This is a genomic window from Sphingomonas sp. So64.6b, from assembly GCF_014171475.1.
Classification (GTDB): Bacteria; Pseudomonadota; Alphaproteobacteria; order Sphingomonadales; family Sphingomonadaceae; genus Sphingomonas; species Sphingomonas alpina_A.
Map to the genome: position 1 here is coordinate 401384 of NZ_CP048817.1, position 57671 is coordinate 459054.

51 protein-coding genes, 2 tRNA genes and 2 pseudogenes (2 of these 55 running past the window's edge) are annotated in these 57671 nt (G+C 61.2%); 29 read left to right on the top strand and 26 right to left on the bottom strand.

Annotated features, from left to right (window positions below):
- The 9 genes from G4G27_RS01870 to aroA all read right to left on the bottom strand — a co-directional run.
- A protein-coding gene (locus G4G27_RS01870; RefSeq protein WP_183111610.1) for a toxic anion resistance protein crosses the window boundary here: on the bottom strand, window positions 1–630 show its 5' portion. Its footprint begins 597 nt before the window's first position; the window shows 630 of its 1227 coding nt (coding positions 1–630); the start codon lies at window positions 628–630; the stop codon falls past the left edge of the window.
- Window positions 631–811: 181 nt separating this feature from the next.
- Window positions 812–997, bottom strand: coding sequence for a hypothetical protein (locus G4G27_RS01875; RefSeq protein WP_183111611.1), 186 nt, complete (start codon window positions 995–997; stop codon window positions 812–814).
- 138 nt (window positions 998–1135) lie between these two features.
- Window positions 1136–1549 (bottom strand): DUF4112 domain-containing protein, encoded by a 414-nt coding sequence (locus tag G4G27_RS01880; RefSeq protein WP_183113558.1) that lies wholly within the window; start codon window positions 1547–1549, stop codon window positions 1136–1138.
- Window positions 1550–1573: 24 nt separating this feature from the next.
- A complete protein-coding gene (locus G4G27_RS01885; RefSeq protein WP_183111612.1) occupies window positions 1574–3055 on the bottom strand; it encodes an ABC transporter substrate-binding protein in 1482 nt (493 codons plus the stop codon).
- Between the two features lie 60 nt (window positions 3056–3115).
- Window positions 3116–3198 (bottom strand) — tRNA-Leu (locus tag G4G27_RS01890).
- A 98-nt stretch (window positions 3199–3296) separates the two neighbouring features.
- Window positions 3297–3575 (bottom strand): integration host factor subunit beta, encoded by a 279-nt coding sequence (locus G4G27_RS01895; RefSeq protein WP_183111613.1) that lies wholly within the window; start codon window positions 3573–3575, stop codon window positions 3297–3299.
- Between the two features lie 188 nt (window positions 3576–3763).
- Entirely contained in the window at window positions 3764–5503 is a 1740-nt protein-coding gene (gene rpsA, locus G4G27_RS01900; protein ID WP_183111614.1) for a 30S ribosomal protein S1, read from the bottom strand.
- A gap of 266 nt (window positions 5504–5769) precedes the next feature.
- Window positions 5770–6414 (bottom strand): (d)CMP kinase, encoded by a 645-nt coding sequence (gene cmk / locus G4G27_RS01905; protein ID WP_183113559.1) that lies wholly within the window; start codon window positions 6412–6414, stop codon window positions 5770–5772.
- An 8-nt stretch (window positions 6415–6422) separates the two neighbouring features.
- Window positions 6423–7772, bottom strand: a complete 1350-nt coding sequence (gene aroA, locus G4G27_RS01910; RefSeq protein ID WP_183111615.1) for a 3-phosphoshikimate 1-carboxyvinyltransferase — start codon at window positions 7770–7772, stop codon at window positions 6423–6425.
- Between the two features lie 115 nt (window positions 7773–7887).
- Here aroA and G4G27_RS01915 point away from each other — a divergent pair, with 115 nt between their 5' ends.
- The 3 genes from G4G27_RS01915 (at window position 7888) to G4G27_RS01925 (ending at window position 9979) form a co-directional block, all read left to right on the top strand.
- Window positions 7888–8205, top strand: coding sequence for a TIGR02300 family protein (locus G4G27_RS01915; protein ID WP_183111616.1), 318 nt, complete (start codon window positions 7888–7890; stop codon window positions 8203–8205).
- Between the two features lie 129 nt (window positions 8206–8334).
- Window positions 8335–8410: transfer RNA gene (locus G4G27_RS01920), tRNA-Ala, on the top strand.
- 675 nt (window positions 8411–9085) lie between these two features.
- Window positions 9086–9979, top strand: a complete 894-nt coding sequence (locus tag G4G27_RS01925; RefSeq protein WP_183111617.1) for a hypothetical protein — start codon at window positions 9086–9088, stop codon at window positions 9977–9979.
- Window positions 9980–10262: 283 nt separating this feature from the next.
- Here G4G27_RS01925 and G4G27_RS01930 read toward each other — a convergent pair whose 3' ends face one another.
- The 13 genes from G4G27_RS01930 to G4G27_RS01990 form a co-directional block, all read right to left on the bottom strand.
- A complete protein-coding gene (locus G4G27_RS01930; protein ID WP_183111618.1) occupies window positions 10263–11024 on the bottom strand; it encodes a methyltransferase domain-containing protein in 762 nt (253 codons plus the stop codon).
- Between the two features lie 138 nt (window positions 11025–11162).
- The gene (locus tag G4G27_RS01935) at window positions 11163–12173 is read right to left on the bottom strand and encodes a polysaccharide biosynthesis/export family protein (RefSeq protein WP_183111619.1); all 1011 of its coding nucleotides are present in this window, start codon (window positions 12171–12173) and stop codon (window positions 11163–11165) included.
- 187 nt (window positions 12174–12360) lie between these two features.
- Window positions 12361–13077, bottom strand: a complete 717-nt coding sequence (locus G4G27_RS01940) for an ABC transporter ATP-binding protein (protein ID WP_183111621.1) — start codon at window positions 13075–13077, stop codon at window positions 12361–12363.
- On the bottom strand, window positions 13074–14243 hold the full coding sequence (locus G4G27_RS01945) for a hypothetical protein (RefSeq protein WP_183111623.1): 1170 nt from the start codon (window positions 14241–14243) through the stop codon (window positions 13074–13076). The genes G4G27_RS01940 and G4G27_RS01945 overlap by 4 nt, the downstream gene beginning before the upstream one ends.
- A 28-nt stretch (window positions 14244–14271) precedes the next feature.
- On the bottom strand, window positions 14272–15054 hold the full coding sequence (locus G4G27_RS01950) for an ABC transporter permease (protein ID WP_183111625.1): 783 nt from the start codon (window positions 15052–15054) through the stop codon (window positions 14272–14274).
- Between the two features lie 10 nt (window positions 15055–15064).
- On the bottom strand, window positions 15065–16249 hold the full coding sequence (locus G4G27_RS01955; RefSeq protein WP_183111627.1) for a hypothetical protein: 1185 nt from the start codon (window positions 16247–16249) through the stop codon (window positions 15065–15067).
- Window positions 16246–17217 (bottom strand): ADP-glyceromanno-heptose 6-epimerase, encoded by a 972-nt coding sequence (gene rfaD / locus G4G27_RS01960; protein WP_183111629.1) that lies wholly within the window; start codon window positions 17215–17217, stop codon window positions 16246–16248. The genes G4G27_RS01955 and rfaD overlap by 4 nt, the downstream gene beginning before the upstream one ends.
- A gap of 60 nt (window positions 17218–17277) precedes the next feature.
- A complete protein-coding gene (gene rfaE2 / locus G4G27_RS01965) occupies window positions 17278–18744 on the bottom strand; it encodes a D-glycero-beta-D-manno-heptose 1-phosphate adenylyltransferase (protein WP_202049653.1) in 1467 nt (488 codons plus the stop codon).
- Window positions 18745–18813: 69 nt separating this feature from the next.
- A complete protein-coding gene (locus G4G27_RS01970; protein ID WP_183111631.1) occupies window positions 18814–20031 on the bottom strand; it encodes an AGE family epimerase/isomerase in 1218 nt (405 codons plus the stop codon).
- Window positions 20032–20151: 120 nt separating this feature from the next.
- The gene (locus G4G27_RS01975; protein ID WP_183111633.1) at window positions 20152–20697 is read right to left on the bottom strand and encodes an HAD-IIIA family hydrolase; all 546 of its coding nucleotides are present in this window, start codon (window positions 20695–20697) and stop codon (window positions 20152–20154) included.
- A gap of 92 nt (window positions 20698–20789) precedes the next feature.
- Window positions 20790–22511, bottom strand: coding sequence for a glycosyltransferase family 9 protein (locus tag G4G27_RS01980; RefSeq protein WP_183111635.1), 1722 nt, complete (start codon window positions 22509–22511; stop codon window positions 20790–20792).
- A gap of 103 nt (window positions 22512–22614) precedes the next feature.
- Window positions 22615–23886, bottom strand: coding sequence for a glycosyltransferase family 1 protein (locus G4G27_RS01985; protein ID WP_183111636.1), 1272 nt, complete (start codon window positions 23884–23886; stop codon window positions 22615–22617).
- A gap of 624 nt (window positions 23887–24510) precedes the next feature.
- Window positions 24511–24783: a hypothetical protein gene (locus G4G27_RS01990; protein ID WP_183111638.1), complete on the bottom strand. Its 273-nt coding sequence runs from the start codon at window positions 24781–24783 to the stop codon at window positions 24511–24513.
- Window positions 24784–24910: 127 nt separating this feature from the next.
- Here G4G27_RS01990 and G4G27_RS01995 point away from each other — a divergent pair, with 127 nt between their 5' ends.
- Entirely contained in the window at window positions 24911–26446 is a 1536-nt protein-coding gene (locus G4G27_RS01995) for a NosD domain-containing protein (RefSeq protein ID WP_183111640.1), read from the top strand.
- Between the two features lie 115 nt (window positions 26447–26561).
- Window positions 26562–26755: pseudogene (locus G4G27_RS24085) on the top strand (IS630 family transposase); the annotation flags it as partial.
- A 63-nt stretch (window positions 26756–26818) separates the two neighbouring features.
- Here G4G27_RS24085 and G4G27_RS02000 read toward each other — a convergent pair.
- Entirely contained in the window at window positions 26819–27484 is a 666-nt protein-coding gene (locus G4G27_RS02000) for a transposase (RefSeq protein ID WP_183111642.1), read from the bottom strand.
- 70 nt (window positions 27485–27554) lie between these two features.
- On the opposite strand from G4G27_RS02000, the pseudogene G4G27_RS24090 reads away from it, so the two are divergent.
- Window positions 27555–27809, top strand: a pseudogene (locus tag G4G27_RS24090) (IS110 family transposase); the annotation flags it as partial.
- 295 nt (window positions 27810–28104) lie between these two features.
- Here G4G27_RS24090 and G4G27_RS02005 read toward each other — a convergent pair.
- Together G4G27_RS02005 and G4G27_RS02010 are read right to left on the bottom strand one after the other, a co-directional pair.
- On the bottom strand, window positions 28105–28509 hold the full coding sequence (locus tag G4G27_RS02005; RefSeq protein ID WP_183111644.1) for an SMI1/KNR4 family protein: 405 nt from the start codon (window positions 28507–28509) through the stop codon (window positions 28105–28107).
- Window position 28510: 1 nt separating this feature from the next.
- Complete coding sequence (locus G4G27_RS02010; protein WP_183111646.1) at window positions 28511–40867, bottom strand: LysM peptidoglycan-binding domain-containing protein; 12357 nt, start codon at window positions 40865–40867, stop codon at window positions 28511–28513.
- 446 nt (window positions 40868–41313) lie between these two features.
- Between G4G27_RS02010 and G4G27_RS02015 the strand changes: the two genes are divergently transcribed.
- The 23 genes from G4G27_RS02015 to G4G27_RS02125 all read left to right on the top strand — a co-directional run bounded on the left by G4G27_RS02015 (window position 41314) and on the right by G4G27_RS02125 (window position 56689).
- Complete coding sequence (locus G4G27_RS02015; protein ID WP_210275213.1) at window positions 41314–41964, top strand: flagellar hook basal-body protein; 651 nt, start codon at window positions 41314–41316, stop codon at window positions 41962–41964.
- Complete coding sequence (locus G4G27_RS02020) at window positions 41964–42734, top strand: flagellar hook-basal body protein (protein WP_183111649.1); 771 nt, start codon at window positions 41964–41966, stop codon at window positions 42732–42734. Before G4G27_RS02015 ends, G4G27_RS02020 begins: the two co-directional genes overlap by 1 nt.
- A 4-nt stretch (window positions 42735–42738) precedes the next feature.
- Window positions 42739–43422 (top strand): hypothetical protein, encoded by a 684-nt coding sequence (locus tag G4G27_RS02025; RefSeq protein ID WP_183111651.1) that lies wholly within the window; start codon window positions 42739–42741, stop codon window positions 43420–43422.
- Window positions 43419–43994: a flagellar basal body L-ring protein FlgH gene (locus G4G27_RS02030; protein WP_183111653.1), complete on the top strand. Its 576-nt coding sequence runs from the start codon at window positions 43419–43421 to the stop codon at window positions 43992–43994. The genes G4G27_RS02025 and G4G27_RS02030 overlap by 4 nt, the downstream gene beginning before the upstream one ends.
- On the top strand, window positions 43994–45121 hold the full coding sequence (locus tag G4G27_RS02035; RefSeq protein WP_244624514.1) for a flagellar basal body P-ring protein FlgI: 1128 nt from the start codon (window positions 43994–43996) through the stop codon (window positions 45119–45121). Before G4G27_RS02030 ends, G4G27_RS02035 begins: the two co-directional genes overlap by 1 nt.
- Window positions 45122–45130: 9 nt before the next feature.
- Window positions 45131–45475 carry a hypothetical protein gene (locus G4G27_RS02040; RefSeq protein ID WP_183111655.1) on the top strand — a complete coding sequence of 115 codons (345 nt, stop codon included), beginning with the start codon at window positions 45131–45133 and terminating at the stop codon, window positions 45473–45475.
- Between the two features lies 1 nt (window position 45476).
- Window positions 45477–45905 carry a flagellar basal body rod protein FlgC gene (flgC, locus tag G4G27_RS02045; RefSeq protein WP_183111657.1) on the top strand — a complete coding sequence of 143 codons (429 nt, stop codon included), beginning with the start codon at window positions 45477–45479 and terminating at the stop codon, window positions 45903–45905.
- Complete coding sequence (fliE, locus tag G4G27_RS02050; RefSeq protein WP_183111659.1) at window positions 45902–46222, top strand: flagellar hook-basal body complex protein FliE; 321 nt, start codon at window positions 45902–45904, stop codon at window positions 46220–46222. Before flgC ends, fliE begins: the two co-directional genes overlap by 4 nt.
- Window positions 46223–46226: 4 nt before the next feature.
- Window positions 46227–47489 (top strand): flagellar basal-body MS-ring/collar protein FliF, encoded by a 1263-nt coding sequence (fliF, locus tag G4G27_RS02055; RefSeq protein WP_183111661.1) that lies wholly within the window; start codon window positions 46227–46229, stop codon window positions 47487–47489.
- Window positions 47482–47862, top strand: coding sequence for a hypothetical protein (locus G4G27_RS02060; RefSeq protein WP_183111663.1), 381 nt, complete (start codon window positions 47482–47484; stop codon window positions 47860–47862). The genes fliF and G4G27_RS02060 overlap by 8 nt, the downstream gene beginning before the upstream one ends.
- Window positions 47859–48545, top strand: coding sequence for a hypothetical protein (locus G4G27_RS02065; RefSeq protein ID WP_183111664.1), 687 nt, complete (start codon window positions 47859–47861; stop codon window positions 48543–48545). Before G4G27_RS02060 ends, G4G27_RS02065 begins: the two co-directional genes overlap by 4 nt.
- Window positions 48542–49879 (top strand): FliI/YscN family ATPase, encoded by a 1338-nt coding sequence (locus G4G27_RS02070; protein ID WP_183111665.1) that lies wholly within the window; start codon window positions 48542–48544, stop codon window positions 49877–49879. The genes G4G27_RS02065 and G4G27_RS02070 overlap by 4 nt, the downstream gene beginning before the upstream one ends.
- Window positions 49872–50321 carry a hypothetical protein gene (locus G4G27_RS02075; protein ID WP_183111666.1) on the top strand — a complete coding sequence of 150 codons (450 nt, stop codon included), beginning with the start codon at window positions 49872–49874 and terminating at the stop codon, window positions 50319–50321. The genes G4G27_RS02070 and G4G27_RS02075 overlap by 8 nt, the downstream gene beginning before the upstream one ends.
- 74 nt (window positions 50322–50395) lie before the next feature.
- Window positions 50396–51163, top strand: a complete 768-nt coding sequence (locus tag G4G27_RS02080) for a hypothetical protein (protein WP_183111667.1) — start codon at window positions 50396–50398, stop codon at window positions 51161–51163.
- 1 nt (window position 51164) lies between these two features.
- Window positions 51165–51605, top strand: coding sequence for a flagellar hook capping FlgD N-terminal domain-containing protein (locus tag G4G27_RS02085; RefSeq protein WP_244624515.1), 441 nt, complete (start codon window positions 51165–51167; stop codon window positions 51603–51605).
- A complete protein-coding gene (locus G4G27_RS02090; protein ID WP_183111669.1) occupies window positions 51605–52777 on the top strand; it encodes a flagellar hook-basal body complex protein in 1173 nt (390 codons plus the stop codon). The genes G4G27_RS02085 and G4G27_RS02090 overlap by 1 nt, the downstream gene beginning before the upstream one ends.
- Window positions 52778–52802: 25 nt before the next feature.
- A complete protein-coding gene (locus G4G27_RS02095) occupies window positions 52803–53594 on the top strand; it encodes a FliM/FliN family flagellar motor C-terminal domain-containing protein (RefSeq protein WP_183111670.1) in 792 nt (263 codons plus the stop codon).
- Between the two features lie 6 nt (window positions 53595–53600).
- On the top strand, window positions 53601–53897 hold the full coding sequence (locus G4G27_RS02100; RefSeq protein ID WP_183111671.1) for a FliM/FliN family flagellar motor switch protein: 297 nt from the start codon (window positions 53601–53603) through the stop codon (window positions 53895–53897).
- Complete coding sequence (locus G4G27_RS02105) at window positions 53894–54316, top strand: hypothetical protein (RefSeq protein ID WP_183111672.1); 423 nt, start codon at window positions 53894–53896, stop codon at window positions 54314–54316. Before G4G27_RS02100 ends, G4G27_RS02105 begins: the two co-directional genes overlap by 4 nt.
- Window positions 54307–55023, top strand: a complete 717-nt coding sequence (gene fliP, locus G4G27_RS02110; RefSeq protein ID WP_183111673.1) for a flagellar type III secretion system pore protein FliP — start codon at window positions 54307–54309, stop codon at window positions 55021–55023. Before G4G27_RS02105 ends, fliP begins: the two co-directional genes overlap by 10 nt.
- Window positions 55023–55751, top strand: coding sequence for a sigma-70 family RNA polymerase sigma factor (locus G4G27_RS02115; protein WP_183111674.1), 729 nt, complete (start codon window positions 55023–55025; stop codon window positions 55749–55751). Before fliP ends, G4G27_RS02115 begins: the two co-directional genes overlap by 1 nt.
- A 6-nt stretch (window positions 55752–55757) precedes the next feature.
- Window positions 55758–56339 (top strand): hypothetical protein, encoded by a 582-nt coding sequence (locus G4G27_RS02120; RefSeq protein ID WP_183111675.1) that lies wholly within the window; start codon window positions 55758–55760, stop codon window positions 56337–56339.
- Between the two features lie 5 nt (window positions 56340–56344).
- The gene (locus tag G4G27_RS02125; protein WP_183111676.1) at window positions 56345–56689 is read left to right on the top strand and encodes a hypothetical protein; all 345 of its coding nucleotides are present in this window, start codon (window positions 56345–56347) and stop codon (window positions 56687–56689) included.
- A gap of 15 nt (window positions 56690–56704) precedes the next feature.
- Here the strand turns inward: G4G27_RS02125 and G4G27_RS02130 are convergent, their stop codons facing one another.
- Window positions 56705–57671: the 3' portion of a tetratricopeptide repeat protein gene (locus G4G27_RS02130; RefSeq protein WP_183111677.1), read on the bottom strand. 179 nt of this gene lie beyond the right edge of the window; 967 of the gene's 1146 nt are visible here — the last part of the coding sequence; the start codon falls outside the window, past its right edge; it ends in the stop codon at window positions 56705–56707.

Genomic DNA, 57671 nt, shown 5'->3' on the forward strand with positions numbered 1-57671 from the left:
CTTCTCGTCCATCGTCTTGGACAGCATGATCATCTGTTCGAGCCGGCCCATCGCGGTCCACAGATTGGCGCGTTCGACATCGATCGCCGCATTGTCCATCAACAGCTCATCCTTGCCGCCGGTCAGCGACTTGAGGATCGAGGCGATGTGCGTCTGCGACGATTTATAACCGTCGAAATAATTGCGCATCTTGTTGCCGAACGGGATAATCCCGAAAATCTTGCGTGGCGCGGTGAGGTTACCGCGCCGGCCCGGATCGAGATCCTCGACCGTGCGGCGCAGTTCGGCCAGGTCTTTGCCGACGCCGGTTTCCTGATCCATCGCGCGGGTCGGGCGGTCGAGGAAGCGGTTCGACTGCCCGGCCGCGTCGCGGATTTCCTTCTGGCCCATCGCGCTGATCGCATCGACGCGCTTGCCGAACTCGGGCGAATTGACGTCCTGCGCGATCAGATCGTCGATGAAGGTCTCCACCCGGGTCTGCAATTGCGTTCGCGTGGAATCGTCGACCGGCACCAGTCCGACCGCCTTTTCCGGCGCGACGACGGGCACGGGATCGGGCGGGGTCAGCACCAGATCGGGCGTCTTGGTATCGGTCGCTGTCTCGATTGCGCCATCAGTGGGGGGGGCCATGCTCTTCTCCAGCGTCACGTGTAGTGCCTTAGATGCCGCCGAACGCGTTTACGTTCAACTGTATTAATGATGTAATACGCTCGTCTCTTTTGGCAAGCCGGGCCGAAATCGGGGCGGACAGCATCAATTGCATGTGATGACGGAGTATCCGTGGCGGGTGACCGCACCCGTCGTATCCGCCTTATCGCGTCTTTGATTTGTCGGCGATCAGGTCGCGTTGCCACACGGTGAAGCGTTCGTTGCGGGTCGATTTCATCGCCCGGCGCAGCGCGGTCTTGTCGAAGCCCGGTCGCTTGCCGATGCGCGCGAGCAGCGCCTTGCCGTCGGGCGGCTGGTCGAGCACGCACCAAGCGAATGCCGCCGTCACAACACGCTCGCGCAAATCCATCGAACAGGCTTTGCCGTGCTCGTTGGCCTCCAATCCATGCCGGCATCTTGAATCAGATCGAATCAGAAAAGCAGCCTAGAGGGAACCGCGCTGGAATCAGGTAGACGTCATCCCACTCTAATTGTTGATCACTGCGGTCGATGGGTGATGCCGGTCGAGATGGCGCTTGATGATCTTCAGGTTGCGCGTGTTGGAGCGAAAGAAGAAGTCGGGAATGATGCCCACCACTGGGATCAGGCCGAGCAGGAAATCCACGCCGACATTGCCGAACATGCGCGCCATCTGAGTCTTGGACATGCCCAGATTGCGGGCTTCCCACACCATCCATGCGCCCATTGCCGACCCGATCAGGTCGCCGCCGACCGGGATCACGTCAAGGATCACGTCGAGCCCGATCTTGCGGTTGGTGCCGGGAATGGTGAACAGCCCCTCGAGCAAATGCTCCATCGCTTCGATGCGCTGGCGCACCGCGGCGGCGTCGCGGCCGATCGGAATCATGCCGGCGATCTTGGCGGCGGCATCGGACTGCATTCTGGTTGTGTTGGCCATGTCACCTCAATTGGTGTCGTTACGCAGATGATTCAACGGGTGCCACGCGCGGGAGTTCCCCTGCCATTGCCTGAGCCTGAGCGCGACCAGCGACCAGCGCAAGGGACGAGCGATCGGAATAAACGCGCCATCGGCCGCCAGCGCGGCGTCTGCCTCGGCCAGATGGCGCGCCCGCAAGGCGGTGCTGGGTGCATCGCGCGCCGCTTCGATTGCCGCCAGCGTCGCCTCGCCGCAGGGTGAACAGGCCGTGCCCAGGTACCAGCGCGCACTATCATAGGGCGCCACCGCGTCGATCAACCGCAGGTCGGTGTCGGCATCGAGTGCGACGCGCACCGTGTCGATCCCGACACGGTGCAGGCTCGCGCCGATCATGCCGTAAAGGATCGTTGCGCCAGGGCCGGTCGGCATGGCGATACGTAAACGGGGTGGGTCGGTCTTGTCCGCCCGCCACTCATCTACGCGCGCCCGCGCCAGGGCATAGCGATCGGCGATCGACAGCGCGGCCCAGTCGGGCGCCATCGCCGGGCGTGCGGAATCGAGTTGTTCGGGCAACAACTGCGTCGCGCTAGTCCAGTCCGACGAAAAAGCGGCAACGATCGCGTCGCGGTCGATCGCCGCCGCGACCGCCAGCCGGTTGCGTGTATCGCCGAGAAATCCCTCGCGATTGGCGACGACCAGCCCGAACAGCCCCGCCGCGGGATCGAGCCGGCGATTCACTGGAGCGATATCGGCATGGGCGAGCAGCGGCCAGTCGACGAACGTGCCGCCGCTGACCAGGTCGGAATCACGCGCCGCGAAGCGCAGGATTGCACGCGCCGCCCGCTCGCCGATCAGCTGGACATTCGCGGCGGGGCCAGGCTCGGCGACGACCTCGTCGGGCGATCGTGCGGGGTCGAACGCGGGGTGTAGCGTCACATCGCGCTTGCCCGCATTGGTGATGCGGAACGGGCCGCTGCCGCCGGGCGGACGGGTGCGGAAGACGGCGAGTTCGGGCTGAGCGAAGAGCTTGAGCAGGTCGGGGCGGGGTCGTTTCAGCCGAACCTCGATCACTTCCGGGGTCATCTCGACGATCTCGTCGATCGCGGTCAGGAACGGCAGCAACGGATTGCGCGATCCGCGCTGTATCTGGCGGCGCAATACGGTCACGACATCCTCGGCGGTGACCGGACGGCCATCGCTCCATTCCGCGTCGCGCAGGCGAAAAATGTAACTCATCCCGTCGTCGATGACGATCCAGCGTTCGGCGATTCCGGGTTCGATCTGACCCGAGGCGTCGAAACGGACCAGCCCCTGTGCAGTCGAATCGAGCAGCAGCCGGCCCGGCAGGTCGCGCGCGCCGCGCGACGGGTCGGCGAGCTGCGGTTTGCCGCCGATTGCGCTGACGATCACCGGACCGGCATCGCTGCGCCGATCGCAGCCGGCGAGCAGCAGCGCGGCGGTGATCAGAGCGGGAAGGGCGCCGATCGATCGGCGGAGGAGGATCGTCATCGCATCATCCTGCCATCCGCGAGGAGCGGGGAGAAGGGGCGATCGACATGGTTTTGATGATGGTGCGGACGGCGGGACTCGAACCCGCACTCCGAAGAGGGAGATTTTAAGTCTCCTGCGTCTACCGATTTCGCCACGTCCGCAACGGATGACTAGGTGACGCGTCAACCGGCGATGGTCAACGCCCCACAGTCTGTTTGATAACTCGCGAAAGAGCCCGATTCAGCCTTCAGGCAAATGCTCACACGTTGAGACGTGCGCGCATTTCCTTGCCCGGTTTGAAATAGGGCACGCGCTTGGCGACCACGTCGACGGTTTCGCCGGTGCGTGGGTTCCGGCCGGTGCGGGCGTCGCGCGCTCGGGTCGAAAAGGCACCGAAGCCGCGCAACTCAACCCGGCCATCGGCGGCCAAGCGGCGGGAAATCTCGTCGAAAAAGGTGCTGACGATCGCCTCGACGTCGCGCAGCGCGAGGTCGGGATTGTCCTGGGCCAGCATGTCGACAAGCTCGGATCGGATCATGGCGTCTTCATTCCCTCTCGATCAAGGACCACACCATAAGGGCAGGTGCGCGAGGCCCGGACCGGCGTCCTGACACGAACGCCTGCGAAACGATATACTGATCTGCGTCGAACCGATAGGTCCGATTCGACACTAAAACGCCCAAATCGGGCTGGCGGGAGAGAAAAATTCCCTCCCGCCGCCGATTCTTACTTCTTGTTCTCGCCGCTCTGCGCCTTGAGCGCCGCGCCGAGGATGTCGCCGAGCGATGCACCCGAATCGGATGAACCATATTGGGCCACGGCCTGCTTCTCTTCGGAGATCTGCATCGCCTTAATCGAGAAGGTCGGCTTCTTCGAACGATCGAAGCCAGTGACCATCGCGTCGAACTTCTGCGCGACCTGGAACCGCTCCGGACGCTGCTCGTCGCGATCGCGGCCGAGATCGGTGCGCTTGATGAAGCCGGTCGCGCCATCGTCGCCGACCTGAACCTCGAGGCCCGCATCGCGGACTTCGAGCACGGTGACCGTGACGATCGCGTTCTTGTTGAGGCCGCCCGAACCGCCGCCGCTTGCAGCGGCAGCACCGCCGGTCGCGCCGACCGCGGGTGCGCCGCGCTCGAGCTGCTTCATGCCGAGCGAGATGCGCTCCTTCTCGGCGTCGATGTCGAGCACGACGGCCTGAACCGTCTCGCCCTTGCGGTGCAGGTTGAGGGCGTCCTCACCCGACACGCCCCAGGCGATGTCCGACATGTGGACCATGCCGTCGACATCGTTGTCGAGGCCAATGAACAGGCCGAATTCGGTCGCGTTCTTGACTTCGCCTTCGACGGTCGAACCGATCGGGTGTGCTTCGGCAAAGGCTTCCCACGGATTGGCCTGGGCCTGCTTGAGACCGAGCGAGATGCGGCGCTTCTCGGGATCGACCTCGAGCACGATGACGTCGACTTCCTGGCTCGTCGAGACGATCTTGCCCGGATGGACGTTCTTCTTGGTCCAGCTCATTTCCGACACGTGAACCAGGCCTTCGATGCCCGCTTCCAGTTCGACAAATGCGCCATATTCGGTGATGTTGGTCACGCGGCCCGACAGCTTGGCGCCGACCGGATACTTGACCATCGCGCCTTCCCACGGATCGCTCTCGAGCTGCTTCATGCCGAGGCTAATGCGCTGCGTGTCCTTGTTGATGCGGATGATCTGCACCTTCACGGTGTCGCCGATGTTCAGCACTTCGCTCGGGTGACCGACGCGCTTGTAGCTGAGATCGGTGACGTGCAGCAGGCCGTCGATGCCGCCGAGATCAACGAACGCACCATAATCGGTGATGTTCTTGACCACGCCGTCGATGATCTGGCCTTCCGCGAGCGAAAGGATCAGGCCCGAACGCTGTTCTGCGCGAGTCTCTTCGAGGATCGCGCGGCGCGACACGACGATGTTGCCGCGCTTGCGGTCCATTTTCAGGATCTGGAACGGCTGCGGGATGTCCATCAGCGGGGTCACGTCGCGGACCGGGCGGATATCGACCTGCGAACCGGGCAGGAACGCCACGGCGCCGTTCAGGTCGACGGTGAAGCCACCCTTGACGCGGCCGAAGATCGTGCCCTCGACGCGGGCGGTCTTGGCGAATTCGGTTTCCAGCTTGTCCCATGCGGCTTCGCGGCGTGCGCGGTCGCGCGACAGCATCGCTTCGCCATGGACGTTCTCGACGCGGTCGACATAGACTTCGACTTCGTCACCGACCTTCAGGTCGGCCTTCTGGCCCGGCGCTGCGAATTCGCGCAGCGGCACGCGGCCTTCCGACTTCAGGCCAACGTCGATGACGGCCAGGTCGTTTTCAATTCCGGTAACGGTGCCCTTGACGACGCGGCCTTCGAAGCTGTCGGCGGCGCCGAGCGTCTCTTCGAGCATGGCGGCGAAATCGTCGCGGGTTGGATGTGCCTGAGTGGCCATAAAATATGTACGTCCTAAGTTCAGTTTCCGGCCAGCCGGTTGTCTCCGGCGGTCTTGGCCAAAACGCCGCGACAGCCGAATACCGGCACGGCATCCGTCCGAACGGATACGGGAGGATCTCGACGCGTTTTGAATGCGAAAAGGGCGCGAGAGTATGACTCCGCGCCTTCCTCCACGAGCACCGCTCGCCGGACGGAGGCGCAGATAGCGGTAAGGAGGGGAAAAGGCAAGGTTCACGAGGCGCGCCGCGCCAAGGCGACCCCGGATCAGGACGGGCCGCTATTGGCCTTGATCCGCCGCCGGTCTTCGACCAGCGCGATCGCACGCTGCACCGATGCCTCGATCGACAGGAAGCTTGTGTCGAGCAGCGCCGCATCGTTGGCCGGCACCAGTGGCGCTGCACTGCGCGTCGAATCGCGAAAGTCGCGAGCGCGGATGTCGGTCAGCACCTTGTCCATGCTGACCGTCGACCCACGGTCGCGCAATTCGGCATGACGGCGCTTGGCGCGGATCGTCGGCGTCGCGCGGATGAACAGCTTGGCGGTCGCGTCGGGGGCGATCACCGTGCCGATATCGCGTCCGTCGAGCACTGCGCCACCCGGCTGTTGTGCGAAGCGACGCTGGCGGTGGAACAGTGACGCGCGCACCAGTGGATGTGCCGAAACCACCGAGGCGAGCTTGCCGACCTCGTCGCTGCGCAAGGCATCGTCATCGAGCAGCGAATCGTCGAAATCGCACGCCGCGACCGCATCGGCTTCGATGCTGTGATCGAGTTCGAGCCGGCTGACATTGGCGGCGACCGCGCGATAGAGCAGACCGGTGTCGAGATGCGGCAGGCCGTAATGCTTCGCCAGCGCGCGCGCGATCGTGCCCTTGCCCGATGCGGCGGGGCCGTCGACGGCGATCACCAATGGCTCGCTCATGGCGTCTGTTCCGGCAAATTCCGTCCCCGCAATTCGTCGAGCGTCTGGAAGAACATAGGATAGCTTGTTGCGACTGGCGAGACATCATCGATCGTCACGCCGTCGCGCGTGACCAGCCCGGCGATCGTCATGCTCATCGCGATGCGGTGGTCGAGCAGCGAAGCGATCGTGCCGCCGCCTTGCAATGGTGCACCGCCGCTGCCCCGAATGGCGAGTCCGTCGTCGAATTCCTCGGTCTCCACCCCGATCGCGCCCAGCGCCGCAGCCATCGCCGCGATGCGATCCGATTCCTTGACGCGCAACTCATGCGCGCCACGCGCAACTGTGCGGCCCGTGGCGCAGGCGGCGGCGACGAACAGCACCGGATATTCATCGATCATGCTCGGCGCGAGATCGGCCGGCACGTCGATCGCGTGGAGCGGCGCATGGCGCACACGCAGATCGGCGACCGGTTCGCCACCGACTATGCGCCCGTTCTCCTCGACGATATTCGCGCCCATCAACCGCAGCGCGGCGAACAGGCCGGTGCGCGTCGGGTTCATGCCGACATTGGCGACCAGCACGTCCGATCCCGGCACGATGCTCGCCGCGACCACCCAGAATCCCGCGGACGACGGATCGCCCGGCACGACGATATGCTGCGGCTTGAGTTCGGCCTCGCCGACCAGCGAGATGACCCGTCCCTCGGGCGATTCCTCGACTGTCAGGTCCGCGCCGAATCCGGCGAGCATCCGTTCGCTATGGTCGCGGGTCGCGACCGGCTCGATCACGCACGTAATGCCGGGCGTGTTGAGCCCCGCGAGCAGGATGGCCGATTTCACCTGCGCCGAAGCGACCGGTAATGTGTAGCCGATCGGCACTGCCGGGTTCATGCCGCGCACCATCAGCGGCAAGCGCCCGCCGGGACTCGCGGTGATGTCGGCGCCCATCATCGACAGCGGATCGATCACCCGCGCCATCGGGCGGGCGGAAAGGGACGCGTCGCCGGTGAAGGTCACGGTGATGCCATGGCTCGCCACCAGGCCCATCAGCAGCCGTGTCGAGGTACCCGAATTGCCCATGTCGAGCGCCTGTTCGGGTTGCAGCAACCCGCCGACGCCGACGCCGTGCACGGTCCAGATGCCGTCATCGCCGCGCACGATATCGGCACCCATCGCCCTCATCGCGGCCGCGGTCGCGAGCACGTCTTCGCCCTCAAGCAATCCCTCGATCCGGCTTTCGCCGACCGCCAGCGCGGACAGCATCAAGGCGCGGTGACTGATCGATTTGTCGCCCGGCACGATGACGCGGCCGACCAGCGGCCCGGAGTTGGAGATTTCGAGCGGGCGGGGGGCGGGGTGCGACATTGGGCTCGCGCTTTGACAGTGCGCTTGCGCTATGGCAAGGCGCGCCCCACTTTGCAGGCTACCCTCGCAAGAGGGGCCTCAAATCCCAGATAGTCTTGAAAGGTCTAGTCGGCACATGATCAAGCCGGAATGGGGCACGAAGCGATCGTGTCCGAAATGCGCCACCCGTTTCTACGATCTCGGCAAGGATGACCCGGTCACCTGCCTTGAATGCGGATCGACCTGGAATCCCGAGCCGATTCTCAAGTCGAAACAGCCTCTGCCGTTCGACGCGCCCAAGCCTGAACTCATCAAGAAGGACGACGATCTCGCCGGTGACGACGAGGATCTGGACACCGGTGAAGACGAAGAGCCCTCGCCCGATGACGAGGTCGATCTCGGCGGCGACGACGATCTCGGCGTCGATGCGCCGATCGCCGAAGACGAGCATTGATATGACCTGCCGGCCCGGTAATGTCCGGGCCGGCAGGAAATTGATGCGCTGGCGGTGATTCAGCCGCTTGCCAACAAAGCGTCGCCCGTTTAGGGGCGACGTTCCCAGGGCCCAAGGGCCTGAACGGATGGGGCCGTAGCTCAGCTGGGAGAGCGCTGCGATGGCATTGCAGAGGTCTGGGGTTCGATCCCCCACGGCTCCACCAGTTTTTTGGGTAAGGCATTGATTTTACTGATAAATATTTCTGCTGGCTAAGTCGTCCCAACATTCGTCCCAACATTCTGGCGCGGCTCTTGGTGGGCGCGGGCGGATTAATGCGGACGAATCCGCGAGTCGGGTTGCCGTCACGAGCATAGGAGTCGAGCTCGTGCAACTTGAGCCCTTAGACGGCTTGGGCCAGTAGGACACAGTGATGGGTGCTGGTTCAGCATCAAGGGCGCGTTACGCGGCATACGATCCTTGATTCTCGCGTCAGTTTCAACGCCCGTATAATCCGCCTTGCACTACTCCTAGCAAATACCTTGTCAGGCTGACGGGGGCGCCCGCTGGAATCAGCATTGCTTCCCGTTTATGAGTGTGGGTTGATGGGCTCACGGCGATGGCGAGAGCCGGCGGACCGGTTTGGAGCGATGCTGGCGCCGTTTTTGGCAGGCGCGTCCCATCCGTGTGTCTTAGAATGGACATCGCAAGCAGAAGTCGGCGTCTTGACGGATAGGGCCATTCCACTATCTCGCCCCTGATGGAAACGGTCACAGCTATCTCGCCGATTCCGCCGAGAAATAATCACTTCGCATTGGTGGGCGGCTTGCCGTGCTCCGGGACATATTTCGCAGCCGAGTTGTGTCGCGACCTGCTGTCTCGGAAGCATGGAAGCTGCGAAGTGCTCGTTCTCAATGATCTCGGAGATGCGACGCTCAAGAAAATCGCCGAGGTCGAACACCCTGTTGTCTTTCTCGCCGAAATTCCGGACGCCGCCGTCGTGGATGCGGTTCGGCAATCAGAGTTTCCGCTGCTGCTGATTGATCAGGCATTTTCCGAAGCGACCCGAGATTTCGTGTCGGCGCGCAACACGAAGATGCTTGATACGGTTCGAACAATGGCGCGCGCGCAGATCGGCTTGAACGCGCTCCTTGAGGTCCCACGCAGCTTGCTCCTGACCATTGGGGCGAAGGAACCTGCTGCCGCTCTCGCGCACCGCATAGCGGCCGAATGTGGCGTCGATTCAGCGCTTTGTCGGTCGATGGTAGAGGAGCGTCATTTCGAGCGGCCACTGCGCGAGGCCTTGGACGCGCATTTCGATCATGATCGAGATGTCAGATACGAAGATGCGGCTGACCTCCTGAGCAGGCTTGATCAATTCTACGGCTTCCATCCAGAACGGCGCGTTCCGATATGGAGTGTGCCCATGGGTTTGATGCTCGAAGCAGTGCCACCATATTTGTCCGCAACCGATCCGATCAGCCTTCTCGGTCCGGCACGATGCTTGAGCTTCGGGCCCTACCTCCATCTCCCTAGCGGTCGCTGGAGAGCAAAGTTCACCTTTGCCGCGTCCGACAATAAGTCGACCAATTCGATCGGCTTCGATATCACTGCCGACGAAGAGATAAAACTTGAGGAGACTTTCGATATTAAGAAATCTGGCAAATTTGCAGCGTCATGTGAATTTGCAATAGAAGATTCTTTCTATCCATTCGAATTTCGCACTCATCTGCGTCGAGGCGCGATCGCAGGAGAATTTTCGCTGCTTTCCCTTGCCTTAGAGAAATGCGCCTGATTGAAAGTTGGTCTGTCGCCAACTGCCCGCTTGCAAGCGAGATGGTGCGAGGATGCTTAGCTACCTTTATTCGGGTCAAGAGCGGCAGCCAGCGATTTCGCGGTACTGGTCAGATCATCTCACCTATCCTAATACAAAACTGAATCGCGCATTGAACACAGGTCCCTTTTCGGCTCGATAATTCCGATGGCCGGAATAGATGGCCGTAGATGCGTGGTGTTCCACGCATCTACGGAGTGCTCGCCGAATTCCGTTCGCTTTCATTATCATGGCGATACGGCCGTCATTCCCTGCTCTCAAACAGCCAAGCCTGTACGCCAGGGTAGTCATTCCAGAGCCTTCGTTGTTTGCCACCCATGTCCTCGAAGACATGCGACAGACCCTCCCTGCTGTACAGTGAGATATGTCCGTTATGTGGGCCTAGATACCACCAATCGCGGCCGAGCGATTCCGGATCCCATTGTGCGGTCTGAAACGCGAAGACACCGCGGGGCTTTAAATGGGATTTTATGAGGTCAAATATTTTCCGTGGATCTGGAAGATGCTCGATAACCTCGCAGGAGGTGATGATATCAAATTTGTGATCTCCCAGGTCCGCAAGAAAATAGTCTTTGCCGACCTTCGGCGGTATGATGTCCGTACCCCATACATTTAGATTCAGGGACCGGCGGCCCATATCAATGAAGCCGCCGATGCCGCAGCCGAAATCGAGGATCTCCGCCCGATCTAGGCGGATGTTCAGCATTTCGTTGGCGAGAGCGACAAGCCGGAAGGTTTCCGTAACGCGCCCATACCAATCAGGGTCCTGATTCTCCCAATAGGTTTCATCGTAAATCTCGGCGTGGCTATCACGATAGTCAATCACGTCTGAAAATAGAAAATTGCAATTATCACATTGATAATACCAGCTATCATCCGGCTCATCGGGAATGGGGTGGCTAGCTTTTTTATTATATGGCAATCCAAATACCAAGTTTGCGTGAGATCCACACAACTTACACTTCATGTCACTACGTTGCGGCGGCAAGGATAAATTGGCAACCATGTCTCTTCTTCTTCTTATAATGATTATTAAGCGCTGAGTATTTCGAAATAATCTTTGATAGTATCATTTATTGATTAAGCTATGATTTCTAGCAATATAATCCATGAGTTTCCATAAAGCCATCTATTATACTTAAGGTCAATTCGCAACCTGACGGGCGATTACGATCGGCGTGAAAATCTGTCCGATCATCTGCAAGAGCTTGCCCGGCTGGTTGGCCTGCGCTCCGGCGATATAGATCACGTCCTTGTTCGACATGTAGAATTGCTGACCTAGGAAATATGAGGCGGGCTTAAGCATGTTGAAATGATAAACGACGGGCCGTTCGCCTCCCTTTTCACCGTCCTGCTCGAACCGAAAGACGAAGACCGCCGCGGGATCAGCGAGATTCTCGCTTGGACCACCTGCCATTGCTAGTGCTTCGACGAGCGAAAAACGTCGCAACGGGAGGTCGTATTGATTGACCTTATTAGGGCTTCCCAAGACTGAATAGCTGCGCACTTGGCGAAGCAGTTCGACGCGGTCGCCGGGTTCCATCGGCATGCCGCCGATATTTGAATAACTCAAGCCGTCCAAAGGGCCTTCGCTGATCACGTCGCGGCGATTAACGCGAAAGAGAATGTCAGCCGTGGAGCCGCGATGTCCGCCAGCAAGCGTAATGACGTCGAGCAATTTTTCGTGGCCCCCGGACAGGCGAACCCGGCCGGGGCTGACGACCTCCCCACCCACGATCACAGAACTGCCGTTGGCGGCCTCAAGGCTAACGACGACCTGCGGATCTTCGGATTTTCCGCGAAGGGCCGCCTCGATATCGCGCGCTAGCTCGGTCGGCGTCCGACCTGCGGCCCTGACCGTACCGGTATAGGGAAGGCGAATGAGGCCGGCTTGATCCACTTCAATCGGTCCTATTTTCTGTTCCTTGGCGGCAGGGTCGAATCCGCCGCCGGGCGAACCTGCTCCACCGGAAAAAAGCCTTACCCCTACTTCATAATAGACGATGCTGATCACGTCTCCGGGCGCGATGGCGTTCAGCCGCGAACTAAACCCGGGCGGCAGGAGCTGATAGTCAGGTAACATGGGGGGCTTAGGAAGTGCTGTCGGCGCGCTTACTTCGACAAGCTCAAAGGCCCCACGCTCGGCGTCACCCATCACGGTCTTTCCGATCGGCCCCGCTTGCGGGAGCGTGGCGCATCCGCCCATCACAGCAAAGGCCGCACAGGCCGCAGCTATTAGCGGGGTGCGATTACTGAATCTTTGCGCCATCGTCTCTCGTATTCCTTCAATGTCCTGCGCAACACGGTTCAGGCGGCTGGCCGTGTCACAATGATGTTTACGGTTAGAGCGTCGCATAGATGCTGATCGCCAAGTCCAGATCGGAGAATTCCCGACCATATCCGTTCTTCAATATCAACGCCGAGCTGCAATACTCGCGAATGATACCCGTGTCGTGGCTCACCAGGATCATGGCGGCTTCGCGGCGATCCCGAAATAGCGCGTCGTGACATTTTTGATGGAAGCGCTGATCGCCCACGGCGATGACTTCGTCGATCAGGAAACAATCGAAGTCGATGGCGAGCGTCAACGCAAAGGCGAGGCGCGCGCGCATGCCTGAGGAATAATATTTCACCGGGAGCAAAAGATTTGCTCCTAGCTCGGCGAAGTCGTCAACCCGCTCGATCGTCTCGGCGATAGGACTGTTGTAGATACGCGCGATAAAGCGGATATTATCGAGCCCGGTCATGCCCGCCTCAAATCCGCCGCCGAATGCAAGTGGCCACGACATCGACATGCCTCGACGTATCACGCCCGTCGTAGGTCTTTCGACACCACCTATGAGCTTGACGAGTGTTGACTTGCCTGCACCGTTTCGGCCGAGCACGGCAAGCTTTTGGCCTCTGGCGACAGTGAAGTTGATATCGGTAAGCACTTTTTTTGGACCAGTTGGGGTTTCGTAGACCTTGTTGATCGCGCTTGCGACAATGGCCCCGCCGCCCCGGACAGGCACCTCCGATGGCTCTTCGCCCGGGATTACGAGGCGTGGAAGACTTTTCATTGGTCGTCCAGAACCAATTCGGAAAGCGAGCGTACAATCCAGAGTACCGCGATGGCCAGTGCTATGGTTATTAGCAAGTTGCGCCAAGCACGCGGATAAAGCGGCTCGTCGGGTAAGTTCGGTTGCGAGATTCGCTCGACATAAAGTTCGGTGCGGCTTGCGTTGGCACGAGCGCTTGCCAGCGAAAGGCTCGCTGCCAGCAGGTGTTTTTCCGCAACCTCACGCTGCGCCTTCAATGCTTCATACGGGCGAATCCGATTTGCAAGTGAGCCGGGCGAGCCGGCTGCCGCGGAATTCTGGCGGTTCAACTCTGCTTCGATCGCGCTGCGCCGCGCGCGCAACTGTCCTATGACGGGGCTGCCGGGCGCGACGCGTAACGTCTGAGCCAGTTCCACATTGGCCTGGGCAAGGGCCCCGGCGATGCTCGACGAATTCCTGATCGATGCGCTTGTCTCGAGCTGAGGCTCGAGAACTCGCAGATCATTCCGTGTTCCGTTGAGTTGATCCAACGTTTTCGCCAAAGACTTGGTGGCGACATCGACATCCTGAGCGGCAGAATCAACCAGGCTTCCTCGTGCTCGCTGGTTGAGTCCGTTCACCATCTGCTCGGAAGCGCGCATCACGCGAAGTGCAATCGTCTGTGCGTCCGTCGGAGAAAATGCCTGAATTTCGACATGGGTAATGTTGCTCTGCTGATCAAAACTGGGGCGCAGATATTTTTGGAAATGCCGGTACAAATCTTCCTGGCTATGTCCGGTGACAGGCGAGGGAAACGCCGAGAACATATCGACGTCGGTCGCCCCGAACATGCGCGTCACCAGGCCGTCGCGGTTAAGCTTGGCCAGCATATCGCGCGAGCGGATGAACGAGACGATCGCTTCGCTGTTATCGGCGCCGCCGCCGGTCGCCGCGACATTCAAAATGCTGAAGCGCTCCTTCGGGCTATCGAGTGAGCGGACTACATAGCTAAACTCGGAACTGTAGCGGGGCGTTGCGATCACGAAATTGTACAGCACAGCGCCGAAGGTAACGAGCAGCAACGCGCCGAGGAGAAAAAGGTCGCGGCTGCGCTTGCTTTTCTCAGGCACGTCAACGCCATCAGCGGCCTCCTCCAGAAGGACCAGCTGTCTGCGGCGCGTGTTAATGTCCAGCGTGTCCACGGTCACGCCTGTTCCTCCGAACTGCATTGTAGCATCACTCTAACTCGATATGGCGCTGGGCCTTCAGGACCAGCACCCAGCCTATCGCGTTGACCGCGATCACCCAGATCAAGATATAGTCCACGTTCCAGGTCGTGGGCACATCAGTGCCGAAATAGCCCGCCCTGAACATCTCGCTCAGGTGCACGAGCGGTGACCAGAGAACGATCGGCCGAAGTGCTGCCGGGAGCCAATAGACCATGTAGAACACGCCGGTGAGCGGCAGGATAAGATACATGATCGGCTGAATCACGCGATCGAACGCATCAGAAAAATGGGCCAGAGCAGTAATAATCAGTGCGACCCCGAAGCAAAAGAAGCACATCAGCGTCCAAGCGCCGAGTAGCAAGAGATAATCGTCGACAGGCTTGATCACATCGAGCAGCTGAAGTGGAATATACGCGACGAAGAATGAGATCAGGGTGCCGATGCTTTCCAACAAACCTCGAGCGACAAGGATGTCAGCGGGCCTCACATGCCGATGGAATAGCAATCCTGAACCATGGCGGAAGGTGTGCGTGAGGCGGGCGACCATGTGGCGCCACACCGTCAGGAGCGTGTAGCCGGTCAGAACGAGCGGAATGACGCGCACGCCGTGATTGCGTTCCCCATAGATGAAAGACCAGGAAATCATCACGCCGAGCGTAAGCATCAGCGGTTCGATGACCTGCCAGAGAAACCCGATATTATGATGCCCAAAGCGGGCCATCAGCTCACGAATCAACAGAGCGTTGATCGTCCGTGTCTTTTTTCGCAGGCGTGGGAGGGTCGAGGTCATCACCATCGCGCTAACTCATGTTCAGATGTTCGCGGCTGCCGGACACCAACAGGTAGAAGATGAGGAAGGCCCAAAACGACAGCAGGGCTGCCGTCGCGATGTAACGCAGCCTGCGCGGTTCCTGGGCCTCGTCGGACAGGCTGGGACGGGCGATAAGCTCGATAAAGACCTGCTGGCGATCGGCTTCGGAACGCGCCGCATCGAATTGTTTCTGCGCTGCTTCATAGGCCTTTTCGGCCAGTTCGCGCTCGACCAGCAGCTGCTCATAGCCGCCGACTTTCCCGGACAGCGAATTCCGATCCCCTGTCAACTGGTTCTGCTGAGCCGCTACCTGGGTTGAAATGCCGGCGATGCGCTGGCGCAACGCGGGAATGGCCGGATTGTTCGGGGCGCGCGAAAGCATCGCCTGAAGGGTAACCTGAAGTTGCGCGAGTTCCTGCTGAAGCGTGGAACTTCGATCGACCGTCGCGCCAGCGGTCTCCTGAGGATCAATCGTCGCTGTTCTGTCACGATACCGGGTGAGCTCGCCAGTGGCCGTGGCCATCCGTTGAGCAGCGTCGTTCAGAGCGCGCTCGGAGTCGGCGAGACTGTCCCGCCGCGCACGCTTGTTGAGCTCATTTACCCGTTCCTCGCTCAGCGCGACGATTCGGTCGAGGACCGCCTTGGCGTCCTCCGGGCGATAGGCGCTGACCTTCACTGCCGTGATCCCGCTTTCCAAGTCCTTTTCGACGGCGACCTGACGAATGAAATACCGGAACAACGCTTCCTGCGTCCCGGTACGTGAGAGGCCGCCAAAACGGCTGAACATGTCGGCGTTGGACGCGGTATAGACCGTCTTGAGGTTGATCTGGCGTTCGATCGTCCGCATTACATCCCGAGAATGGATATAGTCTGCAATCGCGTAAGCATCGTCGTTGGCGCGCAGGATGCCGAAGTCCTGCAGATAGGCGGCAGCCCCTAGGGCTGCGGGCTTGTCGGCCGAGCGTACGATGAAGCGTGCTTCGGATATGTATCGGTCCGACGCGAGCAGCCCATAATAGATCACGGCAAGCAGTGTCGGCACGACAAAAATGGCGATAAACAGTGCGCGGCCATAATGAGCCGTCAGATAAACACGCGCCACGTCAATCAGCGAACGGCGTTGACCGTCGTTTATGGGATCGAGCAATTCGAGCCTGGCCTGGGTTTCCCTCATTCGCTCTCGGCCGCCAGATATGCATAGGTAGCCGCCACGCCGTCATGCAGGCTGGTCGCCGGGACCGGCGCACCAATTGCGGCGAGTTTCTCCATCCGCGCCTGTGTGAAATACTGGTACCGACCGACTAGGCTGGGCGGCATGTCGATAAATTCGATCGCTGATTGGCGGCCCACTGCCGCGAACATCGCTTCTCCGGCCTCAACCCATGTCCCGCCGTGCCCGGTGCCGACATTATAGAGGTCTGAGGGGAAATCGTGATCGAGCATCCATGCGATGACCGCCACGCAATCCTCTACATAGATGAAATCGCGCATTTGCCCGCCATCGGCATAGTCGGGGCGATCAGATCGAAACAGCTTAAGGCTTGCGCCGTCGCGCAGTTGTTCGAAATTGGCGGTCATCACCGAACGCATCGGCCCCTTATGCTGTTCGCGCGGACCGTAGACGTTGAAGAATTTCAGGCCGGCCCAGCGCGGAGGAGCGGGCTCGCCTCGGTGCACGATATCAGACACCATGTGATCGAACGCAAGTTTGCTCCAGCCATATGCATTCAGCGGCCGCAATGTGCTTAGATAAGCATCGTCCGAACGATCCTCGAAGCCTAGATTGCCGTCGCCATAGGTTGCGGCCGAGGAGGCATAGATGAAGGGAACGCCGCGCCGAGCACAGAAATCCCAGAGCATCCGGCTCAACCGAATATTGCTGCGAACGATCAGGTCGACATCGCGCTCAGTCGTCGCGCTGATCGCGCCCATATGGATCACGCTTGACACAGAATTGCCGTTCTCGGCGAGAAAACTCTCGATCTCCTCGGGAAAGATCAACATATCCAAGCCCGCGTGACGTAGGTTTTTCCATTTGTCATCCGTCCCGAACCTGTCGGCCACAGCGATCGGTCGGCGCCCCTGCAGGGCTGCAACGACATTTGCGCCGATAAAGCCTGCGCCACCTGTAATGAGAATCATGATCGATCGTTACCCATATGCATTCTGTATGCGCGAAGTCGGCAGACGTGACGGTTTGCGTTACCGCGCAATTTCCAACCCCTGCTGAATGCGCTCAACTGCTCGCGTCGTGGAAAGACCCGGGACCAGTTCGATCAAATGGACCCGACCACCATCCGCCTTGACCTCGCGCGCGCCCACTACCGCGTCCTCGGTATAATCGGCACCCTTGATCAACTCTGTCGGCATCAGCGCCTTGATCAGTTCAAGGGGAGTATCGTCGTCGAAAATCACAACAAGATCGACGGCATCTATCGCGGCCAGCACTTGGGCACGCGAGGTCTCGGGCTGGATGGGGCGGTTCGGGCCTTTGAGCCGGGCCACCGACTTGTCGCTGTTGAGACCAACCACGAGATGATCACACCGGGCCCGCGCTTGGCGTAGGATTTCAATGTGACCAGCATGGACGATATCAAAACAGCCATTCGTGAAACCGACCCGCAAGCCCTCGTCCTTCCAGTGTGCGACCAGCCGTGCAGCGTCATCAATACCGCAAACGGCGCCTATCCTGGGTTCGTCGACCGCAGCAACCGCCCGGGAAAGCTCGGCGCGACTAAGCGTGGCGGTGCCCAACTTGCGCACGACCGCGCCAGCGCCCGCGTTGGCCAGCATCGCGGCCTCGTCCATGGCGAGACGAGCGGCGATCCCGGCGGAGAATATCGCCAGCGCGGTATCGCCAGCACCTGACACATCGTACACTTCGGTCGCTGTGGCGTGAAAATGCTGCATCTCCATGCCTGGTCGAAACAGGGCCATTCCGTCCTCGGACAGGGTCAGCAAGATCGAAGATCCCGTCGTCGCCATTGCATGCTCCGCAGCGACGCGGCTGATGGAAAGATTCGAACAGGGCGTCCCGATAAAGGCAGCGAGTTCACTTCGGTTCGGCTTGATTGCGGTCGCGCCAGCATAGGCCGTCAAATCTCGTCGCTTGGGATCGACGACGACCGGAATGTCCAACCGGCGGCAGTGTTCGATTACATGTCGGAGAACTCGGTCGCTGAGCATTCCTTTCGCGTAATCCGAAATCGCGACGGCGTTGTACTTCGCTATTGCAGCGTCAAACCGGGCAATGATCTGCGTCTCGATCTCAGTACCGAGCGGGGACGCATCCTCTTCGTCGCAGCGCAGCAACTGCTGGCTGCCGCTGACAAGGCGTGTCTTGAGCGTTGTCACGCGGCTTGGTGCGACGATGAGCAGTGTCGGGTCCACGCCGATCGACGACAGCATCCGCTGGCACTGGAGGCCCGATTTATCGTCGCCGACGACGGCGATAAGCCCACAGAAGCATTCCAGAGCCGCAAGGTTCGCGAGTACGTTACCAGCACCGCCGAGCATCGCATGCTCGCTCGACACATGCATGACTGGCACTGGCGCCTCAGGCGAGATCCTGGTTACCGAGCCATATCGAAACATGTCGAGCATGATGTCGCCGATGACAAGCACACGTGCTCCGGCAAACGCCAGTCTTTCCGGGAGATAGATTGACACCTTAGCCCTCGCCGATTTCGACGGGGCAACGGCAGCCGGCCTGTAAGCCGCACCACATCGAATCCCTGCTCACCATGGGAGCCCACTGAAATGCGGGTGGCCCTGGCGGTGCCGCAGCAGCTCGGTGAAAGCAAAGAAGAGGTGATAGAGTGTCGAGGCCGGTACATGATCCGACATTGGCTGGTAACTGCCGCTTTCTACGGAATCGATCCAAAATCCAGTCTCCAGTTCGGCAGCGGGGCCGCTCGCCTGAGCTTCCAAGAAATAGCGCGAGATGCGCGCGAGATTTTCCTCGACTGCGACATCGTTGAAGCCCTGGCCGCTGCCATGAAGCTCCCGCATTGCAATCTGCGCCTTGAGGAACTCCGTGTTTGGCCAAACGCGCAGATCTGAAGCAATGGAATTGCCTCTCGGACAAACGGCCGACAGCACTAGTCCCGTCACCGGGTCATGACCGTGGCGCAAGGCAAAATCAAACAGGCGATCGGCGATGGCGAAGGCGCGCGGCTTATCCATAAGAGCGCCATAACGGTGCAACAACCATACCCACTCATAATGGTGTCCGGGCTCGACCCGGATCAGGCCGCGTCGCGCAAGCGGTCGCCAGTCGTCATCAAAAAACTCGCTTAGCGTGCCGGTCGCGGAGTCGATCATGGCATTTTCGGCAAGTTCAAAAAGCTCGTCGGCCAGATCTTGAAAAACCGGCCGCCCAGAAAACGCGGCAAGGAAAATCGCCGCCTCGAAGAGGTGCATATGCGGGTTTTGCTGGTGCGGCCCGGTATCGTGCGCGCGCGCGACAAAACCCCTCCCCGATGGGCTTGCCAGCTTTTTCCTGACATTTGCGACCGAGTGCTCCGCCAGCAACAGCGCGTCCTCATCCCCCGAAAGCCGGTACCACCATGCTATCGCAAAGAGCCCGAAGGCGATGTCATACAGATCCGCTGTGGGATCAAGCACAGTCCCGTCGGGAGCGATGAGGCAATGAAACTGCCCGTTGTCCACGCCCCTTTCGATGAGGGCGCGGGCGGCGCGCGGAGCACCTGCGGCGGCGGCAGAATTGCCCCCGATCGCGGCGTGACTGAGCACGTAGGTCTGCCGGGCCATAACGCGGATGCGTCTGAAGCCGGGCTCGATCGGGCGGCCGCTCCAGTCGAAGCGCTCCACGACCGGGACATGCGTCGAGGGAGCGGCTGCGTGTAGCAAACGGTCATAGTCTAGGACGCCAAGCCAAGTACGTGGTTCAAAGCGCATGTCGGATTCGACGCGGTGCAGGTTATCAGCGTACATCTGCTCATTCACTTCTATTTTGGACCGGAGCGACACTGAAAAGCGTTGTCGGTTCGCCCGATAGTGCGTGAGACAGTGCTCGCTTCATAATCGAGCGGCGCGGCGCAAACTTGCGTCGCGTCATCGCGCAAACTCAGCAGGGCCGATGTCGGCAATGCTCCCGACGAAACGAAACTGCGGCCACGGTTCAATCTGATTGCGAGAAGTCGCCCATTCCTCGACGGCATTGCGTTCGCCAGCACCGTGTCCGGTCAAGACATGGACAGCGAAGCCAGCGCCAGCCTCTGCGCCGGCCATCACATCACTCAGGCTGTCACCGACCATTACCGAGCCTGGCAGGTCGAGCTGCAACTCCTTTGCCGCAGACATGAGCATGCCGCCTTTTGGTTTGCGCCACGAGCAATAGTCGCCAAAGTCTCCTTGACCCTCGGGATGAAACGGACAGGCATAGCTGGCGTCGACAAGCCCCGGGCCAAGTTGCTCGATGATCCGAGCCTCGACTGCTAGATACTGTTCAGCGCTGATCAGCCCGCGCGCCACGCCGGACTGATTGGTTACGACGACGATCGCGAAGCCGGCCGCGCGAAATGCGCGTATTGTCTCGACGGCACCATCGATAAGGGAGACCGCGCCCGGATCGGAAAGATAGGGAATATTCTCGATCATAGTTCCGTCGCGATCGAGGAATAACGCGCGTGCGTTTGGAGCGGGACGTGTCGCGATCCTGGTCCAAGGCGCCGATCGATCTTCGGGGACAGTCACCGGTTCGTTCCGATCGCGGCTTTTACCGCATCGACGACCTCGGCGGTAGTGATTGCGGCAAGGCAGGGGCTGAGGGACCGCTGGCCTGTAACCTGGCAAGGCATGTCTTCGTTGCGCCAACACGGCACGCATCCAAAGCTTTGGGGCTTCCACAGGATTGTCACCTTGGGGTGATGTCGAGTGAAGGTCCGGGCATCGGTCGGACCGAAAAGGGCGATCGTCGGAATGTCGTGTGCTGCGGCGGCGTGCAGGAACGCGCTGTCGACGCAGACCATCACCTTGACCCGCGAAACCAATGCGAGCGAATTTGCCAGCGCAACACCGGCGGTCGTCGCGATGCCCGGCCCCTGTGGTAACCCGTTTGCCACATGGTGAAAAATCACGATATCATATTGATCCGACAGGGCAGCGATGATCGCGGCAATGCCCGGATGGTCCTTATAACTGTCACGCGAAAAGGGCTGCACGCCTATGATCGGGCGCGCTCCAAGGCCCTCTCGGGTGAGAAATGCATCGCAAAAGCCTTGCTCATCCGGGCTCAGGAACTGGTTGATATGCCAGCCCTGCGTCTGCAAGTCAGAAAGCCGCACACCCATGGCTCTTGCAAATATCTCCACCCGGCCTCGCTTGACGAATGGCCGTGTCCGGCTTTCATAGCGCCCGGCAGGGCAAAGGCTGAGATTTGCAAACTGACGATAGGTCGAAATGTCTAGGGCAGGGCCGTCGATATCGATAAGTCGAATGAGGGGATTATGGGCAAAAACCGGGAAAAATTTCCGGGGAATCGCAAAGTCGATTGATTTCCCTTGCTTTCGGGCAAGGGCCTCCAGCCCTGGCACCATCATCAAAAGATCGCCAATTCCACCCATGCCGCGTGTGACGAGCGCATCTCCGGACCGGTTCATCCGAAGCGAAAATGGAGCGCTGTGGCGTGCCGATCGTCGCAATGAAAAATAGGTAGCTGCCATCAGCCCGGCATAAATCCACTTCATGACAAACACGGTCATGTTGCGGCCGACGCCGATATGTCCGCGTGTTGCGCGCAAATATGCCTTTGACGCCCAGCGGATGACCGCAGATCGCAAGATAACGATCCTGCCGTGCTGCTCGTGGTTGACGTACGGCGCCATTCTAAGCGCGATCGAGATTGCCGATGGCGCCTTTGGCTGCGCCAGCAGCCAAGCGCCGAAAGCGATAAATGAAACTGGGACGGTGTTTAGCGTGCCCTGGCGTAAATGAGCTTGCGCAAAAAGGTCGGTCAGATCGGTGCAATGCCCCATACTGTTCTCGACAGCGTAGGGCCGCATCACAAGGTGGGACACTAGATCAATTACTTGCTGCGTCCTGCCCATGAACAGCAGGACCTTGCCGTGCAGCACGAGTACGGCAGTCGCTTCACTCGGAAAAATGGCACGGCAGAACTCGTGAAACGCGCCGATCAGCTCCTCGAAACGCTCCGTGACGTTTGGGTCGCGCGTCCGGAATTGAGGCATGCATTGGGTGAAAAAACCGTCGAGCGATGTCGTGATGCGGGCACAATCGCTCGGCCGGATGACCGGATAGCCTGAAACCGTTGATCCCTGACGGCGCAGGTTTTCGAAAAGTCGCTCGATTCTACGGAATTCCGAGAACGCGTTTTCGTCCAGAAATTCGGCAAAGAAACGCGAGAGCATATCGGCATCCGTGCCGGAGCCGGGCTGGCCGATCCTTATGTCCATTATCGATCTCTGATCGGACGAACGATATTGTGACAACATGGCCGCACCCGCGCGCGACAGCTTGATCCCGGTTCGTTTTCGCACATCGGCCAAGACCGGGCCATTAGAGATTCGCCCCGTCTACCGCGATTGGGTCGGCCCCTCGCGGCCCAGCGACGTCACGGTCGGCCGCAAAAAGACCAGCTTCCACCGCGTCACCATGATCCGGGTTATCCTGACGCGCTAATCCCTCGAGCCAAGTCTCTACTCGGTCGAAATGATCCTTCCAGCTAGGCGCCTTATAATCGCGCAGCAGGCGAAGTTGCCGGCCGCGATCCGGGCCGTTCTCCAGAAATGACAAGATGGCTTGTTCCCAAGAGATCGCGTCAAGTGGATCGAGTAGTTTTGGAATGCCTTCTCCGATCTCGCGGAAAGAAGGCAAATCGCTTGCAATGACCGGTGTGCCGACCTGAAGGGCCTCAACCAGCGGCAGCCCGAACCCCTCCGCAAAGGACGGCATAAGCAACGCACGCGCCGACCCCATCCAGTGACCGAGTTCCTCATCCGGGCAATGGGACAAGGTTGTTACATGATCCCGTATGGTCGCGCACCGCTCAAGCATGCCCTCCACATGAGTTGCCTGGGCACCTTTCTGGCCGACGATGATGAGCTTGGGCGCTGCGGCGCCGAGGCGCTCGACCAGCCTGCGCCAGACTTGAAGCAGCAGGAAGTGGTTCTTGCGCGCCTCGATGGTTCCGACGCAGATAAAATGCGGGTGAGCCTTTAACGGTATAGCGGAAGGCTTCTCGAATTGCGCACCCGCAAGCCATGCGCCGATGACCGGTGGCATGCGCACGCTTTCCCGTGTCGCGAACTGTTCGAGCTCCAGGCTTGATGCCTCAGAATTGGTGACAATGCCAGAGGCATGGCCAAGGGCATTCATGACGCGTCCGCGATGTCGCACGACAGAATTCGGATTGCAAAACTCCGAATGCGTTAGCGGAATGAGGTCGTGGACGAAATATATCGCACGCAACCCGCATGCTTCAACCCAGCGGACGAGCCGGCCAAGATCGATGTCGGTGTGGCCAACGTTAAGGTAAAACGCTCCCCGGCAATCCATAACGCTCTGGGCTCGAGCCAACGCCATTGGCGCGAAGCGGATAAGTCTGCCTCTGAAATCTTCGTCGCTTTCGATGAGAAGGTCGAACAGTTGCTCGGAATGCCTGACCGAAAGGACGCGGGGAATCCCGCGATACTGGACAACCGCCTGAGATCGTTCTCTAAAATTCTCGAGATACGCATAACACACTCGGTCGATACCGGTCGCAAGTCTGTGCGACCAGCTTCGCCAGACCAAGCGGCTTACATCAAGCGCAAATTCGCGTTTCAGCATCGGCTTATTTTCGACCAGCGAATAATTAATATGGCAACGGGAGCGAACGCTGGCGTTAAATTACAGCACAAAAACAGCAGGTCGCAGCGACGGCTTCTCCGTCCCAAGCAGATTCTAAAATGCGACATGCGACCAGCCGGTCCAAAACGGCAGCGGAAAGATTCATTTTGGTTTCATCCTACGCAACACGATGCACCGCAGTCGATTGTCCATATGCGCGCCGAAGCAAGCGCGTCAAACGCTTTGCGGTCGAATATATCTGTTTTGGCTCGAAATTCTGAGCGCTTGTCGCATAAGCATTAGGAAGATAGTCGAGATTGGTTTCTGCGATCGTCGCGACATGAAATCGACCGCCCGCTGTGATGCTTTTGCGGCCTCGCAGCCTTGGCTCCTGGATCGACTGGCAGAGCGGGTCGGCAACCCAGCCGGTCGAGGCGGAGTGCACTCGCAGGGCCGTAGCGCATTGATAAGGTCTGGGCGATGCCCAGATTGCAACGCGCCGCGGTAAGGTTAGAGAGGGGTAACCTGGCCGTGCCCCAGCGCGGCATATCTGCAACAGGGAAGCAAGGTTTCCGCAGGGTATTCAATCGCTTTCGTCCTGTCGGCACCAAAACAGTAGCGGAGTTAATTCGGATTGGCGATGGTCGTCGTGCCCGTAAACGACCCGGTTGCAGTCTTGCGCTGCCCCGCTGCGTCATAGCGGACCTGGGTATCGCCAACGATCCCGCCACTCGACGCGTAACCATTGGCGATCACCACCCGGTTCATGCTGTCATAAGCAAACCATTTCTCCTGTGCCGCGAGGTAGATCGACGTATCGCCACCCGTGTTGAGATAGTCAAAATCGGCCCGCTCACGCCGGACATTGCCAACCGCGTCTTCTGAGCGAAGTCGCATTGTTTGTGCCCCAAGCCGGGGCGCGGCGAATCCGTTGAATCGATACCGCGCCGCGAATCTTGCAATGTAGGATTTGGATTGTTCTGTATTTGTTCTCAGCAATCCAGCTGAGTCGAGGAATTTTGGAATGACCATCTACCAGCGCCCAGGCACAAGCATCGTGCGCGATATGGACGTCAAGGTGTCGGAGTGCGAAGTCAGCGTGCGGGATTGGGGAGCAGTCGGCGATTATACTACCGATGATACAGCGGCGATCCAGGCCTGCCTGGATAATGCGCCGCTGGGATCAACGGTTTGCTTTCCGGCGAACGCTTCCGGCTCGTCCGGAATCGCGCAATACAGGGTCACCCAGCAGCTTAACATCACGCGCCAGCTCTCCCTGCGAGGCGAGCAGTCGAGGATCGTAGGCGTTTTCGCCGGCGTGCATGTGAATGACGATTTGCTTCGTTTCTCTGTGCCGCTCGAGATTCGTAACGTCATTATCGAGCAACTGACGCTCAATTTCAATTCTGGCGGACGGCATGCGATCTATATCGGCAATGCGAGTGGCAATGGCGCGCTGGGATGGGTGATCCGGGATTGCTCGATCGCGGCGGGCGCAAATGCGACGGGGCGCGCGATCATGATGGAATATGTGGGAACCCATTTTAACCGCATCTATAACAACCAGATCGCGGAAGGCGGTGTGCATCTGAAAGGCGCAGATGGCACGATCATCGAAGGCAATCTGATTTTCGGCAAGCGCTGTGGCGTGATCGTCGAGCTGGTCAACGGGGCTTACAAGACGCAGATCTGCAAGAACGGCATCACGTCGCGCGACGGTGGGGTCTACCTCAAAGCCGCGCAGCAGGTCGATATCGAGAACAACCAGTTCGAACAGGGGATCGAGGTCCGTGACACGAATATTAACGGCTTTCTGATCTCGCCAGGGAATGCCGCTGGATCTCACATCATTGCCTATGGTGGTGACGAACTGGTCCGTGATATTCGGATTCTGGGCAATAATTTCGGTTCCGGGACCAATCAGGAATCGGCGATCTCGCTGGTTGGCTACACGCGTGACATTCTGATCGACGAGAATGTCTTCGCGTCATTGGGCACGACATCCTTTGACGTCCGTATCTTCAGCCCGACCTGCCAATATACCGTGATTGGCAATCGCAACAGGATGTACGGGCTGGCGCGCGCCGGTCTGTCGTCGCGAACGCAGAGCAATACCCTCGATCCCAAGAAGTTGCTGTTGGTGTCGGACGGAGGCAAGGGCACCTATGGTTATGCGGCGCGCAAGATAAAAACGGTTCTCGGCTTGCAACATGGCTGGGATGCGACGGCGGATTTCTCGATCTGGAAGGATGAGGACGATCGACTGCATACGACGGGCGCGCTGATCCACGGTACCAATTTGGGTGGTACTTTGGCTGGTGTTCTGCCGGTCACGATGCGCCCGGCATCTGGCAGTAGCTTCTACTGGCATGGCGCCCACAATGTTGCGACGTCCAACCTGCAGACGCGCTTGTACGTTGTTGGTGCCACTGGTGAAATCTATGTCGAGACAGCGGAGGCCCCCAATGTCGGTGGTGGCGGATCCTCGCCGACGCTCAGCTGGATGCATCCCACGCCCGCGATCCAGGGGCGTACCGATTATCTCTCAGGGCCGGTCTGATCGGCTGCCAGTAAAACAACGAACCCACTGGCTTGTTCTCTTCGGATCGGCGCCTCCGCGCCGGTCCGGAAACCCAAAGTGCTGGCCCACGATATCAGTGATCTGCTTGTGGGAGGATTTTGACGGAGCGCCGTTGAGGCGGTTGGCGCGCGGATCCAGGAACGTGATCAAGCCCGTCGGCTTTTGGCCTTGGCCGAGATACACGACAACGGCAGCCGGACCGCCGCGGCCCGAATCGGCGGACAGGGTTTGCGCGACTGGGTTTGGTTTAACGCGCGAGACCCCGCTGGCCTGCTTATCGGCAAGGCACTCTAGAAGCGGTCGAGCGCGGCCCAATCCAGCGATCGCGTTACGGTGGCATACGATAACCCCTTAATTCCCCTTCGGCACCGGCCCGCGCTTGCGCGGCGCGAGGGTGAGGCCGCTGCGCTCCTCCATATCCGCCAGCCATTCCTTCGAACCGACCGGACGCCCGATACTCTCGGCCTTGCGCAGCGCGGCATAGCCCATTGCATCGTCGAACGCCGCACCCAGGAACGTCGTAAAGTCACCAACGCGATCGAGCGCAGGCGCGACATCGACGAAGTGATCGCTTTCCCCCGCGATATGCGCCCCGGCGCTTGACCAGCGCCAATCCTCCGCCCGCTCGGTCAGCTTTGCCCTGACCGGATTGAGCGTCACATAACGCAGCGCGCTGACCAGATGCGCTTCGTCCATCGCGACCGAACTGAAGCGCCCCTGCCACAAATGCCCGGTCACGCGCAGGCGTGCGTTGATATAGCCGGTGTAATGGCGATGGACGTAGCGGAAGGTCCGCCGCAGCCCGTCCTCGTCACTCGGCACGGCGATGATGTGGACATGGTTGGGCATCAGGCAATAACCCCAGATCGACACCCGCGACCGCTCCGCCGCCTCGGCGAGCAGATCCAGGTACAGCGCATAATCGCCATCCTCGAAGAACACCCGCTCGCGCCGGTTACCGCGCTGCGTCACGTGATGCGGGATACCCGGAAGGACGATGCGCGCGAGTCTGGCCATCGGGTCAGGCTAGCGGCGCACAACACCGAGTAAAGGGGTTATTGCACGTGTCACCGTAATTCGAATTGTGCAGAAGTCGACAGGCGGCAAGCAGCGGTTGGGCAAGATATCGAAGATGGGAGAGGGCACGATCAGGCGTCTGCTGATCATCGGTAGGAGCTCTGTTGTGCAACATGTCAGCCGGCCTGGTGCACCCGAACGGGCGTGGCTGGCTGGTATGCTGGCGCGCAAGCCGCGCATGCTGGTGACGGTGGCGCAGGCGAACAAGACGGCGCGCATCGTCTGGGCGGTGCTCACCAAAGAGGAGGATTACAGAGCTCCGGCGGCAGGGCGGTCTGACCGTTCAACCCGCCAGAGGCCGTCGAGGACGGCAAGCGATCGAAGGAGAGTATGGCACAACAGTCGGTGAAACGGGTCCGGAAAACCAGGAACTAACCCCCTGGGCCTTTGAGCACGCGTTTAAGATCTGGATCCGTCCGCGCACTCCCATACGGGCCAGCAGCCATCAACAGGCCGGACAGAAGGCAGCATCCGTCAACGCGTCAATACTTGATTTTACCGCTTGCTTCCGTGGGGGCGTCCACAGAAGGCTTGTTGCACGTGTCGCTAATTCGATAGATTCATTCCTCAATTACCACGATGCGCGAGACAAAATTCTTAAAGTTAATTGCTACCTTTTGAGAAGTTGTCTTTCCGCCGTAATAGTTAATATAGTATACTGAGTTTTGACCATTAAGAACGTAGATATTTCCTAATTCATCACGAGCGAATGGGAGAATGTTTTCTTTTTTTAGGTCGTTGTATTTATCTAATTCGTCGAGGATGCCTCCATCATGGCCCGCAGAAAAGAATTTTAAAATCGGCAAATCTTGAGATCCGTCAACCAGTCCACCAACGAAAGCTCCGCCGTACTCTTTTACGAACTCGCAATAGTCGTTGGGCAAATTTCGGCCCAAAACCCTTTCAATCTCGCTGATCTCTGATTCAGAAAACTGCGAACCCGACTCGAATCTGGGATCAGGCATTCTAATTTCCTCCGCGCAACTGCTGAGCCCCACCTGAGTGATGAAGTCCATGGACTGCTTCTGGCACAATTTGAACGGCGTCACCGCCCGCATGATGAAGTGCCACGTTTTCTGTGGAAAGCCAGCGCTGAATCGCTCGCTGAGATAAACCCGTTTCTCTCGACATTTGCTGTAGCATTAAAGTCCGGTCGGCACCGTGATCGCCCGTTAGGCCGGGAACTTCGAACTTTCCGGGAAGACCTCCAGGACCCGGCACGACGTGCGCGCCGAAGTCAGGTACTCCCTCCTTCCAAGGTATGGTAGAACCGCGCGGCAGGCCCATATTCGCGGCAGCATTATCCGAGAGCGCGAAGGCTGAGTTGCCGATATCTCCGCGAAATTGCCCTTTGTCAGTTGCAGGCATCTGAAACCCTGGATGTGGCGTCCACCTCGGGGCAATCCCCTTTCGATCTGTAACAAGGGACCGCGTTAGATTTGAGATTTTCCGTCCGATTGAGGCAACGCGAGAAGGTAAACTTGCCACAAAACTTGCGATATGTTTAGCATTAAAGGCGGCGGTCACCAAAGCTGCGCCACCTATGGCCGCGGAGACAGCAGTGCCGCGACTATATCCGGCATCTTCAATGGAGTTGGCAAACCCGCCTATGGCCTTGTCAGTTGCTTCTCCAACAATCTTTCCGAGCAATAATTTCGCTGGCCCCAATATCGGTCCGCCAATTACTACAGTAGCAATGTCAAAGGCATAGCCTAAACCGATCAAAGAGTATTTTAAGAACGGGCTATCGTTTACGCGTTTTCCAATATCGATTGCCACATCACCTATGCGAGATGCTGCATCTATCAATATTGGGTTAAACAGATCATCTTTACTGAAAAGGCCCACAGTAGGGAGATTAGATGATTGGGCGCTGGCGCGAACAACAATATCATCGTTTTCAGAACCAACTATCAACCCTTGCTTAACATATGGCTCAAGCGCCGCGTCGATCTGATCAGGCGAAAGGTTACCATTTACGTTGACCACCTGCCCGAGACTCGCGCGAACGCGCACGCGAGCAGCGGATTGCCGATCTGCAAGTTCGTCATCTGTTTCGCCTGGACGTTGCTCAGACGTTGCATCGCGCTGTGCCTGCAGCCCTATCTCAATCGAGTCTCTAAGCAACTGAAATTTAACAGGATCCGCCATAGTGGTGCCAGGCTTTAATCCTTCGACCGTATCATTACGTGCCGCTGCCTGTTCCGCCGCTATGGTCAGACTCGCGCTCTTGGCGATTGAGTTGACAATTTCGCTCCCGACATATCCACCAATAGTCTGCCCGATAATATCGGGGAGAGCGGCCATGAGGTTGTCGCCGAAATCAGTGCCATCGACGAGGCTCCGAGTGGCCGCGTTGGCGAGGCCACTCGCTGCGTTAATCGCAATCCTTTGGCCGATTTGCGCTAAGTCAGAACCGGCTGCACCGAACTGGGCACCAAGAGCGCCACCAATACCGCCGCCGATGCCGGCCGCCGCAACGCCGGTCCAGTCGAACTTGCTTTGCAGCCCGGTCAGTGTCGAGATGCCTTGAGTGATGACGCTGCCGAGCACGCCGCGTGCGGCACCGCTCAGGAAGTTGCCGCGAGCCAGGAAGTTGCCAATCTTTCCCGCGGCCGAAAGCGCCCCGCCGGCCTTGGCCGCTTCTGCGGCGCCTCTGGCAAACTCGCCAATTCCTCCACCGACCGCTCCTGCGATCGCACCGATCGCAACGCCCTTCCAACTAAAGCTGCTCTGAATGCCCGTGGCGACGCCCACGGCCTGGCTCGCGATGCTGCCCGCTGCGCCGGCCACTGCGCCGGCGGCGATCCCTCCTAGCACCGTGGTGGTAGGTCCGGTGAGCGCGCCGTAGGTTATCGCGCTGACCGCGACAGCGATCGCGACGAGCAAGATTTGCCCGAACACGCCACATTTGTTGGGTTTTTGCGGCTTGGGCGTGGTGGGGGAGGTGTCGCCATAGGCCGCGCTTGGGTCGTATGGCTTGAACGTCGAGCTGCTGTTGCCGGATTTGTTGACGCCGGCAGGAATGGACAGCGTCTGGCCTTCGGTCAGCGCGCTGCTTGCGCTCAGTCCATTGGCCTGGGCGAGCTTGTACCACAGGTTCGCATCGCCCCAGATTTGTGCCGCGATGCCCGACAGCGTATCGCCATCCTGCACCGTATAGCTGCCGCCGCCCGAGCCCTGGTTGTAGCTGGTGATCGGCGAATAGCCGTCTCCGAAGATCGCGTTCAACTCACCATAGGCAGCGCCGTTCTTGAACGCGCCGGTACCCGCGCTTGCCCGGATGCGCCGTTCGATCGAGGTCTGGTAGCTGGTGTCCTCGCTGCCATTGTTGGTGACATGGCCGAGCTCCATGCCGTTGAAGCGGTACCAGATCTCGTGCGGATCACCGCCGCCGTTATAGTCCGCCTCGTCGCGGCGCAGCGCCTGGCCGAGCGCGTCGTTCCGGACCGTGATGGTACGCGGCCGGCCGTCATTGACGCTGGCCGAGGTGAACACGCCGAAGCCGTTATATGTGTAATAGGTATGGTATACGGGATCCCCGGCCTTGGCCTGATAATTGACCATGCTTTGCGCGGCGCCGTCATACCAAGCGTAGCTTATATAGCTGGTCGAGGTTCCCTGCCACGCGCCATTCTTGTGCGTGGAGGTTGAGATATTAACCGCCGCCCCAAGCGAATAGTTCGACGTCCCTTCGGCGTAATTGGTGGTGACGTAGCTGGTGAAATAGTCCGCGCCCTGTTTCTGGCTGGTGATCTCATAGATCACCTGGCCCTTGTCGTTATAGGTGACCTCGCTGGCGTACCCCACGCCCGTCCCGTCGGCCAGCCAGTCGAATTGCGCTGTCCGGCGGTTCATTCCGTCATAGACGAACGTCGCTTTCTCCTGGCCCGTGCCGGTCGGAGCGGTTGTCGTCACCGTTCCGTCGCCATTGTCAACGACCCCGCCGCGCGCGATCTTCACATGTTCAAGGTTGCCCGATGCGTCGTAGAAATACCGCTCCAGCGTGTTCCCGGTGAACTGGATGCTGATCGTCGGCGTGTTGCCATATTTGGGCAGCTCATTCTCGTCATAGTTCGGATTGACGATGTTCGCCGTGCCGGTGAACGTGCCGGTCGCGGTCATGCGCTGTCCTGCCGCGTCATAGCTGATCTGGGTACCGCCGACGATCCCGCCAGCCGACGCATAACCATTGGCGATCACCACCCGGTTCATGCTGTCATAAGCGAACCATTTCTCCTGTGCGGCGAGGTAGACTGATGTATCGCCACCGGTGTTCAGATAGTGAAAATCGGCCCGCTCACGCCGGACATTGCCGACCGCGTCGTATGACCATTCAATCTCGGCCGCTGGCATCGCGACGCTTGAGGTTGTGCTGCTGCGTTCTTCCCATGTCTTCATGCGACCGAGCGCGTCATAGGTGACGATGGCGTCCTGCGACACCTGGCCGCCGGACGTAGCATATTCGGTCAGTTTCTGGCCATTTTCATTATAGCCGTAATCGGCATGTGCGCTTTCGTAGAAGACCGAGCTGTAAATCACACCGGTCGAGGCCGACGCGGCCAGCCCTGTATTAAGATAGGTGTAGCGCAGGGTCTCAGCGGTCGCGCGCTCGGTTAGTCGGCCCGCCAAATCATAGCTGAACGCGGTTGCGTGGCTGCCCATGTCGCTCTTTGACGTGACATGACCAAAGATGTCGCTGACCTCAGTCGCGACCAAAATCGTGTTGGCGTAGGTCGTCGTTTCGGTCCAGCCGCCGAACGTGCCGAGGCCAGCGGTGACCAGGCTGCTATTCCAGGCATAGCTGGTCGTCGTGATATCGCCGCCGAACGCCCTGACCGATGTCACCCGTCCTTGCGCATCATAGTCGGTCGATTCGTAATTGCCCGACGGGCTAAGGAAACTGTTGGTGTGCCTCACCCGCTGGCCGAGCACGTCATAGACGTAAGTGTCGGTCAGGCCGCCAAAATGCGCCACGCTGGTCAGGTGGCCGAGCTTGTCATAGTCCATCGTGGTGACGCGGCCGATCTCGTCGGTCACTTTCCTGAGGTCGCCGAACACGTCGTAAGCGCTGCTGACATTGCCCGCGAGAAGCGGGTGCCATTCCTTCGCGACCAGCGCCTCGGTGCCGCCATAGCCGGTGCCCGCCAATAGCGCCCGCGTGGTACGATAGTCGTTAGCGTCTTCCTGGCCGATCAGCCGCCCGGACAGGTCGTAGAAATATTCATCGACCGGCGCCACGGTGGACTCTGTATTTGTTACGGATGTGACCAGTACCTCTGGCCTTACGATCGAAATGACCCGGCCCATCGTGTTGTAGGTGTAGTTGGTGCGTGTCTGGCTGGTCGTATAGGCCGCCTGGCGGGCATCGCGCTCCCAGATCACCTCGCCGAACGCGTTGTAGCCGCGCGTGCTGATGAGGTCGGTCGTGGTGGCGGTGGTGGTCGCTGTGCCGATCAGCTGACGCCTCGCCAGGATCGTTGCTGTAGCTTGGTTGCGGCCGTCATATTGCATGACCGTCACGTTGATGCCGTCGACATAAGCCGCGCCGACGGTGTTCGCGCCATTGTTGGTGGCGATGGCGATCACCTGATCGAGCGTCTTGCCCGAGAGATCGGTGCCCTCGCTTTCGATCGAAAGCGACTGGTTGCCATTCTTGTCATAGGCGGCAAAGCGCCAGACGCCGTCGCCGGAATTGGTACGCCAGACGCGGCCGGCCAGGTCGTAGGCGAATTGTTCCTGGTACATCGCGGCGGCAGACGCGCCGGAGATGCCACGCTGCGACACCTCGCCATAGGCATTATAGGCAATGTTGGTCTTGTCGCCGACCGCGCTCCAGGTCGTTCCGGAGATTGTATTGATCGTCTGCTGCGTCAGGCGGCCGAGCAAGTCGTACTGATAGGCGATGCCTTCGGTGGTGGCGACCCCGGCGCTGTTGGCGCGAGCGTATGATTCACCGATCTTGCGGCCGGCAATGTCATAGACATAGCTGCGGACCTGATTGTTGGCGTCGGTCATCGACGTCAGCCGACCGCCCGCACCATAGCTGTAGCGCGTGATATGATCGTTGCTGTTGTCGATCGTCGCGCCGCCCTGCTGCGTGCGCGTCAGGTCGCCCAGACCGTTGTAGGAATAACGCAAGGTCGGCGTGACGCTGACCGGGGTGGCGCTGTTGTCGAGATAGGGCGTGCGCGCTTCGCTGATCAGCCGACCGGCCGTATCATAGCTGTAGGTCAGCGCATCAAGCGTGGCCTCGGTCTTTTTGGTGACCTGTCCGAGGCCGTTATAGTCATAACGGATGATCGCATCGGTAACATCGGTCGACAACACACCGTTTGAAGGGTCGATCTTGTAGCTCAGTACGCCGGTACGCTTCTCGGTCAGGCGCCGGCCGTTCAGGTCGTAAGTGAAGATGGTTTCGCGGTCCGCCGCGTTGTTCGCTACCGTAGGCGGCGTACCGATTACGACGCCGGTGGCGGCGGTGGCGTAGCGCCGCTCGGTAAGGGCGTTGCCCTCGGCATCGAGCGTCCAGGTCGTCAGATAGCCTTGCTGATCGACCGAGGCGGTTCTGCGGCCGAGCTTGTCGTAATAGCTGTAGGCCAGATTGCCGTTGGCATCGGTCGTTTTCACGACATTGCCGTTCGCGTCATAGGTATAGGTCGTGCGCAACGGGTCGGTGGTTGACGTGACGTAGGTCGATCCGTTCCAATAACCGCTTCGGACGCCGGTCACCTGGTTTGCGGTCAGCCGGTCTGCCCGGTCATATTCATAGGTCGTGAGGCGTACTTCGCCCGCGGGATCGGCTGGCCAGGCGGAAGTGGGGGTCGCGGGCAGCGTGACCGTGGTACCGAACACCCGGCTCGCTATGACATTGCCGTTCAGGTCATAGGTGAAGGTCGACAGCGTACCGAGCGCATTGATCGCGCCCGTCTTGCGGTCGAGATCGTCGTAGCGGAACAGCGTCCGCGCGCCGGCGGCATCGCGGCTTTCGATCAGATTGCCGCGCCGATCGTAGTAATAGAATTCCGTCGGCACGGTGCTGGTGCCCGCTGCTCCGACCGGCACCGCATCTCCGACCGTCGTGCTCAGCCGGCCGACGCTGTCATAGGTGTAGAGAGTCGTGCGCTGCTCGGTCAGGCCGAACGCCTCGATCCGCTTCTTCATGTTGCCGCGGGCGTCATATTCGAACTTGTTGACGACGCTCGACGCTTGGACGGTGCCGTCGCTCCTGACCGAGCTGATCGGCAAGGTTTCGCTTAGCAACAGGCCGCGCTTGTCATAGGTGTATGTGGTGGTGGCGCCCGCACCAATGACCGTGGTCGACGACTTCGCGGTGACCGATGTGCGATTGCCGAACGCATCATAAACGTAGGATTCGTAGAATCCGACTGCGTCGGTCGACTTAGTGAGCCGATCGAGCTTGTCATAGGCAAGCGTGGTCGTTGCGGACGCCCGCGAGACCGTCGCGGTCTGGCCACCGCGCGTATAGCTGTAGCTGGTCGGATACCCCTCGGCGTCGGTCTGGCTGCTCAACCGGCCGAGCTTGTCATAAGCAAATCCGGTCGTGGCGTCCTTGCCATTGGCAACGACCGAGGGGGGTGTTGTGAGGTCGGCCGTTCCGGTTACGAGGTTGAACCGCACGGTGATGGACGAGATGTCGCCGAGGTTCGAATAGCTGGTCTGGGTCAGCTGATCTTCCGCACCGCGCGCGTGCGTGACGCGACCGAGATTGTCGTACCAGCGATAGGTCGAGTTGCCGCGCGGATCGGTGACCTTCACCACATCGCCGAAACTGTTATAAACGAACAGGGTATCGGCACGCTCGGTGACACCGAAGGCGCGGATTTCCTTGGTCATGCGCCCGAGCGCGTCATATTCCCATTTGGTCGTGGCGGCATCTGCGGTGGTCGCGGCGACGGTGCGGTCGGTCAGACGGTAGAGTTTGTCGTAGGCAAACGTCGTGATGACGGCTTCGGTCGTGCCCGAGCCGCGCGTTTCCTTGATGACATTGCCGACCGCATCATATTCATAAGCGGTGATGGTGGCGTCGCTGGTGCCGAACGCGTCGGTCGACGATACGATCTGGCCGATCTGATCAAGCACCAGCTTGGTGACGAAGCCTTCGGGGTCGGTTGTCGTCTCGAGTCGACCGGCGCTGTCGTAAGTGAACTGGGTAACGTGCGCGGTCGCAGGCGTGCCGATCAGCGTATCGATGGCCGCAACGGTCGAGGTGTCGGTGACGGTGTAGGCGCTCTCGAAGCGCGACTGGCTCAGGACGTTGCCGAGCTTGTCATATTTATAGCCAGTGACATAGCCAAGCGCATCGACGCTATAGGCGAGCTGGCCCTTGCGGTCGTAGAGCGAGCGGCTCGTGCGGTCGTTGGTGGCGTTGGCGTTCGATGTCAGCCAGCTGTTCATCGCCCCGAGCAGCGGGTCGCCGGTTGTCGTGTAGAGTGCGGCGATCTGTACCTGCTTGGTCAGCTGGCCCTTGGCATCATAGGTCGCGACCGTGACCTGGCCGATCGCGTCGATGCTGTATGTCAGGCGGCCGACGGCATCATAGACCATACGCGAGATGCGGGTGCCGGGGGCTGTGGCGAGGCCTGCGACCTGGCCCGCGATCCAGGTCGCGGCGTAGACGCCGGTCCCGTCGGCGCCGATCGTGCCGTCATAGGCGATCGTGCGCAGGACCTTGCCCTGCGCATTATAGGCATATTCGGTGACATGGCCGAGCCCGTCGATCTCGAAACGAAGCTGGCCGTCCTTGTCATAGGCATAGCGAGTGACGCGGTCGCCGGCATTGGTCGCGGGCAGCGCGAGTGCTGCCTCGGTGACTTCGAGCGGCAGGCTCGCGGGATTGACCGAGGTCAGATACTCGCGCGTCGCGACCAGCCGGCCATCGGCGTCATAGCTGTTGGTGACCACGCCGCCGAGCGCGTCGATCGTCGCGATCCTGCGCCCCGCTTTGTCATAGACATAACGCGTGATCTTGCCATCTGCATCGGTGACCGCGACCAGATTGTCGCGCGCGTCATAGGCGTAGCTTGTCGTGTTGTTCAGCGCATCGGTGACGCTCGTCAGGCGACCGTCGCGGTCATAGACCGAATTGGTGATCTTGTTGTTCGGGTTGGTCAGCTGGACCGCCCGGCCGAACGCGTCATAGCCATAGCTGGTGGTGATCGCCTTGCCGCCAGCGGCGGAATCCACCACTGCGGTCTTCAGCAGCCCGCGGCGATCATAGCTGCGGGTCGAGGCGATCGTCGCGACGCCGCCCTGCGGTACCGTGCTGCCGACCAGTTCGCCGAAACTGTTATAGGTGAAGGTCGAGATATTGCCGAGCGCATCGGTCGATTGCTTGACCGTGCCATCGATGTTGAAGTCGAGATGGACCGCAGTGTCCAGCGCAGCCGACGCCAGGCCGGTGATTGCGGTGCTGACCGCCGAGATGACCTCACCGCCGGTCCAGCTGGCGATTGTCGCCGGGGCAAGCTTGTTGGCATAGAGGATCGTATCGCTGCGCAGGCCAAAGCTGTTGTAGCGATACTCGATCACGTCGCCGAGCGCATCGATCTGATAGGCAAGGTTGCCGTCGGCGGTGTAGTAATAGAGCGTCCTCGCGCCTGCGGTTTCGAGGCCGCGTGGCTCGCGCTTGGCGATCAGCCGATCCGCTTTGTCGTAGCTATAGGTCGTCCCGTAATCGATATAAACCTGGTCGATCTGTGCCTGGGTGGGGCTTGTGATCCCGGCGAGGACGGCATTGCCGATGCCGGAAAGTTCGCTGGTCAGGCGGCCGAGCCCGTCATAGCGCTGGCTATAGGTTCTGGGATCGGTCCCGCCCGCCTGTGTGACGGTCGAGACCAGCTGGCGCATGTTATCGTATGTATAGGTCGTGGTCGTGGTCGTCGCGCCAGTCAGGCTGCGCGTCTCGGTGAGCGCTTGGCCGAACGCGTTGCGCGTCCAGCTGGTCGTTTCCAGAATGGCACTTCCGGGCACTGGCAAAGTGGCGAGCGTCGGCGGCGTCGTGATTAGACTCGCGGGATCGAGCTTCTGTCCCCGAATCTGCTGATCGAGATAGCCGGCGGGCGTGTAATGAAAGCGCGTGAGGCCGCCTTCGCCATCGATGGTCGCGGCGAGAAAGCCCCGCGCGTCATAGACCAAATAGTTGCGAATATCCTTGGTGTTATCGATAGTGATGCTGGCGACGAGCTGGGCAAGCGTGCCGGTGGCGCGCAGGCCGGCGTTGGTTGCGCCCGAATAGGCGATGGTCCGGGTCTTGCGACCCGACTTGTCATAGACGACCTCGCTCAGAAAGCCTTCGGCATCAAGCGTGGCGACCAGCTGGCCGTCAGCGCCATAGAACAGGCGCGCGACACGGTCGTTGGCCGGATCGAGCGCGGGCAGGGCGGGAAGCGCCCCTGCAGGGCGGGTGAGGGATGGGTTGGCGATCACGATCGACTCACCCGCCGCCGCCGGAGCGTTCGGGAACTGGCCAACATATAGCACGGTGTAGAGGTTCTCGGTCTGGCGCATTGTGCGCACCATCTTGACCTTGGTGGCAATTGTGCTGCTCAGCCCCGAGATGATCCAGAGGCCGCCGGCCATCTGGGACAAAACGCCGGGCCCTTCGACGATCACGGCGGTCGTATCGCCAGTGGCGCCATAATCGCTCGCGCTGCCGCGTAGCGCGATGCTGGCCGTGTCACGGCTTCCAGCTTTGAGTTGCATTGTGAGCGATAATACATCGCCTGCCGCCACCGAAGCTGCAGTCGTGGACCACATGCCGGCGAGTTGCCCAGCCGCCTGCGCGCCCATTCGATACGCGGTCACCCCATCGATTGTCCCATCGGCAACCAGGGTTGATCCCCACGACGACGCATCCCATTGCGACAGCGCGTTCGGGTTGGTGAAGATATTCGCTGGCGCGGCTGCGCTCTTGAGCGCGGTGAGGTCAGCGGCGGCCATCTTCGTCGCCAGTTCGGTCGACGAGAGCAATTGCGACGTACCGTCATAGGTGAACATGGTGACCGCGCCGACGGCATCGATCGTCCGGATGAGGCGCTGGGAGGCGTCGTAGAAGGTCCATCCCCAGCGGTCGGCTGCCGCATCGGCGGCGGGGCGGATCGTATCGAGCGTGACCGTGGTCGGGTTGCCGCTCGCATCAGCGAGCGTGCCGAGCTGGGTGGCGGTCAGGCGGGTGGCGTAGGTCGTGGTGCTCGTGACGTTGTTATTGGCATTGTAGCGATATTCGGTGAGTGTGCCGTCTTCGTCGACCGTGGCCACCTTGCGGCCGGCATTGTCGTAGAAGAAGAAGGTCCGGTGGCCGACCGTGCCATTGACCGCGAGTGGATCTGCGGCGATGCGCAGGCGCCCGAGCGTGTCATATTTATAGCCAGTCACCTGGGCTGTGACATCGGCCGCCGACCGGGTCGAGGTGATCAGCTGGCCGGCGAGGTTGTAGACCGATACCTCGGTCGAGAGATTGGCGAAGGTGACGGCGGTCGTCTGCAAGGGGTCTGTGAACGTGACGAGGGTAGTGCGGCCCTCGAGATCGATCGTGCGGGTGACGCGGCTCAGTCCGTCATAGGCAAAGGTCTCGGTCTTGGTCGCGCCATTGACGACGACCTGGCGCTGCATGAGTTCGCCATGCGCGCTATAGCCATAGAGCGTTTCGCTCTTCTCCGAGGTCGTGTCGAACGCGCCGGTCGCGAGCAGCTTTGCATAGCTCGTTTCGCGGATCAGTCCGCCGCGCGCGTCATAGGCTCGCTCGGTGCGGACCGCTGCGGTGCGGTCGATCGCGCCACCGCGCCAGGTGTTGAGCGTCGTGATCGCGGTCGCGTCATCGGTCGATAGCGAGGCAGCAAGGGTGTATTGCGCGACGGTGTAGGCGGTTGATGCAACTTGCTGGCCATAGCTGTCATATTCGAACCAGCTGACCTTGCCCTCCGCACTGATCGAATAGGCAAGGTGCCCCTTGCCGTTATAGACGTAGCGCGTGGTTTGCGGCGTGCCTGCGGTTCCGCTGCCGGCGCCATCGGGATCGGGCACGAGATAGCGGGTCTCGGTCTGGAGTTCGTTCTTCGCTGTATAGGTTCGCGTAATGGTGTTGCCGAGCGCATCGCGCTGCGAGGTGAGGTTGCCGTGCGTGTCATAGCCATAAGCGGTGACATTGCCGTCACCCATATCGACCGAGATGACATCGCCATTGCCGTTGTAGGTGAACTTGCGGATCTGCGCGGCGGTGGTCGCATTGGCCGGGGGTGCAGTGATCTGCAGCAAATTGCCATTGGCGTCGTAGCTGAGCGTGGTGGCCTGGCCGAGCGCGTCGGTGATCGTGGTGCGCTTGTTGGCCGTGTCGTAGGCAAAGGTCGTGGAACGCGTGACACCGCTTGCAACGGTCTCGATCAGCGAAGTTACGCGATAGTCGGATCCGACCAGCGTATAGCCGATCTGCAACACCGACCCATCGCTTTGGGTGATCCCGGCGATGCGCTGGCTCGCGCCGTCATAACTGATCGTGGTTGTGTAGACTGCGTTATCGGTCTTGCTGCCGTCGAGCGGGGTGTAATCGACCTTGATCGTGCTCAGGCGGCCGCTTGTGTCATAACCATAATAGACCCGGGTAAGCGTCGGCGTCGTACCGCCGGTTCCGGGCGAATAAGTGTCGATCTGGTTGAGGCGGCGGGTCAGCGTATCATAGCTGAGCTTCACATACTCGCCATTGGCGTCGGTGATCTGCTGCAGCACCGCGCTCGCCGTGCTGTCGGAATAGCTATAGGTGACCGTGTTGGCATCCTGGTCGACACTATCGGTGATGCGGCCGAACAAAGTTTCGTTATAGTTTTCCTTCAGCTGGGAACCTCCGTCGGTCCAGGTCCATGTGGTGCCGGTCCTGGTCAGCGTGTCATAGGCGCCTTGGCCGTCCGTCGTGACATAGGCGCTGGCGCCGGTGCCGTTATAGTTGACGGTCCAGGCATAGACGGTCTCGGATCCGTCCCAGTCAGTGCGCGTGACCGTCGAGCCGGCCACTCCATAGGTCCCCGACAGACCGTAAACCTTGCGGTACCCGCTCGGACGCCAGTTATCCGCGTTGTCCGGCTGGCTCGTCGCCTGGCTGTTATAGCTATTGTCGACTTCGATATCGGTGCCGCGACCGATCAGGAACTCATCTGCCCGCGTGACGAACAGATTGCCGTTGGCGGCGTTCACATAGACCTGTTCGAGCGCTCGCCCCAAGGTCGCTGACCCAAGCAAGCCCGCTCCGCCGAGAACGCGCGCCGAACTGCGCTCGATGCCCGTTCCAGCGCCGGTGAAGATCGCAACCATCGAACTTATCCCCCGATCGACGACCAGCACGCGAACTGACGCACCGTCCCATCACAAGGAGATCAGGAGAAAACGAGCATAGTTTAGCGGTATTTTTCATGAGCTCGCGGATGCCGCAGTGACGCGTCGCGACTTGGTTCGTCGTTCGTGCCGGGATCGACGCCTGTTGCGCGGGGCTGGAAGTCGCGCGGGGTGATTCGGGCGGCAAATCAAGCGCATTGCTTACGGCGGTCTCAAAACCCGGTTCCATCCAAAATGGATGCGAATTGCAGAACGGCTTGCGTCGCCGGATTTGATCCTAAATCTGTAATTTGCGACGAGCCGATCGGCCCGCTGCTTGACCGCGAATGTCCTATATGCGCTTCTATCGAGCGGGGTAAGCGGGGGAAATAATGCCGGGATTGATCGAGGCCGCATCGGCCATCTTGAGCGCATCCGAAAGGCGCTTGGAAGTTGTTTCCTCAAATGTATCAAATGTATCGACCGCCGGTTACAAGCGGCAGGTCAGTTTTGCCGACCTGATTTCCGCCGACCGCGCCGACGCGGTCGGACAGCTGACGATGCGCGTTCGGCCAGACCTCGCACAGGGGAAATTGTCGGATACCGGAAACCCGCTGGACCTGGCGATCGGCGGCGAGGGATTTTTTCAGATCCGGCGCGGCGATGAGCTCTTCTATACACGCAGCGGTCAGTTCCGCCTGGCCGAGGACGGCCGGGTGGTGACGCCGCAAGGCTCGGCGTTGCAGCAGGCCGGCGGTGGTGATCTCATCCTTGATCGCATGGCGGTCGAGATTCTGGCGAACGGCACCGTGCTGGACGGCGATCGTCCCGTCGCGCGCATCGGCGTTTTCATGACGCCCGCCCGTGATGCGGTCGAAGGACTGGACGGGTCAACTTTCCGCCTTGCCGGCGATGTCGAGGAAGTGGCCGAGCCGCAAGTGCGTCAGGGCATGGTCGAGGCCTCGAACGTTTCGATGGGCGATGAAATGGTCACGATGATGACGGCCCTTCGGCAGGCCGAGAGCGGCGCACGCCTGGTGCAGACCTATGATGACCTTTTGGGTCGCGCGATCACCGCATTCGGGCAGAACGGCTAATGAACGGTGCTTTTTACATCAGCGCGATCGGCCTGCAAACGCAGCAGCGCGCGCTCGACGTTATCGCGGGCAACATCGCAAACGTGAACACGCCGTCATTCAAACGCTCGGAAGTCCGTTTCTCCGAGGTGTTGGCGGTGCGCAGCGACCCCGACGTGCCGCGTGCCGACCTCTACGACGCACCGATCAGCTCGGGCGTCAGGATTGACAGCCTGCCGATGACGGATGAGGCTGGAACGATCGAAAAGACCGGCCAGCAAATGGACATTGCGATCGAGGGGCGAGGGTTTCTCGAGTTGATGGGCCCCGGCGGGCAGACGATGCTGTGGCGAGGTGGCAGCCTGCGGATCGGAGAGGACGGCCTGCTTGGTGCCGCCAATGGCATGGCGTTGAAGGCAGCCATCACCGTGCCGGCTGATGCGACCGCGGTGACCATCGGCGGCGATGGCGTGGTCCGCGCTCAGACCGGCGCGGAGACGGCGCCGACCGAAATCGGGCAGATCTCGCTGGTCAGGGTCGACGACGCAGCGGCGCTGGAGCGGCTCGATGGCGGCTTGTACCGCGCGACTGATACCGCGCGTCTGACCGACGCGCAGCCGGGCGATGACGGCATGGGTACCCTTGTCCAGGGCGGCATCGAGCGATCGAATGTCGAAATGACCGGCGAAATGGTGCAGATGATGCTCGTCCAGCGGGCCTATGGTGCCAATGCGCAAGTCATTCAGGCGGCGGATCAGCTGATGGGCATCGCCAATAGTCTGCGGAAATAGCGCGATGATCTTCGCGATCATTGCGACGGCGCTCGCCGCGCCGCTCACGCCGCCGCTGTTCGCCGCGCCGCGCATCGAAGTGGCGAACGGAATCGTGCGGGTGGGGGACGTCGTCGATCTGCTGGCGATTCCGACTGCTCGTCGACCGGGGTTTTTCCGGCGGGTGATCGCCAGGCTGCCGAGTGACCGCACGCCAGTGACGATGTCGCGCGCAGCCTTGATGCTACTCGTCCATCGTGCGGTTCCGGCCCTTGCGCCCAGCGCGGGCGGCCGCGGCCCGGTCACGCTCTATACCCGTCGCTCCAGCGACGCCGCGTTGCGCCGCGATTGCATGATGACCACAGCTGCCGTCGCGCAGGGCGTGGCGCTGACCGCCGATGTCGTCGGCCCGATTGCATGCAGGAACGGCGGCAGCGCTGCTGCATTGTTCGACCGCCAGGCGAACGTCGCTCGCGCAACGCGCGACTTGGCGGTCGGTGCTTATCTTGGGCGCATTATGGTCTCGGGCGCGCCGCTCATTCGCAAAGGCGCAAGCCTCAATCTGGTCTCGACCGTCGGCCCGGTGCGGATCGATCGCGTCGTGACCGCGCTGCAGGATGGGCGCGGCAAGCGCGTTTTCGTCCGTGACCAGGACGGGCATGTGTTCGCCGCGCGACTTGAGTCCTCGGTGGAAGGGCCTGCCAAATGATTCGTCCCCTGCTTCTGGCAACGCTTGCCCTGATGTCGCTAACGGCGCCCGCCTCGGCCGAAGATCTTTATAAGCCGAGCGGCTGGTCGGCGATGAGCGCGGACCGAACCGCGCGCCAGGTCGGCGACGCACTGACCATTGTCGTCTACCAGGCGGCGGAAGCGACGAACTCGGCGAAGAGCGATTCCAGCAAGAGCTCGCGGCTCGGCGGGCAAATAAGCGCCGGATCGCTCAATGAATCGGGCAATCTTTCGTTTGGCGGCGGCTATACCGGGGGCGGCCAGGTGCAGCGCAGCGAGCGTTTCGTCACCCAGATCACGGTCGTGGTCAGCGAAGTCCTCCCAAATGGTGATCTAATCGTCACTGGCGAGCAGCAGATGCGCGTCAATGGCGAGACGAGCAATATTGGCGTGCGCGGCCGCGTCCGTCTCGCCGACATCAATGCCGAGAACATGGTGGCGTCGAACCGGGTCGCGAACGCGCAGATCAATTATGACGGGCGCGGGTTCGTATCGAAAAGCGCCAGGCCCGGGCTCATCAACCGCGTCTTTCGTTTTCTCGGACTCGGCTGATGGCAAAGCTCGCGCTCTTTCGCGCGCTGATCGCCAGCATGCTGCTCTCGCTCTGCATCATGGCTGCGCCCGCGGCGGGCCAGGATGTGCAGCTGAGGGGCCTCGGCCGGTTCGATGGCTGGCGGGAAAACGCGCTGATCGGTTACGGTCTGGTGACCGGCCTTGCCGGATCCGGCGATACGCGCCGCAATGCCGTGACCCGCCAGGCGCTGCGCAACGTGCTCAGCAGGCTCGGCACGACGGTATCGGAAGATCAGATCAGCAGTCGCAACGTGGCCGTGGTGATGGTCATTGCGACACTGCCGGCGTCAGCCAATGTCGGCGACCGCATCGATGCCACGGTCTCGTCGATCGGGGACGCGCGGAGCCTGGCGGGCGGGACATTGCTGATGACGCCCATGCTCGGCCCGGACCAGCGGCCCTATGCGCTCGCGCAAGGCGCGCTGGTTGCGGGCGGATACAGCTTCGAAAGCGAGCTTAACCAGCAACAGCGCAATTATCCGACCACCGCCCTTCTCCAGGGCGGCGCGACCGTCGAGCAGGCGGTTGACGCGCAGATCCTGAAGAATGGCGAGGTGTCGTTCCTGCTGAGCGACCCGAGCTTTGGCACCGCGCAGCGTATCGCCGAGACGATCAATGCCCGGTTCGGCTTCGGCACGGCGTCAGCGAGGAGCGCCGACCAGGTCAGGGTCCGTTATACCGGAGACCCGTCGGACCTGACCAATTTTCTCGCGCGGATCGAAACATTGTCAGTCCGCCCGGAAAGCCATCCCAGGGTTGTGGTGAACGAGCGCACCGGAACCATCGTCGCCGGCGGCGATGTCCAGATTTCCAGCGTCGCCATCTCGCAGGGTGACATCAAGATCACGATCAAGGCCGAGAACGTCGCCTCGCAACCCGGTTTCGTGTCGGGCTTCGCGAGCGATGTGCGCAGCCTGGTCGTCACCAATACCAAACTCGATGTCGATGATGCGGTTGGCGACACAGTGGTTCGCTTCCCCAACACCACGGTCGCCGATCTGGTGCTGGGCCTGTCGCGCGCCCGGGTCAGCACAAGGCGGATGATCGGCATTCTGCAAGCCATCAAGACCGCCGGCGCGCTGCATGCCGATATCATCGTTCAATAGGAAGACGGTATGGACGCTATATCAACCGCAATCATCAGCAAGGCGCTCGACGGCTTGTCATTGCGCGCGCAAGCGACAGCGCAGAACATCGCGAGCGCGAGCTCGCGCGACTTTCGGCCGGTGCAGGTCAAGTTCGAAGAGCGCTTGCGGGCCGCGGCGGCCAAGGGCGCGGACGCGGTGCGCGATGTGGCGCTCCAGATGACGCGCGTCGACCCATCGGCGCTCGGTGACGAACCAAGGCTCGACCTGGAACTGGCCACGGCATCCGAAACCGCGCTGCGCTACACAGCGTTGCTCGATCTACTCGGCCGGCAAATGCAGATTTCGCGCGTCGCCGTCCGCGGGGGGCAGTGATATGGACGCGATGCAGATCAGCCGCACGGGGCTTGATGTCGAGTGGCAACGCCTCCAGGTCATTGCGCAGAACCTGGCCAATGTGAACACCAGCCGCACCGCCTCCGGTGAACCGGTGCGGGCGATGCGCCTTGTTTCGGCACCGAAGATCAGGTTTGCCGACCTCGTCGCGGCAAAGTCGGGCACGCCCGGTCCAAAAGGCGTCGAGGTGATCGGATTGGAGGCCATGCCCACTGGTCTGCGACGCGTCTATGAGCCAGGCGATCCGCAGGCCGACGCGGATGGTTTTGTGAGTTATCCAAACATCGATCATGCCGGCGAGATGACATTGCTGATCAAGACCTCTCGTGCCTATGAGGCGAACCTGACGGCGATGAACATCGCCCATCAAATGTACAGCAGAGCGCTCGAACTTGGGCAGCGGTCATGAGTGCCATTGCTGGCCTGGAATCGGTATCGGGGATCGCCGCCAATCCGGTTATCATGCAGCTGGGTGGTGCGGTCCTCTCGCAGCAGCCTGTTCAGGGCGCGGGCTTCGGCGACATATTGGCGGCAGGGATGAAGCAGGTCGAGGCGAAGCTCTCGAGTGCGGATTCGCTTGTCAGGCAGTTCGCCCTGGATGACTCGATACCGGTTCATCAGGTGACCTTTGCGCTCGAAGAGGCGCGGATGTCGGTCGAACTGGCGATGCAGGTTCGCGCGCGACTGGTCGAGAGCTATCGCGACATGATGAATATGCAGATCTGAGACGATGGCCATCGAAGCGATCGACGAGCCGGTATCGGGCTGGCGCCAGCGGCGGACCATCATTGGTGTGTTCGTTGCGCTGAGCGCGCTCCTGGCGCTTGGCTATTTTTTCTTCCTGCGCACTGACTATGCGGTCCTTTATACTGATTTGAAGCCGGCCGACGCAGCGGCGATCGTCGCCGAGCTCGACGCGAAGGGGATTGGGCATCGCCTGCGCGACGAAGGCACCACGATCCTGGTTCCAGTCGGCGATGCGGACACGGTCCGACTGGCGGTTGCGGGCTCCGATATCCCATTGAAGGGATCGGTCGGATTCGAGCTGTTCAACAAATCCGATATGGGGCTCACCGATTTCGCTCAGAAGATCAATTACCAGCGCGCGTTGCAGGGCGAACTCGCCCGAACGATCATGATGATGGACGGCGTCGAGACGGCCCGGGTGCATCTGGCGATGCCCGAGCGGTCGCTGTTTCGCGGCAACCGCAGCACGCCCAAAGCGGCGATCGAGGTCATAACGCGTCCCGGACAGCAACTCGATGCGGCGCGGGTTGCCGGCATTCAACGGCTTGTCGCATCAGCCGTGCCCGATCTTGCGCTTGGCGAGGTGGCGGTGCTCGACGGCAATGGTCACGTCGTCAGCCCGGCGCCAACGGCCGTCGCGATCCCGGAAATGGAGGAGCAGCAGGCGGCACAGAATTATTATCGCGCGCGCGCCAAATCGGCGCTCGCCAATCGGCTGCCCGGCCTGCGGTTCGATGTGAAAGCGCTGATGTTGCCGGCTAGCGGCGGCGAAGGAATTTCTATCGAGGCCGCACCGGCCGGTCCGGGTTCGGTCGCCCAATTCGGCAAGAACGGCGCCGGCGGCCGCAACTTTAGATTGCTGATGACGGTATTGACCGAAGCGCCTCTCAATGGCGAAGATCAGTCGATCGCGCGCGATGCCGTCGCATCCGCGACCGGGTTCGATGAGAATCGCGGCGACAATATCGCATTTGAACAAGGACCCGTGGGCGAACCAGCCAGTCCGCCGCTAGCAATGCCGGCGAACGCAACGGTGGCCACCCAAGGGCCAGCTCTTCCGCCGCCGAGTACCGTACCAGCCTCGGGATGGGGTGGATGGTGGGCAACTATGCTGGCCGGCCTGTTCCTCGTTGCCGGAGCGATATTGTTCATACGAATGCGGCGCCCGCTGGTTTCGGTGATCGAGCGCGACGCGTTCGTTACCCGGATCAGGCAAAGCATCGGCGCGAGTGACGCGCGTGCCTGAGTCGGCCGCAACCCTTATCGACGAATTGTCGGCGTTGCCGGCCGCTATGCGCAGCGCGGTGCTGTCGGCACTGACGCCAGAAGAACGCATCGCGCTGGATGATTTGCGCCGAGGGACCATGACCGGCTCGGGCGGCGAACCCGATCGGGCCGACGATGAGGGGGTGTCGCCGTGGCTCGCCGCCGTGATCGGTGGCGCTCGGGCGGCGAGCGATCGCCTCACCCCGGCGACGCGGCAGGCATTGTTGCATGCGGCCGATCGGGATCGGCGCGCCCGGGCACCGGAAGCTGACGCCGGATCGGGAGACTCCGCTGGCAGATCGTTGATCGGCGTTATGGGGGGCTTGCTCGGCCCGCGAAAGGGGCGGCCATGAGCGGCCTGATCAAGGCGCAATCGGCGGCACCGCTGATCAAGCGCTTCGATGCCGCGCTGGTCGACCGGGGCATGACGGCGCCGCGTGCTTCAGTACCACGCTCGGCTGCGGAAACGGCGCTGGACGAGGCGCTCATCGAAATTGACAATCTGCGCGGCATGATCGCTGAAGCGCGCGACGACGGATCGCGCGCCGCGCAGGTCGCGCGCGGGGAGGGTGAGGCTGCCGGCCGGAGCGCCGCGATGAAGGAGGCCGACCAGCGCCTGGCGGTCCTCGAACAGGCGGCGCGGAAGGCACGCACCGCATGGGACGACAGGCTGGCGGGTCTCGATGCGCTGGCGGTCATGATTGCCCGCTCGGCGCTTGCCAAGCTCATCACCGACAGCGACGATCTTGGCGATCTGGTCGCGCGCCAGATCGCCCGCCGGATTGACGCGATACGCCATGAAAGCGTGGTCGCGATCCGCGTAAGCACCGAGGATTTTGCGGACGACGATGCGCTCGATGTACTGGCGCTGCGCATAAAGCCGGGTGCCACCGAGATCATCGCCGATCCCGCGCTCGCCTCGGGCGATTGCCGGTTCGACCTCCAGCTCGGTCATGTCGATCTCGGCGTTCGCTCGCAATGGGGTGAGCTTGATGCTTTTCTTGAGGGCCTCGCGCTGGAAGGTACGGTGCGATGAAGCCGCATGCGTTTCTCGAGCGTCTCGCGGAAGCCGATTTCGCCAGTCCCTATGGTCGGGTCCGCAAGGTCACGGCGGGCATGATCGAGGCCAGCGGTCCTGCAGGGCAGCTCGGCGATCTGTGCGATATCGAATGTTTCGAGCCGAGCGGCGGTGGGCTGCACCACGTCGCTGCCGAGATCGCCGCGGTTGATCAGCAGCGCATCGTCTTGATTCCGCTTGAACAGGGCGCGGCGATCAGGCTCGATGCGAAAGTGGTGGCGCGATCGCAGCATGGCCGCGTTGCGGTCGGCGACGGTTTCGCCGGTCGCGCGATCAACGCGCTCGGGCAGCCGATCGATGCCGGCGGACCGGTACGCGCCGATGCTTATGTGCCGCTTGGCGGATCGGTGCCGAAACCAATGGAGCGCGCCGATCCCTCGCAGATACTGCACACAGGCCTTCGCGCAATCGATGGGCTGCTCACCCTTGGTATCGGGCAGCGGGTCGGCATCTTTGCGGCGAGCGGTGTGGGCAAGACCAGCGTGATGGAGCAGCTGGCGGTCCAGACCGGGAGCGATCGGACAATATTATGCCTCGTTGGCGAGCGCGGTCGGGAGGTCGAGGCGCTGTGGCGGCAGCTATCGGAGCGCGAGGATGCCTCGCGGTTCACCGTTGTCGCAGCGACGTCCGATGAAAGCGCGGCATTGCGCGTACGATGCGTGCAATATGCCCTGTGCCTGGCGGATTATTGGCGATCGCGCGGCGAACATGTCGTGCTGATGATCGATTCGGTGACGCGTATGGCGATGGCTTTGCGCGAAATCGGCCTCGCTGCCGGCGCGCCGCCGACTGTTCGAGCTTATACACCCAACGTCTTTGCAGCCCTTCCGCGCATTGTCGAGCGGTGCGGCGCGGTGGCCGAGGGCGGCGCGATCACGGCGATCATGACCGTGCTGAGCGAAACGGACGATGTCGACGATCCGATCGTCGAACTGATGAAATCCCTGCTCGACGGGCACATCATCCTGTCGCGAACGCTCGCTGAGCAAGGACATTTCCCAGCGATCGACATTGCTCGCAGCATCAGTCGGCAATCAGATCGTCTCGTGTCCGGACCGCACGCCGAGGCGATGCGCGGAGCAGCGGCAATGCTGGCTGTCTATGACGATGCGCGGGTGATGATCGAAAGCGGCGTCTATAAGAGCGGCAGCAATCCGGCGGTCGATCGCGCGATCGCGGTGCGTGACGATCTGCGCGAGTTCCTCTGCCAGACGCGGCACGAACGAGCTCCGCTGGCGCAATCGGTCGAGCGCTTGCGCGGCATAGTCGGTGGCATCGCAGCGCATGCTTAGGCAATCCGATCCCCGCAAACTCGCCAGGCTGGCCGAGGTTCACCTGGCCATAAAAGCACGCGAAGAGGACGCCCTCACGCGTACACGCGCGGCGGAGATCGCTGCTTGCGAGTCCGAGAAGGTGGCGCTCGAAGATATGCGGATTGCTCAGGAAAATTGGCTCGATTGCCACGCGCAATCCGGTTTCGCACCCGATTATTCGCGCGCGCTCGCCAGCCGCCTGATCGTCCGCGATGCGACGGCCGAGCGTGCCGGTGGCGAACACCGCGAGGCGATCGAGGCACATCGGCAACAAGAGGATATCTGGCGGATGGCGGAGGCACGGATGCGCTCGACCAAAGACAGGCTTCGCGCTGCGCAACGCGACGCAGCGCGTCGTCGCGAGGAAAAGCGGCTCGATGCGCTGTCAGACCGAATCACGCACGACTGGTCGCGCTCATGATCATCCGCCCCGATTCCCGACCAGCTGACGTCGAAAGGCAGCGCTGCCCCACACCGGTCCGGCCTCAGTTCGAGATGCCGCCAGGTTTTGGCGACCTGCTGGCCGCGCTAAGGCTCCGTCTTGGTGGGGTCGACGACACGCCTGAACAGGTCCGGTCGCACATGAAGGCGGCAGCGGATGTCTTCAACGAGCATGGTTTCTTCCAGACGGCGCGCGGCCTCGAAGATATCATGCTGCAGGGACCGGGTTCCGCCCTGCCGCGGTCGTCGATCGAGCCGGCTCCCGATGTCGTGTATTTGGACGAGGCGCCGGCACTGGCCCGATTGCCCGTCGATGCGCCCGTCGGCCAGGGGGCATTGCCCGCCGATCTCGCCGATGCGCAGCATCCAGAAAGTTTATCTGAGGAACGCATCGCTGCCATGCCAAATGGCGCGGCGATGATGCCGATGACACCGGGATTGCTCGCTCGCCCGCTGGGCGCGGGTCAGCCGTCTGTTGGCGGCTCGCTCGGCGCGACGCCTGTCCGGCACCATATTCCCGTCCGGGTCGAGGCGCGCCCGACAACGCGTGGCGGCGCACCTGCCTGGTCGCGCGGCGTCCGCCCCGATCCGCCCCAGCGGCCAGCGCCATTGAACGGCGCGGCGCTCAAAACACAGGTGTCCGTACAGGCCAGCGAACACGGCATCGATATCCTGGCGCGGATCGAGAAGTTCAGCCTCAGCGAGCGTGCGAGTCTGCGCGAGCGCATGATCGCGATGCTGTCGCGCCATGGGCTCACGATTCACGATGTGCGGATCAATGGCGATCCGGGCACGCCATCCTCCAACGATCAGGGCCAATGATGTGCAGGTAAATCCCGTCTCTTCGTTCGCGGAACCCGCCGCCAAGCCATCGACCGAGGCTGCGGCGACAGCGGCCTTCGGGCTCAGTTTCGACGCATTGTTGAAGATCATCCTGACTCAGCTGACCTACCAGGACCCGCTGAAACCGATGGATAATTTCCAGTTCGTCTCGCAGCTCGCGCAATTCTCGCAGATTCAGATTGGCCAGACGACCAACGATCGCCTGCAGACGCTGGTGACGGCGCAGGCCAATGCTCAAGCCTCGGGACTGCTCGGACAGCAAGTCGATATCGAGGCGGGGGCGGCGCTCGTCACGGGAAAGGTTTCCGCGATCACGTTTGAGAATGGCGAACCGCGGCTCACGATCACCGCCGCTGGCGGGCAGACCATCAGTAACATCGTGTTGAGCAGCATCACTCAAATTCGCAAGGGGACGCCATAATGTTTGGATCGATCTATATCGGCCTAAGCGGCCTGAACGCCTATTCTCGCGGGCTACAGCAGATCAGCAACAATATCACCAACCTGAATTCGCAAGGGTTCCGGTCGTCGACCGTTTCCTTTCGCGATTCATTTGGCGTGCGCAGCCGGAGTGTCTCCTACACCGGCAATAACAATGGGTCGGGGCATGGCGTCGAGCTCGCCGACAGCCAGCTCAACTTCTCCCAAGGCGAACTGCGCAAAACCGACCGCGATCTCGATCTTGCGATCGACGGCAGCGGCATGCTGACGCTGCTGGATGGTGACAAGATCCTTTACACCCGCACCGGCAGCTTCGAAGTCAATGGCGACGGCTATATCGTCCTGGCAGGCACCGACTATCGGCTCGCGACGCTTGATTCATCGGGTCGCCCGGTCAGCCTGTCCGTCGATGTCGCGCAGACCAGCCCGCCAAAAGCGACAACAGCGATCACCTTTGCCGGAAATCTCTCCACCACGGGGACTGAACACCCCGTCAACGATATCAAGGTCTATGACGCGAGCGGCAAGCAGTATGTCTGGAAAGCCGCTTTTGCCAAGTCGGCGACGGTGGTGGATCAATGGACCGTCACGGTTACCGATGCCGCCGGCGCAACGGTCGGCACTCAGATCCTGAAATTCTCGCAAGGTAATGTCGATCCGGCCACGACAACGCTGACCATCGGCAATGGTACGACAGGACCGACCGTCGCGCTGAAATTCACCGGTGTGACGTCCTTTTCGACAGGTCTGACATCGGATCTGAAGGCCTCCAAGGTAGACGGATATTCGCTGGGCACGGCGACATCCATCCTGATCAACAGCACCGGCCAGCTTGAGATCGGTTATACCAACCAGCAGCGCAAGCAGCTCGGCTCGATCGCGATCGCCGATTTCCGCAATCCGCAAGCGCTGACGCAGCGCAGCGGCGGCCTGTTCAGCGACGATGGCATGGCGCAGCGCGAGCTGATGGCAAGCGGTGATCCACGAGCGGGCACGGTGAAGTCGCGCCAGCTCGAGGCCTCGAACGTCGATCTGTCGAAGGAGTTCGGGGATCTGATCCTCATCCAGCGCGGTTTCCAGGCGTCCTCGCAGATCATCAGCGTTACCAACGACATGATCCAGCAGCTGTTCGGCATTCGTGGCCAGGGTTGATCGGGCGGAACAAGGGACGGGTTTTGTGCAGCGTATCCATAGAAACTGGCTGCCGGAGCCGGCGCTCGGCGGCGCCGTGCTGGCAGGACTGCTCGACGACGCGATCCGGCAATGGTCGAACCACTGGTTCGTCCGTACGGTCGTGCGCGCGATCGATCCCGTTACGCCTCCCGCAGCGATGTCTGACCTGGGCGATGGGGGATATTGGATGAAGGCCGGCCAGAGCCTGGCGATCGCCGTGCCCACCGCGACGCAGCTCGGATTGGCCGCAAGAATGCTCGACACGTCGGCACCGGAAGCTTCGCTGAGCGATGCGGATCGAGGGATCGTCGAGGAACTCGCGCGCGCATGCCTCGACAATCTTGCGCTGCGCGTCGCACAGGCGTTCAGAGTGTCCGATGACATGTCATGGGTCGTTGCCGATGGAGGCGAGGTACCAATTATCATCGCGCCGCGCGCACTTGACGTTGGCGTCGACCCGCAATCGTCCTTGCTGCGGATTATGGTCAGCGAGGATCTGCTGATCGAGCGGCTCAAGGCGGGCATGCCGACTGCGCCCCGTGGCGCAGCGCTGCCGCCGATCGCGGTCGGTTTGGCATTACAGTCGGTGGCGGTGTCGGCCTCGCTCGGTCGATGTTCGCTTACCGTTGCCGAGATGTCGGAGTTGAGCGAGGGCGATGTCCTGATCTTCGACCGCGACGTCCACAAGCCCCTTGCGCTTGTCCTCGATGGCATGGCCGTCATTCCCGGAAAATGCACAATAGATCAGGACGACGATGGTCTGCGGCTCAAACTCGTCGAACCCATCAACAGGTAATTCAACATGACCGAACACAAGATCAAGGCTGGCGTCGCGCCCGCCGGGGCGCAGCCGACCGCGGACCGCGGGATCAACACCAGGCTTATCGAGGCGGTCGAGGTTAGCCTGGATGGCCATCTCGGCCGGGCTAGAATGACGATCGCCGAACTGAGCGCTCTCGAACGTGACGCGGTGATCACGCTCGATGCGGCGCTCAATTCCGCGGTCGAGCTTCGGCTTAATGGCGTCACCGTCGCACGCGGCGAACTGGTCGCGGTCGGTGACAATTTTGCCGTGAGACTGACCGAGATCGGCCAGTGAAACGGGCGCTGCGATTCCTGCCGGTCTTCTTTTTATGGACGCCGCCGGCCTGGGCCGGCCATGCGGTGGCGGGCGCGCGGACCAGGTCCTTGGGGGGCGGTGGCGACCTCGATATCTCGCTCGGCAGGATCATTATCTCGCTGGTGATCTGCATTGTCATCGCCGGCCTTGCCGCGCTGCTGATCAAGCAACGTGGCGGCAAGTTCGACCTGAAGGCATGGCTCGCTCGGATCGAGCCGCGCACCGGCGAAATTCGCATCGTCGAGACCCGAAGGCTCAGCCTGCACGCGGACATCAGCGTGGTCAGGCATGGCGACCGCGAATATCTACTCCTGCTGCAGCAGAACAATGCGCAGATCCTGCGGGAGCGCGCGTTCCCACAGCCGCTTGATGCCGAGCAGGGTTCGCCATGCGATTAAGGACAATCGCCTGTGTCGCGCTGTCCGGCGGGATGCTTGTGGTATCGACGCCTGCCTGGGCCGCAGCCTCGGGCGGTGGCCTGTCGTCCGACGTGGTGCGCACCGCCCTGATCCTCACCTTGCTCGCAGTCGTGCCATCGATCCTGATCTGCATGACCAGTTTCGTGCGCATCATCATTGTGCTGTCGATGGTCCGGCATGCCTTTGGCATGCCCGAGACGCCGCCCAACCCGGTGCTGATCAGCCTCGCATTGTTCCTGACCGCGTTCACCATGTCGCCGACGCTGACTGCTCTCAATACGTCCGCGATCCAGCCGTTGCTCGCCAACCGGATCGGCGTGGAGGAAGCGATTGCCAAGGGCAGTGCGCCGTTGCGTGACTTCATGCTTGCCCAGACCCGCGACGCCGATATCGAGGCAATCTATTCGATCGCCAATGCGACGCCACCCGAGCGACCCGAGCAGGTCGATATCCTCAAGCTTGCACCCGCCTTCATGCTCAATGAATTACGCGTTTCGTTCACGATCGGTTTCGTCATCCTGCTGCCGTTCCTGCTGATCGACCTGGTCGTGTCCGCGATCCTGCTTGCGCTGGGCATGATGATGGTACCGCCGGCGACGATCTCGCTGCCGATCAAATTGCTTATGTTCGTGCTGATCGACGGCTGGAGCCTGATCCTCCAGGGAGTGCTGGGAAGCTTCCGCTGATGCCCGGCCGCGACCCGTCGGGACTTGAACTGGTCATCGATCCGGTGCGCCAGGAAGCCTCGTTATGGCGTCGTTACCGTTTCGAGGACGATCTGCGCTGTCGCGAAACCTTGTTCAATCGCTATTTCTCTCTCGCAAGGGCGGTCGCCGCGCGGCTCTTCCGTCAGCGCATGACCACCCGGCTCGATCGCGGCGATTTCGATCAATTCGCTTGCGAGGGATTGCTCCATGCGCTCGATCGTTATGATCCGCTGCGCGGCGTGCCCTTCAGCGCCTATGCCCGGCGCCGGATCGCCGGCAATGTCGCCGATGGCATTGCCACGATGAGCGAAATCGATGCGCAATTGAGCCATCGCCACCGGATCGAACAGGAGCGGCTGCGGTCGATCGTGTCGGAGGGCGGCGATGCGATCGCTTCATTGTCTGACCTGGTGGTCGGCCTGGCGCTCGGACTGATGCTGGAAGGCACCGGCCTGATCGATCAGGCTGCGGCGGATACCCGCCCTAACGCCTATGATAGTCTTGCCTGGCGCGAATCTCAGGCAATTCTGGTCGGCGAAGTGAGCGTGCTACCGGACAAGGAGCAGGTCGTGATACGTCAGCATTATGATCATGGGCTGCCGTTTACGCAGATCGCCGAGTTGATGGGGCTGAGCCGGGGGCGTGTATCGCAACTGCACCATGCCGCCCTAGGCCGGTTGCGAAAACGATTGAGAGCAAGGGGATAAAGCGTGATGACGAGCGTGACATTATGCAGCGACGACGAGCTGCAGGAACTGATGGCGGCGATGCAGTCGGACGACCGGGACGAGCTGCAGCGCGCTGACCGGCTGATCGACGCCTATCCGGCCGACCCGAGGCTGCATTTCCTGCGCGGCTCGGTCCTGGCCTCGATTGGCCGCCCGATCGAGGCGCTGCCGTCATTGAAGCAGGCGGTAGCGCTCGCACCCGATTTCGCGATCGCACGCTTTCAGCTCGGTTTCTTCCAGCTCTCCTCAGGTGAAGCGGTTGATGCGCTGACGACCTGGGGCCCGATCGCGCTGTTGCCGGAGGGCCATTATCTGCGCTTCTTCGTCGGTGGTCTGACTCATCTGATCCGCGACGAGTTCGATGAGGCGATCGCGCGCTTCAATGAAGGGATTGCCGTCAACGAGGAAAATCCGGCACTGAACGGCGACATGCAGCTGATCATCCGCCAGATCGGCGATGTCCAGAACGCGGTCGCATCGGACGCCGAGGCGGCCGAGGGCGGCGACACGGCATCGGCCACTAGCTTCCTGCTCGATCAGTTCTCCGGGCAGAAGCGGCCGAACTGACCGGTATGACCCGGATCAATCCCGCGGATCAGGTCCTGCTGCTGTTGCAGGAACAGCTCAACAGGCTGGGCAAGGACCGCGCCGCGCCGCGCGGGCGGCCCGCTCCGGCGCAGGGCCCCACGCCAGAACCGATGGCGCGGCTCCGCGCCCTGGCGGGACGCGACGGCATTACCGATGAGGATATGAAGCGTGCGCTGGTTCGCGGCCTGATCATCCAACAACTCGGCGAAGCGATTGGTAACGACCCCGCCTTTGAAGCTGTCGCGGGCGATGTCGCGCGGATCATCGGCGCGTCTCCCGCCGGGCGCGAGTTGCTCGACCGCGCGATGCGCCAGCTCTCCGCCCCCTGATGGACCATTCTCGGCTCAGCCGGCGCCCAGGCCCATCTTCGCCAGTGCCTGCCCGATCGTGCGGCCGCTCTCGCCAATCGGCGTTCGCGCCGCATGATCGAAGATCCGCCGCGCGGTGACCTGATCGCCGCCGCTGGCCGCGATCAGCGACTTGGCGAGCGCCGCGGAATAGCATTTGCGATCGAGCCGCAGCGCGATGTCGCTCTTGCGTGTCGCCTCCGCGATGTCGCCGCCGAGCAGATCGAGCACCGCGAGTGACCCATGGGTCTCGGCGAAGGTCGCATCGAGCGCCATTGCCGCCTCGAATCGTGCCCGGCTCGTGATCGTGTCACCCGCAACGAAATACGCCCATCCCGCCGCAATCCACGAGCCGAGATGATCGCCGAACAATTCAGCGCCATGATCGATATCCGCTGCGGCGCTCGCACTCTCACCCGTCATCAGCTTCGCCAGGCCAAGACCGATCCAGGCGCGGGGCAAAGATGGGTTGGCGGCGAGCGCCAGGTCAAACAGAAAGACCGCCTCGGTGGCCCGCTCATGCCCGAGCGCGAGCGTGCCCTTTGTGGTCAGCGCGTCGGGATGCGCACCGGCCTTGGCCGCGCAGGCCTCGGCCAGCGCTTCGTCGTCAATGTCCAGCGCCAGGACAGAGACCGCTGCCATCAGGCCGTGATGGTCGGGATGGAGCGTGATATAGTCGCGTGCAACCTCGCCCGCCGCGTCGAAATCCCCAACTTCATGCAGCAGCTGAACCCGCAGCATCGCGGCCTGGGCAAGGTCGCGGGCGCTGTCGTCGTCGAGTATCTCGAGCGCCGCTTCGAACTCCTTTAAATTGGCGCGCGCCCAGGCAAGGTTGAAGCGCACTGCACTATCCTTGGCGCCGTCCGCGACCAACCTGCTGAATATCTCTGCGGCCCGGTCGAATCGTTTTGCCTGGAGCGCAGCAAGACCGGCAAGATTGGCTTCGCGCGGCGGCAGCGGAGTG

Excerpts from the sequence above, each read along its gene's own strand:
- G4G27_RS02005 (WP_183111644.1), bottom strand. The coding sequence starts at position 28,509 with ATGCCTGATCCCAGATTCGAGTCGGGTTCGCAGTTTTCTGAATCAGAG.
- G4G27_RS02010 (WP_183111646.1), bottom strand. The coding sequence starts at position 40,867 with ATGGTTGCGATCTTCACCGGCGCTGGAACGGGCATCGAGCGCAGTTCG.
- G4G27_RS02040 (WP_183111655.1), top strand. The coding sequence starts at position 45,131 with ATGGACGCTATATCAACCGCAATCATCAGCAAGGCGCTCGACGGCTTG.
- G4G27_RS02090 (WP_183111669.1), top strand. The coding sequence starts at position 51,605 with ATGTTTGGATCGATCTATATCGGCCTAAGCGGCCTGAACGCCTATTCT.
- fliF (WP_183111661.1), top strand. The coding sequence starts at position 46,227 with ATGGCCATCGAAGCGATCGACGAGCCGGTATCGGGCTGGCGCCAGCGG.
- G4G27_RS01955 (WP_183111627.1), bottom strand. The coding sequence starts at position 16,249 with ATGAGGGAAACCCAGGCCAGGCTCGAATTGCTCGATCCCATAAACGAC.
- G4G27_RS02075 (WP_183111666.1), top strand. The coding sequence starts at position 49,872 with ATGCTTAGGCAATCCGATCCCCGCAAACTCGCCAGGCTGGCCGAGGTT.
- G4G27_RS02000 (WP_183111642.1), bottom strand. The coding sequence starts at position 27,484 with ATGGCCAGACTCGCGCGCATCGTCCTTCCGGGTATCCCGCATCACGTG.
- G4G27_RS01980 (WP_183111635.1), bottom strand. The coding sequence starts at position 22,511 with ATGGACATAAGGATCGGCCAGCCCGGCTCCGGCACGGATGCCGATATG.
- G4G27_RS01990 (WP_183111638.1), bottom strand. The coding sequence starts at position 24,783 with ATGCGACTTCGCTCAGAAGACGCGGTTGGCAATGTCCGGCGTGAGCGG.
- G4G27_RS01975 (WP_183111633.1), bottom strand. The coding sequence starts at position 20,697 with ATGATCGAGAATATTCCCTATCTTTCCGATCCGGGCGCGGTCTCCCTT.
- rpsA (WP_183111614.1), bottom strand. The coding sequence starts at position 5,503 with ATGGCCACTCAGGCACATCCAACCCGCGACGATTTCGCCGCCATGCTC.
- G4G27_RS02080 (WP_183111667.1), top strand. The coding sequence starts at position 50,396 with ATGCCGCCAGGTTTTGGCGACCTGCTGGCCGCGCTAAGGCTCCGTCTT.
- G4G27_RS02030 (WP_183111653.1), top strand. The coding sequence starts at position 43,419 with ATGATTCGTCCCCTGCTTCTGGCAACGCTTGCCCTGATGTCGCTAACG.
- G4G27_RS01915 (WP_183111616.1), top strand. The coding sequence starts at position 7,888 with ATGATCAAGCCGGAATGGGGCACGAAGCGATCGTGTCCGAAATGCGCC.
- aroA (WP_183111615.1), bottom strand. The coding sequence starts at position 7,772 with ATGTCGCACCCCGCCCCCCGCCCGCTCGAAATCTCCAACTCCGGGCCG.
- G4G27_RS02065 (WP_183111664.1), top strand. The coding sequence starts at position 47,859 with ATGAGCGGCCTGATCAAGGCGCAATCGGCGGCACCGCTGATCAAGCGC.
- G4G27_RS02100 (WP_183111671.1), top strand. The coding sequence starts at position 53,601 with ATGACCGAACACAAGATCAAGGCTGGCGTCGCGCCCGCCGGGGCGCAG.
- G4G27_RS01885 (WP_183111612.1), bottom strand. The coding sequence starts at position 3,055 with ATGACGATCCTCCTCCGCCGATCGATCGGCGCCCTTCCCGCTCTGATC.
- G4G27_RS02020 (WP_183111649.1), top strand. The coding sequence starts at position 41,964 with ATGAACGGTGCTTTTTACATCAGCGCGATCGGCCTGCAAACGCAGCAG.
- G4G27_RS01935 (WP_183111619.1), bottom strand. The coding sequence starts at position 12,173 with ATGGGTGACGCCGAGCGTGGGGCCTTTGAGCTTGTCGAAGTAAGCGCG.
- G4G27_RS01940 (WP_183111621.1), bottom strand. The coding sequence starts at position 13,077 with ATGAAAAGTCTTCCACGCCTCGTAATCCCGGGCGAAGAGCCATCGGAG.
- G4G27_RS01995 (WP_183111640.1), top strand. The coding sequence starts at position 24,911 with ATGACCATCTACCAGCGCCCAGGCACAAGCATCGTGCGCGATATGGAC.
- G4G27_RS02125 (WP_183111676.1), top strand. The coding sequence starts at position 56,345 with ATGACCCGGATCAATCCCGCGGATCAGGTCCTGCTGCTGTTGCAGGAA.
- G4G27_RS01930 (WP_183111618.1), bottom strand. The coding sequence starts at position 11,024 with ATGGTTGCCAATTTATCCTTGCCGCCGCAACGTAGTGACATGAAGTGT.
- G4G27_RS01970 (WP_183111631.1), bottom strand. The coding sequence starts at position 20,031 with ATGTACGCTGATAACCTGCACCGCGTCGAATCCGACATGCGCTTTGAA.
- fliE (WP_183111659.1), top strand. The coding sequence starts at position 45,902 with ATGAGTGCCATTGCTGGCCTGGAATCGGTATCGGGGATCGCCGCCAAT.
- G4G27_RS02070 (WP_183111665.1), top strand. The coding sequence starts at position 48,542 with ATGAAGCCGCATGCGTTTCTCGAGCGTCTCGCGGAAGCCGATTTCGCC.
- flgC (WP_183111657.1), top strand. The coding sequence starts at position 45,477 with ATGGACGCGATGCAGATCAGCCGCACGGGGCTTGATGTCGAGTGGCAA.
- G4G27_RS01985 (WP_183111636.1), bottom strand. The coding sequence starts at position 23,886 with ATGCTGAAACGCGAATTTGCGCTTGATGTAAGCCGCTTGGTCTGGCGA.
- G4G27_RS02025 (WP_183111651.1), top strand. The coding sequence starts at position 42,739 with ATGATCTTCGCGATCATTGCGACGGCGCTCGCCGCGCCGCTCACGCCG.
- G4G27_RS01950 (WP_183111625.1), bottom strand. The coding sequence starts at position 15,054 with ATGACCTCGACCCTCCCACGCCTGCGAAAAAAGACACGGACGATCAAC.
- G4G27_RS02120 (WP_183111675.1), top strand. The coding sequence starts at position 55,758 with ATGACGAGCGTGACATTATGCAGCGACGACGAGCTGCAGGAACTGATG.
- G4G27_RS01880 (WP_183113558.1), bottom strand. The coding sequence starts at position 1,549 with ATGCAGTCCGATGCCGCCGCCAAGATCGCCGGCATGATTCCGATCGGC.
- fliP (WP_183111673.1), top strand. The coding sequence starts at position 54,307 with ATGCGATTAAGGACAATCGCCTGTGTCGCGCTGTCCGGCGGGATGCTT.
- G4G27_RS02035 (WP_244624514.1), top strand. The coding sequence starts at position 43,994 with ATGGCAAAGCTCGCGCTCTTTCGCGCGCTGATCGCCAGCATGCTGCTC.
- G4G27_RS02115 (WP_183111674.1), top strand. The coding sequence starts at position 55,023 with ATGCCCGGCCGCGACCCGTCGGGACTTGAACTGGTCATCGATCCGGTG.
- G4G27_RS01895 (WP_183111613.1), bottom strand. The coding sequence starts at position 3,575 with ATGATCCGATCCGAGCTTGTCGACATGCTGGCCCAGGACAATCCCGAC.
- rfaD (WP_183111629.1), bottom strand. The coding sequence starts at position 17,217 with ATGATTCTCATTACAGGTGGCGCAGGCTTTATCGGCGCAAATGTCGTT.